The sequence below is a fragment of the Paenibacillus sp. T2-29 genome (genome assembly GCF_052921365.1).
Genome location: NZ_JBREVE010000011.1, coordinates 115343 through 173013, shown reverse-complemented (window position 1 = coordinate 173013; position 57671 = coordinate 115343). Strand labels below are relative to the sequence as shown.

Sequence of the window (57671 nt, the reverse complement as noted above, 5' to 3'; positions counted from 1 at the left end):
AAATGGACCCAAGTCGTTTTCAAGTAGCTGATATTTCCAAGACAAGAATGGACCCGATTGCCCGTGTCATCCGCACCAAGCTGCGCAAGGAAGGCATTACCAAAGGCGTCAAGGTTGTATTCTCTGATGAGGAGCCAATGAAGCCGCGCGAAGAAATTACCAAAAAAATTGTACCTGCCAACGCACCTGAAATCCGGAAGGCGAAACAGCCGCCTGCAAGCAATGCTTTTGTACCTCCGGTAGCAGGCTTGATCATGGTGAGTGTGGCTGTGAAGGATCTGTTAGAGCGCGCTGGTGTGTAAGCTGAAAAAGTAGCATGACAGTACATTTATAGATTACAGTAGTATGTATTCACTTTTAAGACCTGTAGTTCTGTGCACCACTTCTTGGTGTCACAGTAGGCTACAGCTCTTTTTGTTTTGAAAAAACGCAGCTTACTGCAAACAGATTGAACAACTTGCTGGAGGGTTTTGGTATGAAGGATGGGCTATGGTCCAGAAGTCTCGGTTTCAAGCCCGAGCATCATTGGAAAAAGGAATTAGCCGCGGGTGCCATTTCTTATTTTTCCGTTGTATACATTATTATGGTTAATGCAACTATCTTGGCAGATGCGGGCATTCCTCTTCAAGGGGCAATGCTCGGGACGCTGCTGACATCGATGATCGGCTGTCTACTGATGGCTTTTGGCGGAAAGTCTCCCATGGTCGTTGTACCAGGGATGGGGATTAACGCCTTTTTCACTTACACGCTCGTACATTCCATGAAGCTGAGCTGGCAGGAAGCGTTGATGGTAGTTGCCGTCACAGGGGTGATATTCGCCATTGTGGCATTTACATCATTGTACAAGCTGATAAGCCAGGCGATTCCCCACAATTTGCAACATGGAATTACGGTGGGCATTGGTTTGTTTTTAACCTTTATCGGCTTGCAAAAAAGCGGGATCGTGATTGCACATCAAACGACTTTTGTGGCTATTGGTCATTTTAATGATCCTAAGGTGATTACAGCCTGTGTAACATTACTGCTCGCTATTGTATTATTTGTGCGTAACGTTCAGGGAGGTTTGCTGATCAGCATTTTAGCAGGAACTGGGCTTGCATACGTACTGGGGGCTGTAGAGCCGGCAAGCACGGTGCGAACCTCTGAAACAGTACGACAGTACGGGCAATTGTTTGGAGAACTTTCTTTTTCAGGCATCGTCTCGGTAGCCTTCTGGATCGCTGTTTTTTTGCTGTTACTGATCGTGCTGTTCGAGAATGTTGGAATGATTACTGCACAGACCAACATGATTGGAAGACCGGATTCTTTTAAGAATAGCTTGCGTGTGTTGGCTGTGACCAATATTTTTGCTGGTATTCTGGGCAGCAGTCCCGCAGTAGCCGCTGCGGAATCGACGGCTGGTATCGCCGCAGGGGGACGTTCGGGAATGACACCGCTGGTAACAGCAATTTTATTCGGAGCGACATTTTTCTTTATTCCACTGTTGGCTTATATTCCTGACAGTGCCATTGCGCCTGTATTGATCATTATCGGGGGCCTAATGGTGCAAAATGTGCGAGAGATGGATTTCAGTGATTTTACCGAATCGTTTCCTGCGTTTCTGATCATGGTGATGATGCCCTTTACTTACAGTATTGTAGATGGGATGGCATTTGGTTTTATTGCATACCCCGTAGCCAAGCTGGCAGCAGGACGGGGCAAGGAAGTGCCTGTCGCATTATATATCATTTCTGTACTGTTTGTGGCTAACTTTGTGCTTCATTCTCTGGTGTAGTAAACTCGAAGATAGGTTGTACTGTACATACCCGCGCAGAGCGCGGGTGTTGTTGTTTGAACAAGAAATGGTCAGACAGGAAGCGAGGTTGATGGTTTATGGAAAAAGAACATCATGGGCGACAAGATGAGCAGGAGGATCGGACGAAGGAAAAGCCGGGGAAAAGGCCGGATAAGGCTGGTATGGGTCGGTTTATCAAACTGATTGCGAGTGCACATCCGCCCAAGGCCATTCTGATCATTGCCCTGATTCTGACCCTGATTCAGACGATTGCTGGTTTAATCGTACCGATGATGACCAAAGGGTTAATTGATGGCTTAACCTTTTCTTCACTGAATCGTATGGTCATTATTGGTCTGCTTGGCGCTTTTGTGCTTCAAGCGGTAGCTTCGGCGGTTTCGATCTATATGTTGAACTATGCCGGGCATAAGATTGTGGCTAATATGCGCAAACGTTTATGGCATAAAATCTTATCTCTACCTATCCCTTACTTTGATCGAAATCGGTCAGGAGATACGATGAGTCGAGTCACCAATGATACAAGCCTGATTATGAACTTAATTACCGAGTATCTAGTTAATCTGATCTCTAATGTAATTGCAATTATTGGTGGTATTGCGTTGTTATTTTATCTGGATTGGGTGATGACGCTCATTATTATGACCATTGTTCCGCTAACAGCCCTGATTTTATTTCCGGTAGGCAGAAAAATGTATCGTATCTCAAAAAAACAGCAGGATGAGATGGCAGATCTGACCTCAGTACTGAGTCAGGTTATCGGCGAAATCAGGCTGGTCAAGGCCTACGGAACGGAAAGCAGAGAGGCACAGGCCGGGGAGGATCGCATTTACCGTATGTTCCGCTTCGGGTTGCAGGAGTCACGTATATTGGCCCTTGTAGGTCCTATTTCTACCTTTTTGCTAACTGCGGTGCTGGTTATTATATTGGGTGTTGGTGGTGTTCGCGTCGCATCGGGTGTACTGACTGCGGGAGATTTGGTGGCTTTTATTTTGCTACTATTTCAGGTGATTACACCGATGGCCCAATTCACGACCTTGTATTCACGTCTGCAAAAGGTGGTTGGAGCCACTGAACGGATTCAGACTATTTTAGATCATGAAGAGGAACCACTTGGATTGAAGCAGGAAGCGGCAAAAGAGAGCAGAGATATTGTATTTCGTGATGTTGCTTTTTCCTATACCGAAGGTGAGGAGGTTCTTCATCATGCAAACCTGGTCATACCGGCTAACCGGACGACAGCATTCGTGGGGCCGAGCGGAAGTGGGAAGTCCACCTTGTTTTCATTGTTGGAACGCTTTTATGTGCCAGATACAGGGGAAATTCGTTACGGAGACGAATCGATATCTTCATATACACTTTCCTCCTGGCGCTCCAAAATTGGTTATGTATCACAGGAAAGCTCAATGATGACCGGAACGGTCAGAGATAATATAACGTATGGTTTAGGGCGCGAAGCTGATTTGGAAGAAGTGAGACGAGCTGCCATGATGGCGTATGCGGATACATTTATTATGGATCTACCTCAAGGCTATGATACGGAGGTAGGGGAGCGGGGAATGAAGCTCTCCGGCGGGCAACGTCAACGGATCGCCATTGCGCGTGCGCTTCTTCGCAGCCCTGACATCCTCATGCTGGATGAGGCTACTTCTAGCCTAGACAGCTCATCCGAGCATGAGGTGCAGAAGGCCTTAGCGAACTTGATGGAAGGACGCACAACGATTGTCATTGCACACCGATTGTCTACAGTGGTCCACTCCGATCAAATTATTGTGTTGGACAAGGGCAATGTAACTGGTGCAGGGACCCATACCGAGTTATTAGAGACGCATCAGGTGTACCGCGAGCTGGCTCAAAAGCAGTTTGTGGAGATGGGAGAAAAGCTCCATACTTTGTGAAAGGGCAGGGAAATGGGCGTATTAGGAAATAAGGTTGGATTTTTGTGGTCAAATGTGTTACGCTTACTTTCCTTTTTTTGTGTCGGAGCAAGTGATAAGATGCAGAAATCGAGACTTGATATTCTTAGGAGGTAACTGAAATGGAGAATAAGTTTCAAAGTGCCTATCAAGAAGAACAGCATAGGCTGTCGCTTGCTATGGAGGAAATTGATCGGAGATTGGAACGGCTTCGCAATACACCGGTTTACACCGGGCATGACTTTACAGAGCAAGTACTGGAATCGGCACGGGAGGAAAAACGCCAGGCTTTGGCCAAAAGCTCGCAAGAGCCTTACTTTGGGCGTATGGATTTTGACGAGCGCGGTAGAGGGCAGCGGAAGCCGCTTTATATCGGTAAAATCGGGGTGGAGCGTGAAGAAACGTCAGCGTATCCGCTGGTGATTGATTGGCGTGCACCGATTGCTAGCTTGTTTTATTCGTTTACAGGTGGTGAAGAAACGGCGTCTTATGAAGCTCCTGAGGGAACTGTCGAAGGCTTGGTGTATCTGAAACGTAACGTTGTCATTCGTAAAAGGATCCTGGAACGGGTAGCGGATACGTACAATCGTGAAAGTGACGAGCCTGCCGTTTCCGATGAGTTTCTCGTTTATCGTTTGGGAGAGAACAAGGATAACCGTTTACGGGATATCGTATCTACCATTCAAGCGGAGCAAGATCAGATCATCCGCGCGGCTAAAAATACAGCCCTCGTTATTCAGGGGGTAGCGGGTAGTGGCAAGACGACCGTAGCGCTGCATCGACTCGCATTTTTGCTATATCAATACAAGGATCAGGTATCGGCAGACAAAATGGTTATTTTTGCACCAAACCATATGTTTCTCGATTATATTTCAGATGTACTTCCAGAGCTGGGGGTCGGAAATATTCAGCAAAGTACATTTGCAGATTGGGCGCTAGGTTTACTGGGGCTGGATTTACCTTTGGCAGATCCTACCGAAACGTTATCTTATTGGTTTGAAAGTGGCGGCTTGAGAACGGAATCTATGGATGAGGCGCCGGGTAGATTTAAGGGGTCGGTTCATTTTATGAAGCTGCTTCAGGATTTTGTGGAACGACTGGAGCCTATCTCAGTGCCTGAGGGCGACTTTTCACCTTGGGATGGTGCGGTGCTTCCCCGAACTGAGATTTTGAATTGGTTCAATGAGGAATATAAGCCCTATCCGCTCGCGAAGCGGAAGGAGCGTGTGCTGGCAAGAGTCCATCGCTGGATTGAGATGGAACTGAAAAAGTCACCTTCGGCGGCTGCGCTCAAGGAACGGAAGAAAAAAGCCGGATCTCGGGAAAAGGCGTATGCTAAAAAATGGCCACAATACGATGCACTGACGCTCTACAAGCAGCTTTTTCAGGCAGCTAAAGGGTTACCCGCAGAGGCCGCTGCGGAAATGAAGGCTTCTTTGCCGGCTTCCATCTTTAAGGCCACACAGTCAGACCTGCGAAGTCAGATCATTCGTGAAGAGGATCTAACTGCGTTAGTATATCTTCACGTGCTGATTCATGAGGTAGAATCATCTCAACGTTTTGACCATGTAGTCATTGATGAAGCGCAGGATTTTTCGCCATTTCATATCGCCTTGCTGGATTTGTTCGTAAAAGGGCATTCCTTTACGATACTGGGCGATTTATCGCAGGGGATTCATGAATATCGTGGTGTACATGCATGGGAGGAAATGAGTTCTCTTTTTGCGCCTGAACAAACGGGGTTTTTTGCACTTACACGGAGTTATAGATCAACTTTGGAAATTATAGAATTTGCAAATACAATTTTGGAGCAGGGAGTACGTGGCGGTATTACAGCGGTTCCGGTATTTCGTAGCGGCGATCCGGTGCGTACCGTGTCTTACGACTCGTCTGTACGTGAGGAGAGTTTGCTCACCGCTTTAAAAGAGCTTTCCTCCAAGGAGTATCGTACTGTTTCTGTGCTGACACGTACCTTAAAAGAAGCTGTAGAGCTGCATGAGGTTTTCACAAGTGCGGGATTGGATGTCCATTTGATTGACGGTGGTAAAAAGCAATATGAAGGCGGCTTGTCTGTACTGCCTGTATATCTGTCCAAAGGTCTGGAGTTCGATGCAGTTATTGTGGCCGATGCCGACCAGGATCATTATGGAGAACGGACATGGGATGCCAAGCTGTTGTATGTAGGATGTACGCGTGCGCTGCATGAGCTGTGGTTATTGCATGACGGTCCACTTCCAAGTTACGTACAGGCGCAAACGGAGTAATTAGAACGCTGTATGTCATGCCAACCAAAGAACAGCCACGAAATTCATTTTTCGTCCCAGGCTGTTCTTTCTTTTTAGTTGAATCACGTGTAGGGCTACAGTTATACCGTGACCAGGCTATCTGCAACTTGTTAACCGATATGGTAGAATAAGAGGCGGTTTATCATCGTTTTAGTGCAGTAGATAAATTGAATTTTCATGTCTTCTAGCTGTATGGACGAACTTGTTTTCAATGAAAAAAGAAAGTGTTCGTTCATAAATGATAAGGAAGTGAATGAAATGGACTTATTTTCATATTCCCAGGAATCAACGCCAAACAATCGGTTGCTTGCAGACCGCTTGCGTCCGACTTCGCTGGATGAATATATTGGACAGGAGCATGTTGTGGGTCCGGGCAAGCTGCTGCGAAGAGCTATAGAGGCTGATCAGGTTTCTTCTATATTGCTCTACGGGCCACCGGGCTGCGGCAAAACGACACTGGCACATATCATTTCTCAACACACACAAGGCGATTTCGTCCGTCTAAATGCAGTAGAAGCCTCTGTGAAGGATGTAAGAGAAGTCATTGACCGTGCACAGACGAATAAATCGATGTATGGCAAAAAGACCATTCTGTTTCTTGACGAGGTACATCGTTTTAACAGTTCACGCCAGGATGCATTGCTGCCTGCGGTGGAAAAGGGGACGATCGTGTTTATTGGCGCCACGACGGAAAACCCTTTTCATTACGTCAACGGCGCTTTAATGAGCCGTTCTACACTGTTCCAGCTTGAAGCGCTAACCCAGGAGCATTCGCTGGCCGCTATGCGCCGCGCCTTGAGCGATGCGGACAAGGGGCTCGGCTATATGCAGCTTCAGGTAGACGAAGCTGCACTGGATCACATCGCGTCCATGGCGAATGGCGATATCCGCCGTGCTTTGAACGCGCTGGAACTGGCGGCGCTCACGACACCTCCACTAGCAGATGGCACAATTCATGTGACGCTGGAAGTGGCAGAGGAATCCATCCGCCGCCCGATTGTCAAGGCAGACGAGTCTACACAGTATGACGTGCTGTCTGCCTTTCACAAAAGCATTCGCGGTTCCAGCGACGCGGCGCTATTCTGGTTCCTGTATGCCGTAGAGAAGCTCGGTATGGACCCGATGACCTTTATTCGCCGCCTTATCGCAGCAAGCAGCGAGGACATTGGCCTGGCGAACCCGCAGGCGATGGTCCAAGCAGTGAGTGCGCTTGAAGCCTACCGCAATAACGGCTGGCCTGAGGCCAAACTGAACATTGCACAGGCCATTTTATTCGCTGTGGAAAGTCCCAAGTCGAATGCCGTATACACGGCGATTTCACGGGCCATGTCGGCCATGGACGATATGAAATCGGCCGAGGTGCCGCTACATCTGCGCGATGCACACTACAAAGGCTCGGAAAAACTCGGCCATGTTGGCTATCAATATCCGCATAATTTTCCGAATCACTATGTAAGGCAGCAATATTTGCCCGATTCGATAGCAGATCAGACCTTTTACCAGGCCACTGAGCAGGGAAATGAGTCTAAAATCAGGCAAAATCAGCGTTGGCGGGATTCACAATCTTAATATATGGGTGACTTTAATATACGGAATGTGTACGATTTGTTGTCATGTTACACCATGATCCGGTAAGAGCGAAGAAGGGGATAAAAAATGAAAGACGTACTATTCGTCGCCGCGGGTGGAGCTATCGGAACCTCTGCTCGCTACAGCCTGCAATTACTGTTGCCTGCGTCTGGGGCGGATTTTCCGCTTGGCGTGCTGCTAATGAATTGGCTCGGCTGTCTGTTCCTAGGCTGGTTCTTTACGGTAACCTTGCGATCGTGGCGGATCAAACCACATTTCCGACTTGCCATCGGAACAGGCTTTACAGGGGGATTTACCACCTTTTCCACCTTTGCAGTGGATGCTGTACGCCTCACGGTTCATGATCGCATGCTGACGGCTGTGTTGTATCTACTGCTGAGCGTAGGCGTAGGCTTACTTTTAACGTGGGCAGGTATCCGTCTAGGCACAAAAATGACGCAGACTGCCCCTAAGGGGGAACGCTTATGATCTGGTGGGCGGCGGCAGGCGGAATGGTGGGTACAATAGCAAGATACGGGCTTGGCATGTGGGCCGGAAAAAGGTTGGGTACTGTATTCCCGTGGGGGACCTGGATCATTAATATCAGCGGTTCATTACTGTTAGGGTGGCTGTATGGCGAGTTTACGCAACACAATCTGTCGCCTGTACTCTGGACGCTGCTGGGAACAGGTTTTTGTGGCGGCTACACCACCTTTTCCACATTCGGCTATGAATCTATTCAACTGATGGAACATAAAAAATACCGACGTATGGCTGTATATGTATTGTCTTCTGTAATAGTAGGAGTTATAGCTGCAGCTATCGGGTACAGGGTCAGTTATATCTTATAAATTTTCAAAATGACATGTGAGCACACAATAAAAGCTTCCAAACCCTCAATCAAGGCGTTATCAGCCGTAAATAGGAGGGTGGAAGCTTAGTACTGTGCCTATTTAACTATTTTTTATCTCGTTCTTTGTATAATTCAGGTAAAAGTGCTTTGAGTTCAGGTCGTGGATCAGGGTCAGACAGCTTCATTTCCTCTAGCGTTTGGACAGCAATCCGCAGTACAGTATAATCTCTATACCAACGATTGTCTGAAGGAACAACATACCATGGAGCTTGCTTGGTTGCACTTAGCTCTAGTACCTCCTCATAGTATTGGGTATATTGCTTCCAAAATTTTCGTTCCTGCAAATCACTCGGATCAAGCTTCCAGTTTTTGCAAGGCTTCTCAATCCGGTCAATCAGCTTTTCCAACTGGAATTGCTTCGAAATATGTAAAAAGATTTTAACCACCTTTACACCACTATCCAGCAACAACTGTTCAAAATGCTTGATATGTTTTATATTCCGTTTGGCCTGCTTATCGGATACCTGCCCGTGGACACGTGTAATCAGCACATCCTCGTAGTAAGAACGGTTGAAAGCTGCAATATATCCGCGTCCTGGAGTTACGCTATGGGCGCGCCACAAGAAATCATGGCTTAATTCCTCCGTCGTAGGTGATTTAAAGCTGTGTACAGTCACCCCCGCAGGGTTAAGATTAGAAAACACCTGCTTGATCACGCCATCTTTTCCGCTGCAATCCATACCCTGGAATACAAACAAAACGGCTTGTTTTTTCTCTGTAAATAGCTTGCTTTGTAATTCCGCGAAGCGTTCCTTCAATTGATCTGTTTCCTGTCGGATTTCTTCTTTGTTTTTGATATTCTTCGTATCCTTGGGGTCCCATTCTTTCAAAGAAACTTTTTTACCCGGTGTCAGCATTCCCAATGAATCAGACATAAAGGCACGCTCCTTTTCAATTGAAGTAATGATCATCTTGTCTACATCATATACCCAAATGGGGACGTTATCAAAAATTTCATATGTATGATCTTTATTAGCGATTTTTCTACTGGGGATGCCTCTGGTCACGAAATTTTCTTCAGGTTCAACAATTAAAAAGTTAAGTTTTAAGTCTTTAGACATAGGCAGTAAGGTTAATCTTTCTTATAACAATTAGGAATTAAGATGGTTCTCCATAAAGTTTAAGAGTGTTATTATGTCATGACGAACTCTCAACAGAGGTATAATATGACAACTATTAAAGTAACACCTGAGCAGCTTATGACTATCTCTAAGCAATTTGAACTTGCACAGCAAAAAGTGACCCAAATGAACAGCATTTTAATTCAACAAATTTCATCTATGGAACGATTCTGGGATGGAGTGACCAAAGAGCAATTCTATTATAGTTTCCAAACATCTCAGAAGAATATGAATGGCTTTGTTACACTGACAGATTCTGTTGCAAAAGAATTGCGTCGTCATGCGGATAAATTCAGGTTAGCTGATTTGCTGGAAGCAGGTAATATTGATTCAAGCTGCTTACCACCTCCACCTAATTCATGTGCTCCCCCTGCTCCAGATACTAGAAATGCTTTGGAAAAATCAGCAGATAGTTTGGTAGAACTTGGTGAGGATTTTTTGTCTGCTGCGGAGGACAGGTACGAAAAACGCTATGACTCTGTAGGCGGATTTTTAGACTATTGGACGTTTGGAATTCCGAAAGGTTTGTATCAAGGATATGCAGAGCGTGCATCCAAGCAGTTTGATTCAGGGAATGAGTTTTTTAACTTCTGGACTTTTGGTGTACATGGAACAATCAGAGAAGCAATGTTTCCTACAAATGCATGGTCAAAGGAACATTGGGCTAACATGATCGGTACAGCGGGAATCTTTGGGGGAGTCAGTTCAGTAATTAAGCCTAAGATTGGATTGGGCTTGTCAATGAAATATGAGGTGAAATCTGGGGCTAGTCTTGAAGTTAAAGGGACTTCGAATCGATTATCTGATACGATGTTAGGTAAGAATGATGCTGATCCATTTAGGGATATATATGGTCCTGGACGACTTTCTCATCCAGAAGAGTGGAGTACCATTATTAAGAATACGCAAGGAGCCGGGGTTGAAGTTAGAATTCTAGATAGAGATATTATGGCGTATGCACCCAAAGGATCAGGAAAGCCGGGGCAATTGAATATATATGAGGATGCTTCAATTAGTGCACTGCGGCATGAGTACCAACATTTTCTTGATGATAAAGCTAAAGGTTTTCCTAGTTTGGATGTAACATATGAATTCAAAAATAGGATTATCATGGAACTTAGAGCCTATATGGTCGAGATAAAAGAAGCAGAGAGGATTGGAAATAAGGACCTTGCAGAACATCTTTGGAACAATTACAGGGATGAACGGCAGTATCTTTTAGAGAATTATGGGCCAGTTAAACTAGATTGATGGGAGATAACAAAATGAAGCTACTTACTTTATCAAAGGAAATACGAGAGGGGAAAATAGGCGACGATCAATTGGTGGAATGTTTGGATATCCAGCATAATCAGGTACAGTTGAATGCAATGAGTCAGATCGCTAAAAAGAAACTATGCAATGAGAAAATAATTGAAAAATTGAAACATATTAGCCAGTTCAGAGACCCTAAGGTAAATAAGCTTTTTGGTATTGATACGCTTGGACACTATAGTATTGCTGTACTTCGAGTATTGAACACTTCTGAATCTATAAAGCAGTACGAGCTGTTAATGTCTGAACTCGATGATTTTGATAAAGGAATAGTTGAAAGAATTATAGAGGGAATAAGTTAGTGTTCATTTTTTGAAGTCCATAGTTAGGCTTTTTTTGTGAGGAGTTCTACTTGATAATGTAAAAAAATCTTAAAATAAAAGAGCTATTGATTGCTGTATCTAATGAAGCTACTATTTGCATGAAGTTAAAAAGAAGTGTTGGTATTACTTAAGTATCCATGCTAATCCTATCAAATAGGAGGAATTCACTTGGCGACGATAGCTAAGACTTCTGAAGATTTAGAAGGATGGATTGCATTTCTTGCTGCTTTATCTCCGTACTCAGATGAGTTAACTTGTGAACCTATAGCAGGTAAATGGTCGATTCAAGATGTGGTCAGTCATGTTATGGGCTGGGATAAAAACTTCACTAAGGCGCTTATACAGATTATCGATAAGGAACAAGTCATGCTCAAGGAGCATCCTGATGTACAGACATTCAATGATTCATCTGTAGCGTTCGGTAGAACTATGAAACCACATGATTTGCTAAATGAAGCTATTGCTCAGCGTAAGCAAATGATTGCCAAACTCCAAATGGTATCAGAATCGGATTTTATGCGTCCAGTTCCTAATAGTCTGTACACTTTGGAAACGTTTTTACAAGAGATGTTTGTCCAGCATGACAAACATCATAAAGAGCAGATTATGAATTCTTTACAACTTATAAACTAAAAACATCTTTTATAAAAAAGTCGCCCTCCATAAATCTGGAGAGACGACTTTTTTATTTCCTGCTATATCAATGCGAAATGGTCATTAATTAAACTGTTTCAGGCTGAAGTTTTTCAACCTTATCAATGGTTCCGCCGCCCAGACAACGTTCCCCGTCATAAAATACAACAGCTTGTCCAGGGGTAATGGCCTTTTGATGTACATCGAATACGACATGCACGGTTCCATCCGGAAGCCATTGTAAAGTTACTTGCTGATCAGGCTGGCGGTAACGGAACTTGGCTGTGCAGCGGAATTCGCCGGATGGACGTGCATCTGCGCCTTCAATCCAGTTTACATCCGTGGCAATCAGGCTAGTAGAATACAGGCTGTGGTGACGATCACCTTGTACCACATACAGGATATTCTTCTCCAAATCTTTATCTGCTACGAACCATGGTTCGCCTGAACCTGAGCCGCCAATGCCCAAGCCTTGTCTTTGGCCCAGTGTATAGTACATCAGACCATCGTGACGTCCTTTGACTTCACCCGTAGCGATATCCACCATATCTCCACCTTTTGCAGGCAGATAACCACTCAGAAACTCCTTGAAATTGCGTTCGCCGATAAAACATACACCTGTGCTGTCTTTTTTCTTGGCTGTATAAAGTCCCGCAGCTTCTGCAATTTTGCGTACTTCTGGTTTCGGCAGATGGCCGATCGGGAACATGGTGCGCGACAACTGTGCTTGGCTTAATGCATTCAGGAAATAAGTCTGATCCTTGTTGCTGTCCACACCTCGCAGCAAAGTAAAGCGGCCGTCTTCTTCCACAACCCGTGCATAATGTCCAGTAGCAACATAATCTGCTCCCAAATCCAGCGCTTTGTTCAGAAACTCGCCGAATTTAATTTCACGGTTGCACATGACATCCGGATTGGGTGTGCGTCCAGCTTTATATTCATCAAGAAAATAGGAGAATACTTTATCGAAGTATTCTTTTTCAAAATTGACTGTATAGTAAGGAATGTCGATCTGTTCACAGACGCGGCGCACATCCTCCGCATCCTCTTCAGCCGTACAACGGCCAAATTCATCCGTGTCATCCCAATTTTTCATGAAGATGCCGATTACGTCATAGCCCTGCTCCTTTAGCAGCAGCGCGGTAACGGATGAGTCGACGCCACCGGACATGCCGACGACGACACGGGTTTCATGATTGGCTTTAGCCATGGTCATCACCCAATTCTTTCAATATTGTTGTAGAACCCACCTATTGTAACATAAACGATAATAAGTTACGATGTTTGGACGAACAAATGACACGGCGAACGATGCAAGAAAGCTACATAAAACGGGCTAAATCTGTTCCTAATCGCTCGAAAGCAACTTTTTTTAAGATTGTTACCGTAATGTTTCCCTTTACCTGCCCTAATATGTTAACATAAGCTGAGGGTTAGGATCGGAATAGAGAGGTTTACAACTCCAATTATTCCGCGTGTTTAACGGAATTGTTACTATAAGCGAGGTGCCACAATTGAAAATATCAACGAAAGGCCGTTACGGCCTGACCATTATGATGGAGCTTGCAGCCAGATTTGGCGAAGGTCCAACTTCTTTGAAAAGTATTGCCGAAAAAAATCAGCTATCAGAGCATTATCTGGAACAGCTCATTGCGCCTTTGCGTAATGCAGGTTTGGTAAAAAGTATTCGTGGTGCTTATGGCGGTTATATTTTGGCGAATGAACCGTCAGGCGTAACAGCAGGAGACATCATTCGTGTACTGGAAGGTCCGATTTCTCCAGTCGATTTCACGGAAGAAGATGATCCGGCAAAACGCCAGCTTTGGCTGCGAATTCGTGACAGCATTGCTGAAGTGCTGGATTCTACAACACTTAAGGACTTGATCACATACCAAGAACATGATGAATTGGATAACTACATGTTTTACATCTAAATTCCAATATTACTTATAACAAGAAAGAAACTTGTTGTACCAACGTAAAAGCCCCATTTTATGGGGCTTTTATGCTGTATAAAACACATTAAAATTCACATTTCCGGCAGAAACCTGAACTTGAACACGTTGGAAATGGGTTTTGTTCTTCTGGTCAGCGTTTCTCCTGCATTTTTTTGTACGTTTGTGAATAATTTTAGAGTATCCTACTCACTAGAATGTCGGAATATGTAGGAAGTGGCATACTTCTTATTCTTTGTCTTTCATGTCATCAGGTAAGCCTGTTTTTCTAAATAGCATATTCACATATATTGTATATTCTCGGGAAAAATCCTTTGCATTCATCATTTTCTGATTAAATGTATCTATGTGTGTTTCATCTGACTCCTTAATGTATTTTAATAAATGTTCATATGCTATAAAGCGAGAAGTATAGTATCCAGTTGAACTTCTTAACATGTTCTCCAAATCGTATTTTAGGTCATTATGTAACTCCTCAGGAATTACTATTGAATTAATTTTTTTGATTGTTTCTTTATATTTCTCATTGACTTGATGGATTTCCTCACAAATGGCAGGCTTATCGATTTTATCAGCCTTCAACATGTCAAAAACCCCATTGCCTTGTTGCTCATAGGGAGTCATTTCTTTTTCATATTTATTAAAGATACTCTCAATTTGAAGAGCGTTTTTCTTATCAGCGTCACTATATGAAGGTGTGCTCTCATCACCTTCGTTGCTTTCATTAGGAGCTACATCAGTTTGCTCTTGAGGAAAGCTTTCCTTGGATACTGATCTAGACTGATCGCTAGTTGCAACCATACAAAGTATTACTAGGCTGAAAAGTGAGATTAGAAAGTTCCACTTAGCCTTTTTAGTGAGCCTAAATGAGAAGAATATTTCCCAAAGGAGAAAAAGCACAAAGCAAGTCATTAAAACTAAAAATGTATAAAACATTTTTCTTTACATCCTTTTATGCCCCATCGGCTGGGAATTTGCTTATTTTATCTTGTTAATTTTATTATCGAAAACTGACAATAAATTTGTAATACCTGTAGGTTGTTACATGCTGTTCTATCATGAAATAAAAACAACAAGAACAGATCAGCAGCATCTGAATTGTGGAGCACCTGCTGTGCTCACTTTTTCGGAGCGGATAGCAAATATGAGAATCCAAGCAACTAGAACTGGTCTAATTGGGAGATTGGAGGCGGTGACTTCGAACATCTTGGTAGAGGGTTTGTGTGGAAGGGAATTCGGTTGGAATTACGGGCACTGACGAGCTTGAATTTTCTTAACCATTAGTAGAATTAGTAAATTGCCTAATTTAATATCAGAGGGCAAGCTTCCTTGCAAATATAGCGCCTCCTGATCATTACATAGTGAATTAAAGAGGCGCTTTATATTTATATTTTTTTATTATTAGTTTGTTAGGCTACCTGTATTTCTATCTTTTCTCAATGTTGAATACTAGTGAGCTGAAGATCTGTCAACTACTTCTAAGCGAACGTTACTAATAGACACCTGCGTATGGGTAGATTCTACCTTAACGTACCGGATATGGCTCACTTCTGGGTTTCTACTCTTAAATATTGTCCAAGGAATAGTGTAAACACCATCATATCTATCATAATGCAACGGTGTTGAATCTTCTAAATACCATTTTACTCCATCCTGAGAATAGTACAGGGAAACCCACTCAGCATCGTCTCCTCTATTTTCTGTTTTTGCATTGAATACACTCTTAATGCTATACATACTTCGCGGAACTCCAGGATCCCCCAGATCAAAGGTGTAAGACATGCCTCCAGCTTTAGCTTCCCATACTTGGCCAATATGGTAGGTATCTGCCGAAACTGTTTCAGGATAACTAGGAAGAATGGTGACTACAGTAATGAGTGCCATTAATAAAATTGAAAACCATTTATTTCTCATTATATTCATCCTCTCAAGTTGTTCCCGATTATAGATATCTAGTTGTTTTAAAAAAAAGTGTCTGTTTATCAACCGGGTTAAATCGTCGTAACTGAACAAATAAGTAGACTTCACTGTCTTAAACGGCAAATCAGTGTCTCGACGGTTACTAATTATGCTATTAAACAGCTATTAAACACTAACTCATTAATTCCTCATTAGAAATCCCACCTTCTGATTTATTATAACTACATTTGTAATTATGAAGAATAAAATGTAAAATTTATATAGGGAAAAATACCTAGTTATTATATTGTTATGTGAATTCAACAGGAAACTTTATTAGCATGTGACACCCTGCAGCAGTCGGAAAATCGGCAGTATGAACATTATTATGAACTGTGAGCTCTCTCTTAAAGATGGTCCAACACGTGGTGTAAGCCGATAGTGGCCTATGGCAAAGTGTGCAGAAGGTGGCACAGGTGCTGATATCAGATACATATGCTAAGTTAGGTAAATACATCGAAACAGTTGGTTGATGGAGAACGATAGGGAATATTAGAAGCTAATGAGGGCATCGTTGCTACTCAGTACACCTTGGTATACAATTGTAAGGAAATTGTTTGATGGGACCGATTTGTATGTGGGACAAGGCATTTGAATCACAAAAAATTACAATTTTGGCGAATACTCACAAACTTCTGCGATTGAAATGCTCTTACAAAAACTTTTACAGTGCATTATGTTAAGAAAGAAGTATATAATGGAACTTCGGCAAATACTAAAAACAAGATGTTTTATATTTGAGGTGGATAACATGAACAGAATTTATCTGGATCATGCCGCATCGACTCCTATGCATCCTGAGGTTGCGCAGACTATGATGGACATCATGACCGGTCAATTCGGCAACGCTTCGAGCGTTCATGCCTTTGGCCGTGATGCCAAGCGCACCGTCAGCGCAGCGCGGGATGCCGTTGCGGCCTCTTTGGGCTGCAAGCCTGAAGAAATTATATTTACGAGCGGAGGGACAGAGAGTGATAATCTGGCCCTGTTTGGGACGGCTACGGCAGATGGTCGTACTTCCGGCCATATTATTACAACCGCGATTGAACATCACGCCGTGCTTCATGCTTGCGATGAGCTGGAAAAAGCGGGATACCAGGTAACCTATATCCCGGTCAATGGTTTTGGGCGTGTGAATCCTGCGGATATTGAGGCAGCTATTCGCCCGGATACTTTTTTGATCAGCATGATGTATGCCAACAATGAGGTGGGCGTCATTCAGCCGGTTCAAGAAGTAGGACAGATTGCGAGAGAGCATGGAATTATATTTCATGTAGACGCAGTTCAAGCCTTCGGGCATATATCCATCGACTGCGGGAATCTCCCGATTGACTTACTTAGTGTGTCTGGCCATAAGATTAACGGTCCGCAAGGGGTGGGTGCATTGTATATCCGTCAGGGTACACGCATTCAGCCGCTAATGCATGGGGGACTTCAGGAGAAGAAGCGTCGTGCCGGAACAGAAAATATCGCCGGCATTGCTGGGCTGGCTAAAGCCGCAACTCTTGCCAATGCTTCTATTGAGGAGCGAGGAGCACACGATATGGCTCTTCGCCAGACACTGCTGAAAGCGTTGGAAGGTTCTCTAGGTAGCCATGAGTTTGTAATTAATGGTGATCCTGAGTATTTTGTTCCTAATGTGCTAAATATTAGCTTTCCGGCCATTGGTACAGAGACCATGCTGATGAATCTCGATATGGAAGGAATCGCAGCTGCCAGCGGATCAGCCTGCACTTCGGGGTCTCTAGAGCTATCGCATGTGTTGCAGGCGATGGATCTTCCTGAAGATGTTTTGAATTCAGCGATTCGGTTTAGCTTCGGTTTGGGTAATACTACGGAAGAAATGGAATACACGGCCAAGAAAATTGAAACCATATGGAAGCGGCTGCGTACTAGGAACTAGGGATTTCTCCGCATTTTAGTAAGAAGGGAGGGGCGGTTTTCCATTTCATTGCATGAACGAAAAGCAAGGTCTGACAGGCATGTAGGAAAAGGACCGCACCTTCGTTCGGATTGCAGAATGAGGAGGGACCCGATATATGAAGCTTCAAGACATGATCGGACTTGCTGTTTTCGATGTCGAGGACGGGAAGCAGATTGGTAAAATACATGACTTTATGTTGACAGCTGATTGGCGAATTACAGGGATTGAGCTAGAAGGTAAAGGTCTTTTTTCATCTCATGTCAAAATGGTGGCTTGGGATGACATCGTTGCCTATGGTGAGGATGCGATCATGATTCGCAATCAGCAGGCCGTCCGTAAAACAGAGGCCCATGATATACAACATACGTACTTGCTTGGACCTGGTAAACTGAAGGATTTATCCGTGCTAACAGAGGAAGGGCTTATGCTCGGGCACATCTCGGATGTTTATTTTGACCAGGAAATGGGCAATAACATAATAGGCTTGGAAATCAGCGATGGTTTTGTATCGGATATTATAGAAGGGCGGAAATGGCTGCCCTGCACCGAAGATATGTCCATCGGGGAAAATGCTGTTATGGTTCCCCCGTTAAGCGAGCAGCGTCTGGAAAAAGCCATATATTCTGTTAATGGATAGGGTGAGTTTATTGAGATGTCCGAATTGTAATTCCAAAGATATCGGAAAAATTGGCTCCCATCAATTTTATTGCTGGGGATGCTTTATCGAACTTCAAGTGAATGGTGAAAAAATGTCTGTCTACCAAGTGGAAGAGGATGGAACGCTCAGTTCGCTGGACGACTTATTCTTTGGAGATGAGATGGCACAACAGGACTTGCCGCAAATTCACGCTTCTTCCTAAGCTTGATTCGGAAAGTGGACAGGCTGTTTACGAAGAGGTGTGATCTCCCACCTATTGCTTAAAATACAGCTTAGTGGGTTGGATCATGCTTAATAAAAAATGGAGAGGGTGTCCCGAAAGGCCTTTTGGCCTGGGGGCACCCTCTTTTGTATATCCTATTTTGCGAAGATGGCTAGTTCTACAATTTAAAGCGTTTGACCTCTTCCAATAGAAGATCTGCATGAGAATCAAGTTTGGCAGAAAGGTCGGCAATATTGTTCATAGCATGACCTTGTTCTTGTACTGAGGAAGCTACTTCCTCGGTAGATGCTGCACTTTGCTCAGAGACAGCAACAACGCTAGAGATGACATCTGAAATATGTCCGGCATTCACACGGAGATGATCTGCTGCAGCAGAAACGTCCTCAATTTGGGCAAGCATGTGCTGAGAAGCGCCACGTATGGATTCAAACGCCTGTCTCGTTGCAATGGCAGCATGCTCCTGTTCTACAGTTACAGCAAGAGCCTTCTTCATTTCCTCTGCGCTTTGTACTCCCGCAATTTTAATTTCCTCCAGCTTACTCATGATACTGTCACTGGAGTTGCCCGCTTGTTCGGCCAGCTTTCTGACTTCTCCCGCGACGACGGCAAAACCTCGTCCGTGTTCCCCGGCCCGTGCCGCTTCGATGGATGCATTGAGGGCTAGTAGGTTTGTTTGTGCGGCGATATCGTGGATGGCCCCAGCCAGCCGTCCAATATCCTGGGTTTTCAGCGTGAGTGAATCTACTGCTTCTCCTGCCGCAGTGGTCGTTTGTCTGGACTCGGCTGCCAGTTTCGCTTGACGCTCTGCTGTTTCATACCCAGCCAGCACGGCAGAATCTGTTTCGAATACAGCAGTTTGGGTCCGTTTGACACTTTCGCCAATCTGGTTGATGGAGCCTGTCATGTGTGTCAGCTTCTCAGAACCGGAATATACGGCCTCAGCTTGGTCGCTTGCTCCTTGAGCCAGCTCCTGAACTGCACTGGAAATTTGTGAGGCAATAGTTCCCGTATCTTTGGCGTGTTGATGCATATCATGGGAAGCGGAACTGACATCGCTAGCTGTATCTGATACCTTACGCAACAGGTGAGTGAGATTGTCTGACATGAGGTTAAAATCTGTCCCCAGGCTGGCAATTTCATCTTTACCCTTAATATCCACACGGGCGGTCATATCGCCTTCAGCTATCCGTTTGACATTTGCTTGGAGTCTGCGAATCGGTTTGATAAAGTTGTTAGCCGCCCAGGTCGCCAGCAGCATAGCAACGACTAAAATGATAGCAACAGTAATAATCAACTGATTACGAGTGGAGTAATACTCCTGAAAAGCTATATCTTTGGAAATAGATAGGCCTACAATCCAGCCTGTGCTAGGCATTTTTTTAAAATAAAGCTGACGGTCACTGCCATTGTAGCTATAGTCTGTTTTTCCCGAAGCTGCGCTGAGCAGGGTCGCGGTCGATGATCCTAACTCGGGGGTTTCCTTGAGGTTTTTGCCAGCCAGCTTGTTATCTGGATGCGCGATTACGACTCCCTTTTGGTCAATCAGAAATGCGTAGCCCAATCCGTTCAGGTTTATGCTTTGAATCATTTTTGTCATATCGTTGAGCATAATATCTTCGCTGACTACCCCGGTGATAGAGCCGTTGGCATCCTTGAGCGGTTTAGCGATGGAAATGGTGAAGTCATTACTGCCTGCGTCAGTGTAAGGTGATGAATAATACATTTCTCCCTTGGTTTTGGCATCCTTGTACCACGGGCGAGCGCGAGGATCATAATTTGCTTCAAACCAGCCAGATCCATCCCAGTAAGAACCATCTTCATAGCCTGCATAAATGTTCGAAATATTTTGATCTTTATAGTTTTGGAAAGCTGCTTTCAGAGATGCTATTTTGGCATCTGATGAAATATCACTGGATTCCAGACTCGCAGCTAATGTTTCGATAATTTCAGCTTTGCCGCCTGTCCATCCGTCGAGCTGATTTACGGTTTCGGAAGCTTTGCTGTTCATAAGCTCTTGGATATCATGATTGGCCTGATTTTTAACGCTTGTCATGCTAATGACGGATAAAGGCCCGGCTGCAACGATTACAATGCAAGTGAAAAGAAGAATAAGCTTCATTTTTAAGTTCATGTAACGACCCCCGATGTTTCAGAAATGTGAAAGCTTAGGATAGTGCTTTGTACTTATATCGTCAGATCGAATGACTTTGTTTATTGTTTTCATCCATTTTCATCAATTTTTCACAATGGTTATTTATGGAACACCTTAGACTGGCGGGAAGGATTAAACTAGAGGTACAGGCATATACTTAAAGGAGGCTAGTCCGGTAAGGGGGCACAAAATGGACCAATTAACGAAAAGTAGACTGTTCCGGTACGGCATATGGACGCTGCTGGGACTTGTCATTCTATATTTTATCTGGCTGCTGAGACCTTTGTTTTTGCATTTGTATGAATTTCTGAAAACAATCATTGCTCCGTTTGCGGTAGCGATGATCATCTCCTATGTACTTAATCCTGTAGTCAGTATGCTGGGCGGTCGAAAGGTGCCTCGTAGTGTAGCTGTACTGCTCATTTATGCTGTGTTTTTGGCCAGTCTTATTGTGATCCTGATGAATCTGATTCCAATGTTCATTGAACAACTGGATGAGCTGAATGAGCATCTGCCTGAGCTGACCATGCATGCACAGGGACTAATGACGAATATGGACAGCGGTATTTTACCCCAAGGGGTGCGAACGGGGATGAATCAATGGTTTTTCCAGCTGGAGAATCGGATGGCTACTGGGATTTCTACCTTTATGGACAACATTGGTGGGATGATCAACATGCTGTTCAATGTGTTTATTGTCCCTTTTCTTATTTTTTATATTTTAAAGGATTTTGACGTGTTTGAACGGACGATTGTATCTTATCTCCCGCGTTCTCGTCGTAAGGCGATTGTATCAGTACTTAAGGAAATTGATCAGGCGCTTGGCAACTATGTCAGGGGCCAATTGTTGGTGTGCGTCATTATTGGCGTGATGGCGTATATTGGATATATGCTGATTGGCATGCCTTATGCGCTGTTGCTGGCCGGAGTAGTGGCTCTTTTTAATATTGTTCCATATTTGGGCCCCTTTTTGGGCGCTGCACCGGCGGTAATTATGGCTTCTACGGTTTCCTTAAAAATGGTACTTTTAGTCGTAGTCGTTAATGCCTGTATTCAAGTGTTGGAAAGTAATGTAATCTCTCCTCAGGTGGTGGGACGAACGCTGCATCTGCATCCGCTAGCCATTATTTTCGCTTTGCTAGTTGGTGGGGAAATTGCGGGAATTGCTGGCTTGATCTTGGCAGTTCCTGTGATGGCGGTTTTGAAGGTAGGGCTTCAGCATTTTTTTGCATATTACGTGAAGCGAAAAACGATCTGATTTCGTCTATATCCCGGATGCATGCTGTCTGAAATCGCGTTGACACGGCTAAATGACACGGATATACTGAATTGAGTATGTTTAAATGTGTTTATCCAGTAGGGAAAGCTCATTTCGGAGTGCGGGCTGAACCCGCCGGGATGCTCCCGTTACCAGTGAAAACAAGGCGATCGATCGTCCGTTAAGCAGATGTTGGTGTGCGCTTGCACATGTAGCATTTCGTACAGAAGGGACGGCGATAACCAGGGTGGTACCGCGATACAATCGTCCCTGATCCGTTCAGGGGCGTTTTTCTATTTTTTATGGCCTGTGCCAGAAACCAGTGACACCATAATTAGGAGGCTACTTATATGAAAGCTAGTGAAATCCGCTCCAAATGGCTGGAGTTTTTTGAAAGCAAAGGACATGTGATTGAACCAAGCGCACCGCTTGTTCCGCATAAAGATCCTTCCCTGCTGTGGATTAATGCGGGTATGGCGCCGCTTAAGCCTTATTTTGACGGACGTGTAAAACCAGAAAATCCACGTATCGCTAATTCGCAAAAATGTATTCGGACGAACGATATTGAAAATGTCGGTAAAACCCGCCGTCATCACACGTTTTTCGAAATGCTCGGCAACTTTTCCATTGGCGACTATTTTAAGGAAGAAGTCATCACATGGGCATGGGAGTTTCTGACAGACCCGAAATGGATCGGCTTTGATCCAGAGCGTCTGGCTGTAACGGTATATCCTGAGGATGAGGAAGCGTACAAGCTGTGGAACGAAAAAGTTGGACTTCCGGCTGAACGTATCATCAAACTGGAAGATAACTTCTGGGATATCGGTGAAGGACCTTGCGGACCTTGTACGGAAATTTTTTATGATCGTGGCGAAGCCTACGGCAGCGACATGACGGACCCTGAAATGTATCCGGGCGGAGAAAATGAGCGTTATCTGGAAGTGTGGAACCTGGTATTCTCGCAATTCAACCATAACAAAGATGGTAGCTACACGCCGCTTCCTAATAAAAATATTGATACAGGGGCTGGCTTGGAACGTTTTGCATCCATTTTACAAAATGTGGATTCCAACTTTGATACGGATATTTTCCAGCCACTAATCCAGAAAACGGCTGCGATGGCAGGCGTTAAATATAACGAGAATGTGGACAGTGATGTGGCTCTCAAGGTCATTGCTGACCATGTTCGTACTGTTGCTTTCGCGATTGGTGACGGTGTACTTCCTTCCAATGAAGGACGGGGTTACGTCATTCGCCGTTTGCTGCGCCGGGCTGTTCGTTATGGAAAAATGCTGGGCATGAACCGTCCATTTATGTTTGAACTGGTGGAAACCGTTGGGGATATCATGGGCGTATACTACCCTGAGGTCGTAGACAAGCGTGATTTCATCATCAAGGTGATTAAAACAGAAGAAGAGCGTTTCCATGAAACATTGACTGACGGATTAGCTATTTTGGCTGATATCAGTGCTCAGGCAAAGGCCGAAGGCCGCAACGTCATTAGCGGAGCAGATGCTTTCAAGCTGTATGATACGTACGGGTTCCCATTCGACCTCACAGAGGATTATGCGGACGAGCAGGGCTTGAAAGTAGACCGTGAAGGCTTTGATGAAGCGATGCAGGAACAGCGTCAACGTGCGCGCGATGCTCATCAAGATAATGCCAGCATGAAGATTCAGGGCGGAGCTTTGTCTGATCTGGCGGTTAAAAGTGATTTTGTTGGATATAATGACCTCGTAACTGAGTCCAAAATTGTGGCAATTGTATATGATGATATGCTGGTGGAGAGTGTTAGTGAAGGACAGTCCTGTCAGGTCGTGCTGGATGTGACTCCTTTCTATGCCGAAAGCGGCGGGCAAGTGAGTGACCATGGTTTACTGCGTGGCGGAACGGTAACCGCAAAGGTTGAAGGGCTGTTCAAGGCGCCGCAAGGTCAGCATGTGCATCAAGTCGTTGTAGAGGCTGGTGAGCTGAACGTAGGCGATACGGTAAAAGCTGAAGTAGATCAAGCTTCACGTGGAGAAATTGAGAAAAACCATACAGCTACGCATTTGCTTCACAAGGCGCTTAAAGAAGTGCTGGGTGACCATGTCAATCAGGCGGGTTCCTTGGTAGAACCTGGGCGTCTGCGTTTTGACTTCTCCCATTTTGGTAGCATTACCCCAGAAGAGCTGGCGGATATTGAACTGCGGGTTAACCGTGCCATCTGGAGCCAACTGAATGTGACGATTGAACTGAAACCGATTGACGAAGCCAAAGCTCTTGGAGCGATGGCACTGTTTGGTGAGAAATATGGTGATATCGTACGGGTCGTTAAGGTTGGCGATTACAGCATCGAACTGTGCGGAGGATGTCATGTCAGCAATACTTCGCAAATTGGTTTGTTCAAGCTTGTCAGCGAGAGCGGCATCGGGTCAGGTGTACGTCGTATTGAAGCAGTGACCGGACGTTTTGGTTTTGAGTATATGGAAGGTCAATTAGAGCTGTTGAAGGTGTCGGCTGGGCTTGTTAAATCCAAGCTGTCCGAGGTGCCAAAACGCATCGAATCTTTGCAGCAACAAATTAAAGACCTCAGTCGTGAAAATGAATCACTGCAAAGCAAGCTGAGCGCTATTGAGGCGGGTCAGCTGACTGATCAAGTCGTGCAAGCTGGCGGAGTGCAGTTGTTGGCTGCACGCGTGCAGGCCTCCAGCATGGATGCGCTGCGTGCGATTGCTGATGAGCTGAAAAGTAAGCTCCCTGCAGCTGTGCTGGCGCTAGGCGCTGCAATGGACGACAAAGTTAATTTTGTCGTTGTTGTCCCAGCTGAGCATACCAAGACAGGACTTCATGCAGGTAAGCTCGTGAAAGAAATAGCGGCCGTATGCGGCGGCGGTGGCGGCGGACGGCCTGACATGGCGCAAGCCGGGGGTAAGGATGCCAGCAAGCTGGACGAAGCACTTCAACGTGCGCATGAATTGGTGTCAGCAGCCTCACAAGGATAAAGTTCGATAATTTTTGCGGATTTTTGGAAAAAAACGGACTTAGACATTTCCTTGAAGGGCTTTGCTTATGGTATGATATAAAAGAATAAGCTGGCATAAACATGTACACATGTTTTGTGGAAGCGAGGTGTCAACAATGGATTCCATGGACAAAACGGTCAAATTTAATGTCAAGGCGGATGAGAAGGAAGCTTCTGCTCAGGAGATTTTGTTGACCGTATATGATGCGTTGGTAGAAAAAGAATACAATCCGATCAATCAAATCGTCGGGTATTTGCTATCCGGTGATCCGGCTTATGTGCCGCGGCATAATAATGCTAGAAGCCTGGTGCGTAAAAAAGAACGCGATGAATTGATTGAAGAGCTGGTTCGTTTCTATCTCGCTAAGCATCGTTAGGAGACAGGCATGAAAGTAATGGGATTGGATTACGGGGATCGCCGAATTGGGGTCGCCGTAAGTGATGCCTTCGGCTGGACCGCCCAAGGATTGGAAGTCATAGAACGACGCGGTGACGACAGCGAGTTCGGTAAAATTGCAAATTTGGTTCGTGAACATGAAATTGGTGAGGTTGTTGTAGGCTTGCCGAAAAATATGAACGGAACCGTGGGTCCACGCGGTGAGATTTGCATTGAGTTTGCGAACCGGCTCAAGGAGTTACTGGGTTTACCCGTTCACCTTTGGGATGAACGGCTGACGACGCGTTCGGCAGAGCGTGCGCTTCTGGAGGCCGACGTCAGCCGCAAAAAACGCAAGCAGGTGGTAGATAAACTAGCCGCAAGCCTGATCTTGCAAAATTATTTGGACGCACACAGTACAAGGTGAGGGGGATTTCGTAATGGCTGAAAATCAATTGGGTATGGAAGAAGAGCCGGAAATTATTTATATTGCCGATGACGAGGGCAACGAGGAAGAGTTCGAGGTCATTATGAAGTTTGAGGTAGATGGTTCCGAAGCAAAGTACATGATGGTTGCGCCAGTGGACCCTGAAGCTGATGAGTCCGATGTGTACGCCTTCCGCTACGAAGAAGAAGGCGATGATATTAAATTGTTTGTGATCCAAGACGATGCCGAATGGGAAATCGTCGAAGAGACCTTTAATACATTTGTAGAGGAAGAAGAAGAGGAAGACGGGAAATGACGAGCTATTCACGTGAAGACCTGAGCTGGACCTCTGATTTGAAGGAAGCATTTGACGGCGATGTAGAGTTGCAGGATGAACAGGGTCATGCAATACGCATGGAGTTGGAAGCAGAGTTCAAGGTAGGCGAGCAACGGTACGCCGTATTGCGTAGACCTGGTGCTGCTGCTGGCGAACATGAATTATATCATGTAAGCTCATCCACAGACGGCGAAATCTCCATCACCACCATTGAAGATGATGATGAGTGGGAAGATATTTCTGAGCTGTACGACGAATGTACGTTGCCGGAAGAGCTGTAAGTCTGGATAACGAGCAGATCAAACCTGAAAGGGCGGACCAGTCCGCCCTTTTTGGCTGTGAAGGAGTTGGGTGGATGTGAAGCGAAGGACAAGGATGCTTACGTTGCTTCTCGTGCTTGTTTGTATAGCAGGAGGTGCAATCCTCTATATATGGAATGCCATGCAGCCTGTTCAGCCGAAAACACAACCCGTTGCTTTTACGGTGGTAAGGGGTACGGGAACATCGGCTATTGCAGATACGCTGGAGCAAAAGGGACTTATACGTAATGCGCTCGTGTTTAAGGCTTATGTAAAATTCAAACAGCAAGGAAACGCATTTCAGGCTGGAAAATATGAAGCGCAGCCTGGCGCAACCTTTGATCAGCTGATTGCCAAGCTATCGGCTGGGGACGTAGTCAAAGAGGAAATGATCCGTTTTACAATCCCGGAGGGTTTTACGATTAGACAGATGGCTGAGAAGCTGCAAAAGGAAGGACTGGCAGACCGGCAGCAATTTTTGCAGCTAGCCAACGATCCGTCCGCTTTTGACGTCCCGCTGGTACGGGACATACCAAAGCAGGCGGGGCTTCGCTATGCGCTGGAAGGCTATCTTTTCCCGGAAACTTATGAACTGAAAAAGGGAAGCACAACCAAGGATATCATTCAGACGATGCTGGAGCAGACGCAAAAACGTCTGGATACCATTTCTGACCTGGATGCCGGGCTGCAGCAACGCAGTGAAACACTGCATCAGCTGCTGACAGTTGCCTCTCTGGTAGAGCGTGAGGTGGTTGTAGACGATGAGCGGCCTATCGTAGCTGGCGTTATTTATAACCGTCTTCAACAGGATAAAAAGCTGGAAATTGATGCTACAGTTCAATATATGCTGGACAAGCAAAAGGAACGACTGTATTACAAGGATTTGGCTGTAGAAAGTCCTTATAATACGTATATACACCAAGGACTTCCACCAGGACCGATTGCAAGTCCCAGTCTGAAATCAGTAGTGGCGGCTCTACAGCCGAAATCTACAGATTATTTATTTTATGTGACCAAAAAAGATGGAACACATAAACATTTGTTTGCCAAAACGTATAAAGATCATTTGCATAACATTCAGGTAAGTAACCGTAAGACAAATTAGGAGGTGAGCCTATGGCTTACAAACCCGAACTGCTGGCAACTGCCAGCTCTCCGGAGGATGCCCGTCATATGCTGGAGGCTGGAGCTACTGCATTGCTCATTGGAGATGACCGCTTTGGCATGCGACTGCCAGGACATTTTACACCGGACCAAATCCGTGAGGTTGTGGAAGAGGCACGGAAGCATGCGGCGCAGGTATATATATCTATGACGAATTTGATGACGAATGAGCTATTGCCACTTCTTCCCGAATATGTGCAGACACTAGCTGGATGCGGCGTAGACGCCATTGAGTTTAATGATCCAGCAGTGCTTATGGCTGTGAAGGAGTATGCACCTCATCTGAAACTCTTCTGGAACGGAGAGATGATTTCTACCAACTTCGCAACCGCCAACTACTGGGGGGAAAAAGGGGCGTCACGTGTCATCTTGGCTCGTGAGCTCAGTATGGATGAAATTACGGAAATGATTCCAAAGTTGAATATAGAAGCACAGGCTCAGGTACATGGAATGACCAATATTTATCACTCCAAGCGTAAGCTTGTTCAAAGCTATATGCTGCACCAAGGTCGCACGGTAGAAGGCGATCTCGGCAGAGGGCGTGGCTTGTTTCTGATTGAATCAGAGCGGAAGGAAGAGAAGTTCCCCATTTACGAAGATATCAACGGGACACATATTATGAGTTCGGATGATTTTTGTATCATAGAGGACCTGCATATTCTGATGGAGGCGGGTGTGCACAGCTTTAAGATCGAGGGCTTGTTGAAACCCACCGCTTACAATGAGGCAGTTGTCCGTGCTTATCGCAAAGCAATAGATAGTTATACAGCCGACCCGGATGCTTATGTTTATGATGAAAGCTGGCTGGATGAGGTTCGCCGTCTTCAAGACCCTGAACGGGAACTCTCCTTCGGATTTTTCTACAAAGAGCAGGTTTATTAATTACAAAATGAATTTACAGAGGGGGGAACGTCATGGGAACGATCACCAAAACGAGAAAATATACAGGTAAACGGAATCGTCTGGATAAGCCAGAGCTGTTGGCTCCTGCCGGAAATCTAGAAAAGCTGAAGTTTGCCGTTCACTATGGTGCAGATGCTGTATATATTGGTGGACAAAAATACGGTCTGCGTTCTAACGCCGATAATTTCAGTTTTGAAGAAATGCGTGAAGGTGTAGAATTCGCCAACAAGTACGGTGCTAAGGTGCTTGTAGCGACTAATATCTATGCTCACAATGAAGATATTGCTGGAATTGAGGAATACTTGCGCAATCTGTATGAAGTAGGAATTCATGCCGTTATCGTCGCTGATCCGGCCATTGTATCCGTGGCATTGCGAGCAGTTCCTGGATTGGAAGTGCATTTGAGCACACAGCAGTCCACGCTGAATTGGCAAGCGGTAAAGTTCTGGAAAGACGAGGGGCTGCCGCGCGTGGTACTTGGACGTGAAACCAGCTTGGAGGAAATCGAAGAAATTAAAAAGCATGTGGATATCGAAATCGAAGCTTTTGTCCATGGTGCGATGTGCTCTTCATTTTCCGGGCGCTGCGTGTTATCTAATCACTTTACAGACCGCGATTCTAATCGTGGAGGATGTTGTCAGTCTTGCCGCTGGAAATATGATTTGTTTGAGGATGCCCGTCCAGGTGAGGTTTGGATATCTGAGGAAGAGGCACAGGACAACAATGTACTAAAACAGTTCCAGCTTGGCGTTAACCAGCTTCCATTGTTTGAAGAGAGCGATAATGCTTTTTCTATGGGTTCCAAGGATCTGTGTATGATTGAAAATATTCCTGATCTGATTGATGTGGGTGTAGACAGCTTTAAAGTGGAGGGACGTATGAAGTCCATCCACTATGTGGCTACGGTCGTGAATGTCTACCGTCAAGCGATTGATTCCTATATGGCTGATCCGGAAAATTATGTACTCAAACCAGAATGGATTGAAGAAATTAACAAGGCAGCCAATCGTCCGTTAAATACAGGATTCTTCTATGATACACCGGATCATGAGGATCATATTTATGAGCCGGAAGAAAAAGCAGTCCCTTATGATTTTGCCGGACTGGTCATGGATTACGATGCCGCAAGTGGCATCGCAACGATTCAACAACGTAACCATTTTAAACCAGGGCATGAAATTGAATTTTTCGGGCCGAACGGAACGTTTTTCAAACAAACGGTCGGAACGATCTGGGATGAGGAAGGCAACGAATTAGATGCTGCACGTCATCCGCTTCAACGAATCAAAATGAAGGTAGATCAGCCTGTATCGTATTTTGATATGATGCGTAAAAAGAAGTAAATAAGCCTTAAGTCACAGGTGAAAAGATTCAAAAGCCTCTCCTATCGGTTGGAGAGGCTTTTTTTTGAATAGTTTTCTAGGAAAAAAGTTTCACAAAATTTAGTTGGTACTCAAAGGAAAGCTACATTCCTTGTCGAATAGTTCCGATAGAGATTATATAGATAATAGATACATAAAGGATGACGTGGAACAAGAAACTAATTATATAGTGGTAGGTGAGAGGAATGGGTTTTCGGAAAAAAGAGAGAAATGTAGCAAAAAGGCAACCTAAGAAAACGGATCCAATGAAAGGCTTGAAAGGAAGTAAAGTAACAACGGATAAAGGGGAGGAGACGGTTGTGATGTTTTCGAAAGATACTCCCTGGGTAGCTAAGGCCTTACGTAAATGCATATACAATTTAAAGCGTTTACTTAAGCCTGAAAGATACAGTAAGGATTTTATGCATTTGGTCAAAAACTATAATCCGATCCGTTCGGTTGGAATGAAGTTGTTTCTGATCTTTTTTGCAGCCATTATGTTATTCGTGGTCAGCCTGGGGATGCTCTCGTACTACAAAGCTAAAAGTACGATTGAACAAAATGCAGCTACAGCGTATCAGCAAACAGTTCAGCAAACTTCGGAAAAGCTTGATATTATTTTAGAGCGCTTTCAAGACACGTCGACACAGGTATTTTTCGATACTGAATTAAGTGATCAGTTGCAAAAGGCTGTAAAGCAAGATAAAAATCCCTTTGCATCTTTTGTTGCTATGGGCGAAGTAAACAAGAAATTAACGAATATTGCTTTTACAAATAAAGCGATTGATTCATTGTACCTGTACCCGGAAGAAACCAGTTTAGCTGCAATGGGTACCGGAACACAAAAGGATGTACGGCAGGAAGCATGGTTCAAGGATATTTTGAAAAACAAGGGAATGGTTTGGCTACCTACGCAGGTGAATGACAATGGCAGCAAGACCTTTCGTCTGGCACGCTCCATGAACAGCATGTCCGGGTTGGGAGGGACTTATGTTCTGGTTATGGATTTAAAGGCCAGTGCGGTGGAGGACGAGTTGAAAGGTGTTAATTTGGGCTCAGGCAGTATGATTAGCCTTGTGACAGATAAGGGTGAGTTTGTAGGCTCTAACAATGAGAGTTTGGCAGGAGGAAAGACAAAGCTGGATTACGTTTCCAAGCTTGAAGGGATCGAAGGGAATCAAATTATGGAGCAGGTAGCAGACGGAAAAGAGCAAAGTGTGCTTGCGGTTCATAATACACTGGGAACTTCCAAATGGATTCTCGTGGGTGTAGTGCCTGTATCTGAACTGGTGAGAGACGCCAGGGGAATACTTACCACAACCTGGGTATTTGCTGCGGTAGCGGCACTCATTGCATTGTTCATTGGTTTGTGGATGGTACGTCTTGTGGCTCGTCCATTGACACACCTGAAGGATTTAATGATTGAAGGCGCCAAAGGCAACTTGCAAATCCGAACGAAGTATAAGGCACAGGATGAGATTGGACAGTTGTCTGAAAGTTTTGATACGATGATGGAACAAATTACACTGCTGGTAGAACAGACGAATGCATCAGCACAGGAGGTACTGAATACAGCGACGGAACTGAGTGATGCCTCGAAGAAGACAGCCGTTTCAGCCAAAGAAATTGCAGCCGCAACGGAAGAGATTGCTCATGGTGCCACTAGTTTGGCAACAGAGGCGGAACGTGGCAGCGGGTTAACCGGGAATATATCCCAGCAAATGGATACGGTTATGACTTCTAATCATGAAATGAGTCTGGTCGCACAAGAAGTTGAACAGTCCAGTGAAAAAGGGACAGTTCAGCTGAAAAATTTATTAAGCAAAACTAAGGTTACGGAAGAAACTACGCATGCTTTGGTAGGCAAAGTAGATGAACTGAAGCAGACAACTTCCGATGTCTTTAAAGTGCTGGACGTATTACAGGATATTGCTAAACAAACGAACATTCTATCACTGAATGCGACGATTGAAGCGGCACGAGCTGGGACAGCCGGGCGTGGTTTTATGGTGGTAGCCAATGAGGTTCGTCAGTTGGCAGAGCAATCACGTCAAGCCATTCGTACGGCTACAGGTATTACAAATAATATCGTCAATGAGATGAATGAAACGGTACAGGCGTTATCTGAAGTGTACCCGCTGTTCCGGGAGCAGATGGGAGCTGTACAAGAAACGACGGACATTTTCCAATCGGTGCAGCAGCAAATGGGAGAGTTCACGCTTCGGTTGGGAACAGTCACCGCATCCATTCATCATCTGAGTGAATCGCAGACTACTTTGTCCGAGGCAATGACCAATGTAAGTGCGGTAGCCGAGCAATCCTCGGCTACTTCGCAGGAAGTCGCTTCTCTCAGTAATGAGCAGGCCAATATCGGTAATCAGCTGGTAGGCTTGTCTGATAAGCTGGAAGGAGTATCGGTGAATTTGAAAGAACAGCTTTCGAGGTTTACAGTGTAGGTGTTCTGAAATCAGGGGTATCAGGAGCGCAAATTATGAATACAAACACAAAGTTGGCTTGGGCGGTTCTAGCCATTACTATTTTTATAACGGTCTATTATTCGTTAGATGAAATTTTAGGTTGGAGCCCATATTCCTCACTAGATATCCCATAAATTCGGTAACCCATTCGACATCCATGTTGAGTGGGTTTTCTTTTTCCATCACCGGACATACTATTGGAAAAATGATGAAAGGAGGATGAATGTGTCTAGGCGTCATAACAGTTTCAATCGTCAACGTCGAATTGCATATATAGCCCTGGGGATCATGGTATTACTACTGATTTTATGTTTCCGACTGGCTTGGATTCAGGGGACAGCGGGTATTCATTTGTCACTTTATGGGGGGCATTCGCTTAAAGAAATGTCAGTACGTCAGCGACAGGAAGGAATCGCTATTGATACTGGGCGGGGACAGTTTACAGACCGACACGGGCAGCCCTTGACTGGAGGAGTCGTATGGACGCCAGTGCTTTTTCCCGATGTAGATGGCCAAGCTGCTTTGCATGGACAAGAACTGGCCAAGCTACTGCATACGAGTAAAGGGCAACTGTTGACGCGATGGAGGGAACTGCAATCTCCACTCATATGGCGGGATGGACGCGGAGAGCCTGTACAAATCCATCCGAATGAAGCGGGCAGACTGTTGAAGTTAGCCCCTTCGCTCATAGAGCTTGTACCGTATGCGCAGCGTTATAGGGATATGCCCAATGGCAGACAATGGCTTGGTTTTCTGTATGAACGTGGTGAACGAGCAAGTGAACTGCCGATGGGGGCAGCTGGCCTGGAAAGAACGCTCGAGCCACTGCTAAGCGGCGTTGGTGAGACGTTCGTCTCTCGGTCTGTAGATGCGCAACGTCGTCCATTGACTCATGTCCCGCTTCGTGTCAGTGCTCCATCCAATAGTCACTATCCATTACAGGTGCAGACTACAATTGATCTCCCGTTGCAGGAACAGATTGAGAAGCTGACAGAATCTAATCATTTGGCAGAAGGTGCAGTGGTTGTGCTTGACGCAGGCAACGCGGATGTTATGGCGATGGTGTCTCGGCCTTTTTATAATCCCATTCATATTGATCCGCAGCAAAAAACAGACTGGTCTAATCGTGCCCTCAAAGCGGTAACGCCTGGTTCTATTTTTAAGTTGGTTACGGCTGCGGCTGCACTTGAATCAGGTGTGGTTCAACCGCAGGAGCAATTTCATTGTCATGGAGCCTATGGCAAGTACGGATTGTCTTGCTGGAAAGAAAAAGGACACGGAACCCTGAACCTGGAGGAAGGGCTTGCCGTATCCTGTAATAGTGTGTTCGCTCATCTCGGCGAACGGCTTAACGCTGAGCAAATTCAGGCCGCAGCCTCTGCACTGGGATTGAGTCGAACCGTGGGCTGGCAGGAACGGAATCTTGCAGGGCTACCTCAATTCAGACCGCTGGATCACGAAGAAAAGGGAGCCGTATTCGGCTCCCATACGAATGCATCTGATCCAGGCGTACGTGTGCAGACAGCTATCGGCCAGCGTGATGTGCTGGTGACGCCTCTCCAAGCAGCCAACCTCATCGTCACCTTGCTGCACGATGGTCAAGTACATGCACCGCGTATCGTAAAACGCATCAGCTACGCAGACGGAAGTACCTTGCTGGAGCTACCTGCTCACGCTGCTCCTTTACCCCAAGGCAGCCGCTCGATTCGCACATCCACGGCTCATACGCTGCGTGAAGCAATGGAACAGGTTGTGGCACACGGTACAGGTGCCTCCTTGCGCAATAAAGCCTGGAAGCTGGCCGGTAAATCGGGTACGGCCCAAGCTTTAAAAAACGGTCACCCAATAAATCACCAGTGGTTTATTGGTTACGGTCCGATAGAGCGGCCACGTTATGCGGTTGCCGTCCTAGTGCAAAATGCTTCAGCGCATGCTGCAAATCAGGCCACAGTACTGTTCGGTCAAGTCATGGATCTGCTAGCTCAATCCTCCTGAGTTCCGCGAGTAGCTTCACGCTCTTCCTCCTGAATTTTGACGATAAACGGAGGCTCGTCAAATTCCTCAGTCGGAAACCGAATCCATTGCTGCAAATAACCTTGCTGCCACAATTCCTTGAGCAAAATGATCAGAATGGGGGATAGGATTAATCCAGCCAATCCGAAGATGGATAACGATATAATGGCAAAGGAAAGCATTAGATAGGCAGATGAAACGCCGATAGAATTACCAGTAATTTTGGGCTCTGCCAACTGGCGCACAATCACGGTGACAGCCATGACAATAAGCAAGCCTACAGCCAAGCCGGTATTGCCCGTGATGAACAAATACACTGCCCATGGAATAAAGATAACAGGCACACCCAACAATGGCAGAATATCAAACAAAGCTGCTACGAGCGCCAACGATAGGGCATTATCCACTTGCAAAATGAGTAAACCTATAAATACGAGCACAAAGGTAATTCCTACCAGTAGGGCTTGGGCCTTGAGAAAGGCAGAAATGGCTTTAAGTACATGATTTTTTAGAAAAAGATATGCTGTTTTTAGTGTCTTCGGTGTTTTACTGCGGGCAATTCCTTTCCAGAGATTAATTTCCATACTCAAAAAGAACGCTAAAATGATGGCAACCGCAAAGTTGCCCATAAAAACGGTAAAAGAGCTGAGAAATTGAATGAAAAAGGATAATCCCAGCTGTGCCCATTTCGTAGCAATGGTGGTAGCAGTCGCAAAATAATCATTTACACGTTCGGTAACACCCGGAGGCAAGGCAGCAATTTTATCTTGAGATAGATGAAGAATCCGCGTGAATTCCGTTTGGATAATCTGGGTATAATGTGGGAGGTTTTGCGCGACTTTTGTAAATTGAGTAACCAGGATCAGGCCCAATCCGAAAAAAATAGCCAGTAATAAGATGATAAACAGCAATACGGAGAGTGCGGAGGCAAAGGGTTTTTTCATGCCTTTGCGATGAAAATAACGGGCAGCAGGTTCAATGCACCAAAACACAACGAATGAAAGGAACACAGGTGCTGCTAGCTGATACAGCTTGCTGGATACGAACATAATTAAATACACGGTTAATACGATCAGACCGATATCAAAAACAGTACGCCAATATTTTTTGTACAATGGAAGCATATGTATACAACGACTCCTTTAAGATTTTTATTTATTGTACACTAAATTGAATCTCAATGCTGACCATAAGCAAGGGCGAAATCTCGGCATGCTTACGTCATTGTGATAACATATAAGTAAGTGAGTTTTACTCAGGAGGCCTGCTTGGAAGTTCAGAATAGAAAAGTGGGGATAAAACGTGCAGACTTTGCTGTTATGGATGTTTTACATTTCAACTTTTTATGCTTTTATTCCGGCGCTGGTTAGTCGTATATTTGGTTTCCGGGTGTTCCGACGCGGCAAAAGTGACCAAGAATATGCGCTAACCTTTGATGATGGTCCTGATCCAGTCTATACACCACAGTTGCTCGATTTACTCAAGCGTTTTGATGCCAAGGCTACTTTTTTTGTTGTAGGTATGAATGCCGAAAAACACCCTGAGCTTCTGAAGCGCATGCATGATGAAGGTCATCTGATTGGCATCCACAATTATGTGCACAAATCGAATTGGCTCATGCGGCCTGTTACGGTTAGACGACAAATTACCCAGACAGAGTCAGTCATTCGTCGAGTAACTGGCGAAGGAACGACCTTTTATCGTCCACCTTGGGGGATTGTGAACTTTTTTGATATTTCCAAAAACAATGGTCGTCGAATCGTATTATGGTCCTCCATGTTTGGTGACTGGAAGGCCAGCATTGGAGCGAAACAACTAGCGGAAAGAATGCTCAAAAAGCTGAGGGGTGGCGAGGTGATGCTGCTCCATGACTGTGGTACGACATTGGGAGCTGACGCAGAAGCGCCACAAAATATGCTCATTGCACTAGAGAAGCTATTGAGGGTCGCCCAGGAACAGCAATTACGCAGCGTCCGCGTGGACACATTGTTTTGCCGTCAGTCTGGCAATCAATCCACTGTCTCTAGCTTGTCCAGTACAGATTGGATTAAAAGAACGATGGTATTCGGATGGCTACAATACGAGCGACTTTTTCATGCCTTGTTCCGTCTTCGTCCTGTCAGCAAGGATAATACGATCTTTTATTATCGTCGCCGTATCTATCATGGACCAGATATAAACATGGAGAACGGTAGGTGGCTGGAAAAAGGGGACCCCATAATTGAGCTTCATTTTGACAATAAAATGTTGTTTCAATTGGGAGCGACGGCAAAGTCCTTGGTACATCTAGCGATTCAATTGATTCGGGTTGTGAAAAGACAACTGCCTGATCTTACCCAACGGGTTGTACATGATTCTGGTATGAAGGGTGTAAAGGCGATCTATGCAGTAAGTATGATTCATCGAGGGCCTGAAAAATTAGGCTTTCAAATTCAGGAGCTTCCCCAAGGACTGTTTAAGTATGTGGCTACTGTATATTTAAAGCTGTTATTTCGTGTCATCCATCCTTCGGGTTCAGAACAATTGAGTGAAAAAAAAGAGGTCATGGTACCGAAACTAATCGTGATGCCCATTGATACCTTGTTTGAACGTTTTCAACCGGGAGATTCGCACCGGGCAGACCAGGCTTTTGAACCAACTGATCAAAGGGATGTGGTTCATACATTTAACAGTGAAATGACCGAAGAAGGGGAGCCTATGCATACTTCGATCAGGGCTTCTCAAACAGCGGATACAGGATCAAGCAGTTGACCTAATAAAAAAAGCTTCTCGATCCTTTGTAGGAGTCGAGAGGCTTTTTAGTGGTTCATACAATAATCTATCTTGGCAAAGCACTTAGATTTTCATAATTCCGCCGTTACTTGCGTTCGTCACCAGCTTGGAATAACGCGCCAGGTAGCCTGTCTTCACTTTCGGCTCGAAGCCTTTCCAGTTGGCACGACGACGGTCGAATTCTTCGTCCGTAATGTGAAGCTCAATCTTACGATTGTTCAGGTCCAGCTCAATGATATCGCCGTCCTCAACAAAAGCGATAGGTCCGCCTTCTGCTGCTTCAGGGGAAATATGACCGATGGAGATACCACGGGAAGCACCTGAGAATCGTCCGTCTGTAATCAGACCAACCTTGGCACCAAGCCCCATGCCCACGATTTGTGAAGTTGGAGCGAGCATTTCAGGCATACCAGGTCCGCCCTTAGGACCTTCATAACGAATAACAACAACATGTCCTTCGGCGATTTTACCGTTAGCAATGCCAGCCAGCGCATCTTCTTGTGAATCAAAGCAGATGGCAGGACCTTTGTGATAACCGCCAACAGAAGGATCGACCGCACCGACTTTAATAATGGAACCTTGTGGTGCCAAATTGCCGAATAATACAGCTAGACCACCGCGCTCGGAATAAGGGTTGTCCAATTTGTGGATGACGTTAGTGTCCAGAATTTCCTGACCCTCTACATTTTCACGAATGGTTTTTCCGGTTACAGTAATGCAGTCACCATGCAGTGCGCCCGGTTTCTTCAATAGTTCATTCAGCACTGCGCTTACGCCGCCTGCATTATGAACATCCTCAATGTGATAGTCGGAGGCAGGTGCCAATTTGGACAAATGAGGTACACGGTTTGCGACTTCATTGATGCGTTCAATAGGGTAGTCAACTTCAGCTTCATGGGCAAGTGCCAATGTATGCAATACTGTATTCGTAGAACCGCCCATTGCCATATCCAGTGCAAATGCATTATCAATCGCTTCTTTAGTCACGATATCACGTGGTTTCAGATCGAGCTTAATCAATTCCATCAATTGGCGTGCAGATTGTTTAACGAATTCTTTGCGCTCTTCTGCTACGGCGAGGATGGTGCCGTTACCTGGCATAGCCAGTCCCATCGCTTCTGCGAGACAGTTCATGGAATTCGCTGTGAACATTCCTGAACAGGAGCCGCATGTTGGACAGCCGTATTGTTCTAGCTCAAGCAAGCTTTGATCATCGATTTTGCCCGCTTGGAATGCACCTACGCCTTCAAAGACGGAAGTCAGGGAAATAGAGCGTCCGTTTTTGTCTTTACCAGCTTTCATAGGACCGCCGCTGACGAAAATAGTCGGAATGTTAACACGCAATGCCCCCATCATCATACCAGGGGTAATTTTATCGCAGTTAGGAATACATACCATGCCATCAAACCAGTGAGCGGAAACGACAGTTTCCAGAGAATCTGCGATAATTTCGCGGCTTGGCAGAGAATAACGCATACCGATGTGTCCCATGGCAATGCCATCATCTACACCAATAGTGTTAAATTCGAAAGGTACACCGCCTGCTTCACGAATGGCCTGCTTGACAATTTTGCCAAATTCCTGCAAATGGACGTGGCCCGGTACGATGTCAATATACGAGTTGCATACCGCAATAAACGGTTTATCGAAATCTTCTTCCTTGACACCCGCTGCGCGCAGCAAGCTGCGGTGAGGAGCGCGGTCAAAGCCTTTTTTAATCATATCGGAACGCATTTTCGTCTTAGCTGTCATGATGCTGGTTTCCCCCCAAAGTATAAAAATGGTATGGCGTTCAATGAACGCCGTAATAGCGCAGATGTTTTCTAAAGAGTCTATCATAGTTGTGCGCATTTTTCTACATATATGAGGATTTTGAAAAAGTATAGAAGTGTTCTGTAAGCAACAATATATAGATATGAACAGTTTTATTTATCTATATATTGCATCTCCGAGGATTTGAATTGGATGCTTCGAAACTCTGATATTCTGATATGTTAGCTTATCGGATAAATAGGAAAAGCCCATGCCGCAATAAAGCGGATGGGCCTCAGGCTTGTTTTTATGTTAAAGGAGGGGGTATATGAAACTATATTTTAATTTCTGCCACCTTTACGACCGATGTCTCTGTAGAAATTTTTGTCATGCGACTCAGCTGTAGCATCGCCGCCCTTTTTGCCGATTTCCTGATAAAATTCCTTATCATGTGAGTTTGCGGTTGCTTTTCCGCCTTTTTTTCCAATCTCCTGATAAAATTCCTTGTTGTGCTTCTTGGAAGTAGCTTCTCCACCCATACGGCCTGCTTCTTCGCGACTCATTTTACCCTGATTTTGATTACGTGCCATGACAAATCACTCCTTATGAAAAAGTTGTTTTTTGTTGCGCGTATCTTTTACTTACCACATCTTGCCTGTATGAAACAGGTACTATGCGTGAAGTAAAGAGGGGGAGACCCACTTCCATTTTCGTCTGTAAGCGGGTTGTCGCGTGCTGATTGTGAAATATAAATGGATAAAAAATTACGCAGACCGTCTAAAAAGATAAGGAGCTGGCTTCAACATCCACTCTACTTGTGGCTCAATCAGAGGTCGTGTTGCAGTTCGAACCCAAGGCATGGTCAACAGACAGCACAGACCTGTGGCGGACACTAGAATCAACATGACTTCCACAGGAGTATCTATATACTCGTAGACTCCTTTTGCAACAACGGAACGGACGATTAAGCCATGGAGCAAAAAGACATATAATGTACGCCGTCCCATCTCGGTTATACGCCCTATGACGGCTGGAACAAAGCTTAGAAACGCCATAGATGCTATCCATTGAACTCCATAAATGCCGATACGGTAAATCCCTGCGTACCATTCGGTATGGCCCAGTTCACCATAAGTCATGTTGCCATATAGCCAGCCTGCCGGGATGCCAAAATACGACGTTCCCGCCAGTACCATAAGTAAAAGAGATACAATACCGGCGATGATACGGACAGGTGTTGTGAAGAAGCGTCGAACGTCCGCATAATGCAAATGATAACCTGCTACAAAGTAAGGCAAATAAACAAAGGTTCTGCATACGCTTAGCCATATACCGTCTACGGGGAGATATCCGACAAGAATACCCAGTAGCACGGATATACCCAGTTGGAAGACTGGTGGTATTTTCTGAAAAGACAGCATTAACAGTCTCCAGCAGATGTGGCTGGCAAGGAACCAAAGCAGCAGATAAGGAGCAAAAAAAGAATGATGGATATGGGGAACGTGAAAGATTACGACATCCAAGACTGAATAAAGGGATTGGAAAATCAGATATTGCATACCGATCTGAAGCAGAACTTTTTGTCCTGCGAGACCTGTCAAAGTGGTTTTGGCAAAGTAGCCTGTAACGAGTACAAACAACGGCATATGAAACATGAATATCCAGCTGAACCATTGTTGGGCAAGATGAAGTGAACCGACTAATGGCTCCAGGGCGTTTCCTGCAAATACGCATATAATCAACAGAAATCGCAAATTGAGAAAGAAGCTTTCCCCTTGTACATCATGGCTTGTCGTCATGTGTTTCCCTCCGAACGGCTTCTGCCGATTAAACTATTTAAAAAATAATTCTTTACAAGGAACAAGGTACGATACTCTGGACCTCAACATTGTGATTTTATTCACAACAGTAAGCGCTATCATGTCCTTTTTATGTGGCGAAAGCTTGAACACGGAATAAAGATGGGCTCATGTCTGGAAACGTGTGCTCATTTGACCCTGTATGTGCAACGATGTTACCCTAACAGGGTTATAGCTATGCTATCGAATACAGCGAAACCTTTTATATTCAAGCTAAGAATTACGAGGTACGAAAGACGAAAGGAACTTTTATAATGAGAAGAAGAACAAGAAGATCATACAATTCTTATGGGACACGCGGTTCTCGGAAAATATGGAAAATTCTTTTAGGCATCCTAATTGTCATCGTGCTAATCGCGGGTTGGGGAGCATGGAAGGTATTTACGCCTTATCAGCCTGACGAGACGGCTGCTGCTGCATTAGCCGAAATAGCGGATACTGTGAAAGTAAATGAGCAAGAGCATTGGTTAAGTTTTGAGCCTGCCAAAAGAAGTGGATCAGGAGTCATTTTGTACCCAGGGGCGTTGGTTAAACCCGAAAGTTATGCGCCCTTGGCACGCCGTTTGGCAGAAAAGGGACATCATGTGATTATTGGAAAAATGCCACTGAACCTTGCATTGATCTCACCGGATTTGGCGAATGAAGTGCTGAAGGCGTATCCGGAGGAAGCCTTTGTTATTGGCGGTCATTCGTTAGGTGGTGTGATGGCGGCCCGATATGCAGCTGCACATTCTGATCAGATCAAAGGTGTATTTTTCCTTGCTTCCTACCCGGATAACAAGGGTAATTTAAAGGATAAAAATCTGCCAGTTATTTCTCTGTTAGGAAGTGATGATGGTGTCATCCAGATGAAAAATGTCCAAAGTGGGAGAACTTATTTACCTGCCAACACGCTGTATTTTACAGTCGAAGGGGGGAACCATGCCCAATTTGGCAGTTACGGTGCCCAGAAAGGGGATAATCCTGCGAAAATTAGCGCCGTTGAGCAATGGAACCAGACGGTAACGGCTTTACAGGATTGGATGAAAGAGAGTGTGGATTCAGCTTCTAAGAACCCGTAAAGGAGGTGTAATGCATGTCTGAGCTGATCGTGCAGGGGAAGCGATACCCATGCCGTGGCATCTTATTCGATAAAGATGGCACGCTGCTGGATTTTATTCAGTTGTGGGGCCCCTGGGCTCGTTCTATACTGGATATGATGGAGCAGCATCTTGTCGTGGCGGGAGCCGGTTTTACAATGGAAAAAGGCAACGTTCTAGGTACTGTTCACGATCGGGAGGGACATGTGATCGGTTACGATCCTTCTGGCCCGCTGGCAATGGGAACGGTGGACGAAAGTACGGGTGTACTGGCTTGGCAGCTTTATACTGCCGGTGTCCCGTGGAATGAAGCTGTGCGGCTTGTCCGCGAATTTAATAAAACAGCGATGGCTGACGTCCGCCGACATCGGGCAGCGAAGGTGTTTCCAGGGTTACGGACTTTATTGGAGAAAAGTCGCCATGCCGGAATAAAGCTGGCGGTTGTGACCTCTGACAGTACAGAGGCTGCACAAGAGCATTTGGAGTGGATGGGGCTGACATCCTATTTTGACGAGATCATTGGACATGATAGGGTTACATACGGCAAGCCTGATCCGGAAATGGCTGAAACAGCTTGCGCGTTACTAGGACTGTCGCCGGCGGACGTGGTAGTGATCGGAGACAGTAATGGGGATATGCAGATGGGCAAGCGTGCTGGAGTACGGCTAGCCATTGGATTTGCGCCGGCATCGGAACGTTCCAGTCATTTGCTGGATGCGGATAAGGTGGTTCGTGGATATGAAGAGCTGGAGGTGCGTAGAGCATGAAAGTTAATACATTGGCGGAATGGATACAGCAATCACAGAATATTGTTTTTTTCGGCGGAGCAGGGACATCAACGGAAAGTGGTATTCCAGATTTTCGTTCAGCAGCAGGCTTGTATCAGAGTGAGGAAAAATTGCCCTACTCTCCTGAGGTTATGCTTAGCCGCTCTTTTTTTGTGAAGCATCCTGAAGTATTCTTCGATTTCTATCGCAGCAAAATGCTGCATCCCGATGCGAAGCCGAACGGCTGTCATCATTTTCTCGCGTCTTTGGAAAAGCAAGGCCGTCTTAAAGCGGTTGTGACGCAAAACATTGACGGATTACATCAGGCTGCAGGCAGTAGAAATGTACTGGAGCTTCACGGCTCGGTACATCGCAACTACTGTATGGAATGCGGCCGCTTTTACGGGCTAAATGAAGTGATGAACAGTTCCGAGGTTGTACCTAAATGTCCGGTAGATGGAGGGATTATCAAACCGGATGTCGTTTTATATGAGGAAGAGTTGAATCAGGATACCCTTATTCAATCCATTCAGGCCATTTCTCAAGCAGATCTGCTGTTAATTGGAGGAACGTCACTGACAGTTCATCCTGCGGCGGGCTTGATTACTTATTTTCATGGTAAACATACAGTGCTGCTGAATACAGACCCCACCTCGTATGATCACAAGGCGGATCTTTTGATCACTGAACCGATCGGTAAAGTTATGGAAAAACTTGCTCATCAATTGGGCTTGTAATCGTTTTCTTGTCAACGCCCGGATAAAAGCGCTATGATGATGGTGTAATGGACATAACAATGTTTCGAGAGAGGCTGTGATAGCATGGTTTATTTAGCTGGCGAAGATCGTTATGAAAGTATGAAATATAACCGTACAGGGAGATCGGGTCTTAAACTGCCCGCTATTTCGCTAGGCTTGTGGCACAATTTTGGCGGGATTAACAACGCGGAGAATGGTCGCAGCATGATTACTCGCTCCTTTGATCTGGGCATTACGCATTTTGATTTAGCTAATAACTATGGTCCTCCTGCAGGTTCAGCTGAGGAATTTTTCGGACAAGTGTTAGCCAGTGATATGAAACCGTACCGGGATGAATTGGTCATCTCAACCAAAGCAGGCTACCATATGTGGGCAGGTCCTTATGGTGACTGGGGATCTCGTAAGTATATGATATCCAGTCTGGATCAGAGTCTGAAGCGATTGGGACTGGACTATGTCGATATATTCTACTCTCACCGCTTCGATCCGAATACGCCGCTGGAAGAAACGATGGGAGCACTGGATCATATCGTACGTTCCGGCAAAGCGCTATATGTGGGCGTGTCTAATTATAGTGCAGAGCAAACGGCAGAAGCAGCTCGCATTTTGAAGGAGCTTGGAACACCGATGTTAATCCATCAGCCGAGATACTCTCTGCTTGACCGCTGGATTGAAAATGGATTACAAGATGTACTGGACGAAAACGGGATAGGTAGCATTGCCTTTTGTCCACTGGCTCAGGGACTGCTAACCAATAAATATTTGAACGGAATTCCCGAGGATTCACGCGCGGCAAGCACATCGGTATTCCTGAATGAGAACCATGTGACGCCCGAAACTCTGCGCAAGGTGCGCGCCTTGAATCAGATGGCTGCTGCACGTGGACAAAGTTTGGCTCAATTCTCACTGGCATGGGCTCTACGCGGTGAACGTCTGACCTCTGTCCTGATTGGGGCTAGCCGTGTAAGCCAAATCGAAGAAAATGTTGAAGCTTTATCCAATCTGGAGTTTTCACAGGAGGAGTTGGATCGGATTGATTCGATTCTAAATGCCGGGAACGGACAAGACGGCGGCACAGCCTAATGACAAAAGATATTCCAGAGTTATCGGCCTAATTTCACATTCTCTTATAAATATATACTTAACAGCCCGCATCCATTTGAAGGATGCGGGCTGTTTGCGTTATGGCTGGGAGCAGGGGAAACCAATGCCCTGTCCAGCTCCCCTGTAAAAGAAGATCAACCGTCTGTTGGAAGCAGCAGCTTCGTAAAGCCTCTTAAAGCTTACTTTACGACTGTGGATACTGCTTAACCTTGCTTCGGTACTCGGTTGGAGACTGCCCACAGAAGCGTTTGAATTGACGTGAGAAATATAGAGCATCGGTTAATCCTACAGATGCAGCCACTTGTTCAACCGACAGCTCAGGACGTTCGCGCAGCAGTTGACGTGATTTGTCGATCCGTAGCTTAAGCAGATAGGTGACGGGGGAGATGCCCGTTTCCTTTTTGAATATCCGTGATAAGTATGCACGGTTATAACCAAGTCCTTCAGACATTTGCTCAATGGAAACGGGGTGTGCGTACTGAGTGGACATGTATTGAACCATCTGCTTGACTGTACGTCGAATTTGCGAATCCGCCCCAGATGGATCAGTCCAGTCACTAAGGTAATTGCTTGCTTCTCCCATAATCAGGTACAAATAGCCCAAGGCTGAAAGATGAGAACTAGATTTTCTGCTGTAAAAGGCCAATTGCATTTGCTCCAGATAACCGGGAATGGGACTTTGATCAGCAGCATGGAAAACAGGCTGATGAACACGCAGTCCTGCCTCCTGCACCACCTGCTCCGTATGGTGTCCGGTAAAGGCAGACCAACGATAACGCCACGGTTCCTCTTCATCAGAGGTGTAGCTCACCAGCTGACCGGGATGAATAAGGAAAAAATCGTTTTTTTTAAGCTGATATGTGTGCTGTTCTGTTCGAAAGATGCCTTTGCCCGACTCTACAAAGTGAAGCAGATAATAATCATAGATTTTCGGTCCTACGGCATGACCGGATTTGGTCTGGCTCTCTCCTGCAAAAAGCACATGCAGCGGGCTATTTTCATAAAACACCGGATTAGAGGCGACAGCATAACTATATGAATGCGCTTGCAAAATAGGCTCATCCTTCCTGCATTTGTGAATAGTTTAGTGGATGCGGTATACTTACATTGTACATGTCCAAGTCACATTTATCCATAGCTTAAACACATGGATGCATTACATTGTGTGACGCTTTCATTTATACTGAAATCATAAGAGATGTCAACCTGATTAAGATATTACAGGGAAATCAGGGAGACTTTTACTAACGGTGAATGAGGTGGAAGCGGGTATGAACTCTACTGAATTAAAGAAACATTTTATTGAAAAATATGGTGAAAGCAGCAATGAACTGCTGATATTTCATGCACCTGGCCGTGTCAATCTCATTGGAGAGCATATCGACTATAATGGTGGTTATGTACTCCCGGCTGCGCTGGAATTTGGTACGACGTTGATTCTTCGTGCACGCAATGATGATCAAATTCATTTTGCTTCGACAAACCTGTCGTATGAAGTGTCTATCCCCCGCGGAGAGATAGGAAAAAGCAAAACGGATGAGTGGGTGGACTATCCGGTGGGTGTACTGGTGGAGTTGGCTGAAAAGGGTGTTTATCCGTCTAGCGGATACGACCTGCTCTATCATGGCGAAATACCGAACGGAGCCGGATTATCCTCCTCAGCCTCGATTGAGGTCGTGACAGGCTACGCTTTCCTAACTACCGAAAAGCAGAAAACCGACACAGTCGAAATCGCTTTGTTGTCCCAGCGGGCAGAAAACAATTACGTGGGTGTCAATTGCGGCATTATGGACCAGTTCGCTGTAGCGAACGGAGCGGCTGATCATGCAATCCTGCTGATGTGCGATACGCTGGAGTACCGTAAAGTGCCATTCCGCACAGGAGCTTATAAGCTTGTGATCGGCAATACGAATAAGCGCCGCGGTTTGGTGGATTCAGCCTATAACGAGCGTCGCAGTCAATGTGCGGAAGCACTGTCCATTTTGCAGCAGCAGGAGCCGTCACTGGAATACCTCGCACAGCTGGATGAGGCTCGGTTTGGAGAGCTTCAGCATCATATTGCTGATGAAACAGTCCGTCGCCGGGCACAGCATGTGGTGGAGGAAAACGCTCGTGTGCTGGCCTCTGTCGAAGCTCTCGCGGCGAATGAACTTGCAGCTTTCGGTCAGTTAATGAACGCTTCTCATGATTCATTACGTGACTTGTATGAGGTCAGCTGCACTGAGCTGGATGTTATGGTCGAAGAAGCACGACGCATTCCTGGCACGCTGGGTGCTCGCATGACAGGGGCTGGGTTTGGAGGTTGTACGGTTTCATTGGTTCATGAGGATGATGTGGATCGTTTTGTAAAGGAAGTCGGTGAAGCTTATCAGACTCGTACAGGGCTGGAAGCCAGCTTTTATGTATGCAAGGCAGGAGACGGAGTTAAAGAACTGAAGGAGGACGAATAACATGGCCATTTTAGTCACAGGTGGAGCTGGATATATTGGTTCACATACCGTAGCAGAATTGTTGGATTTGGGAGAAGAAGTTGTTGTGCTGGATAACTTGCAAACCGGACACAAAGGAGCATTGCTTGGAGGCAAGTTGTATGAAGGCGATTTGAGGGATAAAGAACTTCTGTCCAAACTGTTCTCTGAAAATAATATCGACGCAGTTATTCATTTTGCAGCCAACTCGCTGGTTGGGGAAAGCATGCAAAATCCTGGAAAGTATTATGACAACAACGTATTTGGTACGTTGAGCTTGTTGGAGGCAATGAAAGATGCTGGCGTAAGCAAGATCGTATTTTCCTCGACTGCGGCTACCTACGGCGAACCGGAAAAGGTGCCGATTGAAGAAGGTGACCGTACAGAGCCAACCAACGTATATGGTGAAACAAAGCTGATGATGGAGCGCATGATGTCGTGGTTTGATAAAGTATTAGGCATCAAATACGTATCTTTACGGTATTTTAATGCGGCTGGTGCGCATGAGAGTGGCAAGATCGGTGAAGATCACCGACCAGAAAGCCATCTGATCCCATTGGTGCTCCAGACAGCATTAAAACAGCGTCCACATATCGCTGTATTTGGTGAGGATTATGCGACACCGGACGGAACGTGTGTCCGTGATTACATTCATGTAAGTGATTTGGCGGATGCTCATGTGCGCGCAGTGAATTACTTGCGTGAAGGTAATGACAGCAACATATTTAATCTGGGCAACGGGCAGGGCTTCTCTGTAAAGGAAGTTATTGAAACGGCACGCAAGGTCACTGGGCTCGACATTCCAGTTGTTACAGAACCCCGCCGTGCAGGCGACCCAGCAATATTAGTTGCCTCTTCTGACAAGGCTCGTTCGGTGCTGGGCTGGAGTCCAAAACGTACCCAACTGGAGGATATTATTAGCGGAGCATGGGGATGGCATCAGTCACACCCTCAAGGCTACGGCGACGAATAGACGGGAGACGATGACATATGACCGAGCGCCAATCCGTAGATAAAGGCCAAGATCGGGAACCTTCCCGGCACCTGGCCCATGACATCAATGAAACTGTACAGCAATCGGCTCTATATGCGGTGGAGCAACTGGTTGCATTCGCGCAAAAAAAGGGCTTGATCGGTCTGCAAGATACAGATTACAGCCGTAATCTGTTATTAGAGCAGTTCGGGTTTTCGGAGCCTTATTCTGGTGGGGAAGCAGGGGGCATTATTGCCCCCGAAGCTCTCCAGCCTGTGCTTAATGTATTGATAGATTATGGTTTTGCCATAGGGCTTATCCCTGAAAACACTGATACGTATCGTGATTTGCTGGATTCCAAAATCATGGGGCAGCTAATGGCGAGACCGTCTGAAGTCATCCGTGACTTTCATCAAACGGAGGCTGAACGTGGTATAGAAGCGGCTACAGATGCTTTTTATCAACTATCCATTGATTCGAACTACATTCGTATGGATCGGGTAGCCAGCAATGTGTACTGGAATCAGTCAACACCTTATGGAGATATGGAAATTACGATTAATTTGTCCAAGCCAGAAAAGAGTCCTAAGGAAATTGCAATGGCGAAGCTTTTGCCGCCTCCTGTTTATCCCAAATGTCAATTGTGCCGTGAAAACGTTGGATACGCGGGGAGGGTAAATCATCCGTCCCGTCAAAATTTGCGTATCATTCCGGTAGAATTGAATGGGGAACCGTGGTTTTTTCAATATTCACCTTATGTGTATTACAACGAGCATTGCATTGTGTTCCATCATGATCATGTACCCATGAAGCTTACAAAGGATACGCTACGGCGGTTGCTGGCCTTTACGAAAGCGTTTCCGCATTATTTCATTGGCTCTAATGCGGATCTGCCCATTGTCGGAGGGTCGATCCTGACTCATGATCATTTTCAGGGTGGTCGTCATACATTCCCAATTGAAAAAGCGGGTGTGGACGGCGTATACCATACTGAAGCATTTCCGCAGGTTACGGCAGGTATTGTAAACTGGCCAATGTCGGTCATTCGTTTTACGTCAACAGATGCCGAGGCACTGTTGGAGGCGGGGAATGCTGCTTTTGAAGCCTGGAAAGGTTATAGTGATCCATCGGTAGACGTTCTCTCTCATACCGAGCTGGAGGGGGAAACGATTCCGCATAATACAGTAACTCCGATTGTGCGACGGGATTCCGAAGGAAGATATCAGATGGATCTCGTACTGCGCAACAATCGAACGAGTGAAGAGTACCCTGAAGGTATTTTTCATCCCCATCGCGAGATGCATCATATCAAAAAGGAAAATATCGGTCTAATCGAAGTGATGGGGCTTGCCATCTTACCAGGGCGACTCAAGGATGAACTGGATGGAATTGCTGATATTTTGTGTGGGAACGATGAATTGGCTGTGGCTATGCAGCAAGAAGAACATCCACTGTTTAAGCATGCAGACTGGATTTACCAGTTGAATACCCGGTTTGGTGGTCTGTCTGACAAAGAGACGGCTGTCCGTACCGTGCAAAATGAGGTCGGACTGAAATTCAGTGAAATTTTAGAGCACGCAGGAGTGTATAAACGGAATCCATCCGGTCAGCAAGCGTTTGGCCGTTTTATGAAACAATTGGGATATACCTTGGGAGAATAAAGTAGCTTGGGTTGCCACATAATACAATACGAGAACCCTCCCAAGATGTGAAATATAACCATACTCCTTAAGGAGTATGGTTTTTTTTCTGAAAACAAAGCAATTTGTTTCCTGTAACCATAAAGGTTATAATAGAGTAGTTTCTTAACATTAAACTTTAGAAATATTGGAGGCGAGCGTTTGCGATGAAAGCATTCGAATTTTATAATCCTACACAATTGATCTTTGGTAAAGGACAATTGGAGGCTCTCAAGCGTGAAGTTCCTAAATACGGTAAACGTGTACTGCTTGTATATGGCGGCGGCAGCATTAAGCGCAGCGGTTTGTACGATAATGTAATAAAATTGCTTGGTGAAATTGGTGCAGAGGTAACAGAACTGGCTGGTGTAGAACCGAATCCTCGTTTGTCTACGGTACATAAAGGCGTTGAATTGTGTAAAACAAATCAAATTGATCTTGTACTGGCTGTAGGCGGTGGTAGTGTACTGGATTGCTCCAAAGCTATTGCTGTCGGTGCAAAATATGATGGCGACATGTGGGATTTTGCAGAGCGTAAAGCGGCTCCACAAGCAGCCTTGCCATTAGGTACGGTTCTGACCATGGCGGCAACCGGTTCTGAAATGAACGCAGGTTCTGTTATTACAAACGAAAAAACTCAGGAAAAATTGGGATGGGGCAGTGTACATGCGTTTCCTGCGTTTTCCATTCTTGATCCGGTGAACACATACTCTCTGCCACAAAATCAAACGGTTTACGGAATTGTGGATATGATGTCACATACGCTCGAGCATTATTTTCATTTGGAATCCAATACTCCGGTTCAACTGGGCTGGTGTGAAACGACTTTGCGTACGGTCATAGATGCGGCTCCGGGACTGGTCAACGATCTGGAAAACTACGAGCTGCGTGAAACGATTATGTATTGTGGTACGATGGCACTGAACGGCTTCCTGAACATGGGGCTGACAGGTGACTGGGCTACTCACAATATTGAGCATGCTGTGTCTGCTGTTTATGATATTCCGCATGGTGGAGGACTGGCTATTCTGTTCCCGAACTGGATGAAACATAACTTGCATGTGAAGCCTGAACGTTTCAAACAGCTGGCTGTGAATGTGTTCCATGTAAACCCAGAAGGCAAGAGTGACGAAGAAGTAGCGCTGGAAGGTATTCAAGCATTGCGTGATTTCTGGAACTCGATTGGTGCGCCAAGCCGTCTGGCTGATTATGATATTGATGCGTCCAAAATTGATGTAATGGCTGATAAAGCTGTGAAATTCGGACCTTTCGGAGGCTTTAACAAGCTCAATCGCGAAGATGTAGTCGAAATTTACAAAGCATCCCTGTAAACAGCATTTGGATCATAATAGGCATGTTTGTGCGTCATTAGACGTACGAACGTGCTTTTTTGGGTTTAATTTGGAATATTGGAGGTAAATTTTGAAACTTTTTAAGGTTGAATACGTAAACATAGTTATAGACTGGAAACCAGACTGAAAAGGTACATGGAAGGAGGAGTCGCATGGAAACCTTATTTTGGTGGTTGTTGGCAGGAGGCGCAATCTTTACTGTGGTTAGTGTGTTGATCGGGGATGTACTCGGTAGCTGGCTGGATGGGGCGTTAGAGTTGCCGGGCCTTGATTGGTTCAGACCTGTCGTTCTACTTGGGGCTATGACTGCTTTTGGCGGGGCTGGAGTACTACTGACAAAGTATACTGGGCTGACCATGGGCTGGGTTGTTGTGCTAGCTTTAGGGATTGCACTTATTATTGGAGTGCTAGTGTTTTTTGCATTTATCAAGCCCATGGCGAATTCAGAGGTATCCAGCGGCTTCTCGATGCGTGAACTAACTGGCAGAATCGGTGAGGTTACCATTCCTGTACCTGAGGTTGGTTACGGGGAAGTTATGATCCGCTTGGGTGCAGGCAACACCATACATACAGCATCTAGCTTTGATCACAAACCGCTAGCTGCGGGAACCCGTATTGTCGTGGTTGAGGTCGCAGAGGGCGTCGTCCGCGTAGCGTACCTGGACACATAGACGGCGCATTCGCTTAACTTGAAGGGAGCGTGATCGGGAGTGTCAAATTTGCAAGATATTGTGTTGGTCCCTGGAATTGTTGTCATTGTTATCGTCATATTAGGGATTGCTTTTTGGGCCCGTTACAAAACGGTAGGACCGGATGAAGGAATGATTGTGACAGGTTCTTTTCTGGGAAATAAAAATATTTCCGAGGATGAATCTGGTCGCAAGATTAAAATTGTACGTGGTGGGGGCGCCTTCATTTGGCCTATTTTCCAACAGTCCGAATTTATCTCTCTGTTGTCTCACAAATTGGACGTAACCACACCGGAAGTATATACAGAGCAAGGAGTGCCCGTGATTGCGGATGGTGTAGCGATTATCAAGGTCGGCAGTTCCATTGAGGATGTAGCCACAGCAGCGGAACAGTTTATCGGAAAGCCACTGGAAGCTCTTAGGGGAGAGGCTCAGGAAGTGCTGGAGGGACATTTGCGGGCAATTCTCGGCTCCATGACAGTAGAGGAAGTATACCGTAATCGGGATCGGTTTGCGCAGGAAGTACAGGGCGTGGCTGCGCGCGATCTGAAAAAGATGGGCTTGCAAATCGTTTCATTCACTATCAAAGACGTACGCGATAAACATGGGTATCTGGATGCGCTCGGTAAGCCGAGAATTGCTGCTGTGAAAAGGGATGCAGAGATTGCAGAAGCCGAGGCAGTGCGGGATGCCCGAATTCAGAAGGCACGAGCAGAACAGGAAGGACAGAAGGCCGAACTGTTGCGGGATACGAATATTGCCGAGGCAGCCAAGGAGAAGGAACTGAAGGTGGCTTCGTTTAAGAAAGAACAAGATACAGCCAGGGCAGAAGCCGATCAGGCTTATCACATTCAGGAGGCCCGTGCCAAGCAGACTGCCGTCGAGGAACAGATGAAAGTCGAGTTGGTACGTAAGGAACGGGAGATTGATATTCAAGCCAAGGAAATACAGGTACGTGAAAAGCAATATGATGCGGAAGTGAAAAAGAAGGCGGAAGCCGATCGGTATGCAGTAGAACAAGCGGCGGAAGCCGACAAATCGCGTAAAATGCGTGAGGCGGAATCGCTGCAATACTCGATTGAAACACAGGCTAAAGCGTCAGCTGAACAAAAACGTCTAAACGGGCAAGCAGAAGCGGATGCAGAACGGGCCAAAGGTACAGCCGATGCAGATGTCATCCGTTTGCGTGGTCTCGCGGAAGCTGAGGCCAAGGAAAAACTGGCGGAGGCGTTCCAGAAGTTTGGAGAGGCTGCCGTGCTCGATATTATCGTGAAAATGCTGCCGGATCTGGCAGGACGCATTGCCGAACCGATTGCATCCATTGATAAACTGACTGTTGTGGATACGGGTAAAGGGGAAGGAGCAACGCGTGTCAGCAATTATGTCACCGAACTGATGGCGACGGCTCCCGAGATGCTTAAGAGTGTATCCGGTATTGATGTAGAGCAGTTGATCAAGGGACTAACCACTGGAAAAAAAGGTCTTCATTCCGTACCGTCCTCCGGTGATGTGAACAAGCTACACAATCCAGCCTCGGTTGAGATGGCACTAACGGATAAAGAATAACGATAAGCCTTTGGGGAACAGATTCTTAGCCCCCAAAAGACCGCTTTTCATCACAGCATTTCCTGGAAATTGTGATGAAAAGCGTTTTCTTTTTATTGACCTTTAGCGGAATATTTGGTACTTTAACGTGGATTCCTCTGAGCTTCATGCTATAATTCTTAGGATCAAGGTTCTGATAAAAGAGGTGCGGATGTGAGCAGCCTAAAAGTGGCCAAAGCGCTGAATAACAATGTGATTATAGGGATGCATCCCGAGCATGATGAGGTTGTCGTGATTGGAAAAGGAATCGGTTTCAATCGCAAACCCGGCGATTTAATGCCGTTGGATTCAGTTGAAAAATTATTTATATTAAAAAGCCATGAAGAGCAGGAGCAATACAAACGATTGCTTCCTGAGCTGGATGAAAAGCTCATTGAGGTCATCGGTGAGGTGCTTCATCTTGTTCAGCTTCAAGCCAAAAAGCCTCTTAATGAGCATATACTGATTGCTTTAACTGACCATATTGCCTTCTCCATCAACCGTCATAAACAGGGGATTACGATTCATAATCCGTTCTTGTATGAAACTAGGGAAATATATCCTCAGGAATACAAGATGGCTGAGCAGGCTGTTGCTTTGATCAAGGATAAGATGGACGTGGATCTGGGAGAAGATGAAATCGGATTCGTAGCTTTGCATATTTATAGTGCTATGACGAACCAACATATCTCCGAGGTTAGGAAGGATTCTCGTCTGATTGCTGACATGGTTCAGGTCGTCGAGACGACACTCGATTACCGAATTCCTCTCCAATCCCTTGATTATTCCCGTCTGCTGACTCATCTGAGATTTGCGATTGAACGTGTACGACGAGGAGAGATTGTGCAGGAGATTTACCGATTGGACAAGCTTTTGAATGAAGAATATCCAGAAATGTATATGCTGGCCTGGAAACTTACGAAGATTATGGAGAAAAGGCTACGTAAACCGGTGTATCCAGCTGAAGTTAGCTATTTGACGATGCATCTGCAGCGTTTGTCCCAACGCAAGCAGGGAGAGCAACAAACCGTGATAAAGCCCGAATAAAAAAGTATTGCCTCGCATTTAGCGTGGTGCTATAATCAATTTTGCAATGAGGAAGACAACAACTAAACATTTTAACGTGTTACTGATTCGATCAGGCATGAGTTGTTTTAAGTTATGATTGTTTACAGCCTAGTGGGGTAAGCTATATCCCAAGGTTGTGTTCAAACATACTTAAATCGGCTCATGCCTTTTTTGTTGTTTTACCTCTGTTCTAAATTTCAGAGAAGGATGTGGAAGGTATGTTTAAAAAGCTTTTCGGCGTTTTACAGCGTGTCGGTAAAGCGTTAATGCTTCCGGTAGCCATTTTGCCAGCTGCGGGGCTTTTATTGGGTATCGGCAACATGCTGGTCAACCCTGATTTTCTCCAGTACATCCCTGCATTAAATGCGGGCTGGGTTCAATCGGTAGCGACCATCATGATGAATGCCGGACAAATTGTTTTTGATAATCTGGCGCTGTTGTTCGCAGTCGGCGTAGCCGTCGGTCTGGCGGGCGGCGAGGGTGTAGCAGGTTTGGCTGCGATCATCGGTTACCTCGTAATGAACATTACGCTGGGTACAGCTGTGGGAGTCACACCTGGTCTGATTGCTCAAAAAATACCGGGTTATGCGAATGTGTTGGGTATTCCTACACTGCAAACCGGGGTGTTCGGCGGGATTATCATCGGTATACTGGCCGCTGCTATGTACAACCGATTTTTCAAAATCGAGCTTCCTTCGTACCTGGGCTTTTTCGCGGGTAAGCGCTTCGTTCCAATTGCAACGGCAGTATCTTCACTGATTGTTGGACTGGCACTGGTTCTTATCTGGCCTCCAGTTCAGCAAGGGCTTAACGCAGTATCTCACTTTATGGTGTATTCCAACCCGACCTTGTCGGCGTTCCTGTTCGGGGTTATCGAACGTGCGCTCATTCCATTTGGTCTGCATCACATCTGGTACTCACCGTTCTGGTTTGAGTTTGGTGAATATGTTAACAAAGCAGGTCAAACCGTTCACGGTGACCAGCAAATCTTCTTTAGTCAGCTTCGCGACGGCGTGGCACTGACAGCAAGTACGTTCCAAGTAGGTAAATTCCCATTCATGATGTTCGGATTACCGGCTGCAGCACTTGCGATGTATCATGAAGCAAGACCAGAACACAAAAAATATGTAGCAGGTATCATGGGTTCAGCAGCCTTGACTTCGTTCCTGACAGGTATTACGGAGCCACTGGAATTTTCCTTCCTGTTCGTAGCTCCATTGCTGTTTGCAGTACACTGTGTATTTGCAGGTTTGTCATTCATGACGATGCAAATTTTGAATGTTAAAATCGGCATGACGTTCTCTGGTGGATTTATTGACTTCCTGATTTTCGGGATTATTCCAACCCGTACGCCATGGTGGTATGTAATTATCGTCGGTCTGATTTTGGCGGTTATTTACTACTTCGGATTCCGATTCATTATACGGAAATTCAACTTGAAGACACCAGGACGTGAAGAAGCTACAGAAAATGTGGATGGTGCAGCAAGCGGTAGCAGTGATGAGCTTCCACATAACATTTTGGCTGCTTTCGGTGGTTCATCGAATATCAAGCATCTGGATGCATGTATTACACGCCTTCGGATTGAAGTTAATGAGAAATCAAACGTTGACAAAGCTCGTCTGAAACAACTTGGCGCCTCAGGTGTCCTGGAAGTGGGTAACAATGTACAGGCGATCTTCGGTACCCGTTCCGATACGATTAAAACTCAAATGGCTGATATCATGGCAGGACGTACACCTGCACCTGCGCCTTCAGAACCAGCTCCACAAGAGGAAAAGGAAGCCGGAGAACAAAAGCAAACGATTGTTGTGGAAGATATCGTGATGCCAGTTAACGGCGAATTGGTTGACATCTCGACAGTTCCCGATCCAGTATTTGCAGAGCGTATGACAGGTGATGGCTTTGCAGTTGTGCCTAATGATGGAACAATTGTTTCTCCTGTCTATGGTAAAGTATTCAATGTATTCCCAAGCAAGCATGCGGTTGGTATTCAATCCGATGGTGGTAAAGAAGTGCTTGTTCATATCGGTGTGAATACAGTGAAGCTTAAAGGTCAAGGATTTGACGTTTTGGTGAACGAAGGCGATCTTGTGTCAGCTGGTCAACCGATCATGAAAGTAGACCTGGAATATGTGAAAGCCAACGCTAAATCCATCATCTCACCTGTCATTTTTACCAACCTTCCAGAAGGTTCTTCGGTAACTTTAAACAAAACTGGAGTATTGAAGGCTGGCGAAGATGGTATAATTACGATAAAATAAACTCTATGTGTTTCGGATTAGTTGATTGGGCGGCTTAAGCCGCCTGGTCATCTGCCCGGTATACTGCGTGTAAACAAATATTATCTTTAGGAAAGTGGGAGGAACAAATTATGCAAACAACTTTTAGAATCACGGATGAAGACGGTATCCATGCACGTCCTGCAACTGCGCTGGTAAATACAGCTAACAAATTCAGCGGTGCTGAGTCTTTCGCCGAAGCTAACGGTAAAAAAGTAACTTTGAAATCCATTCTGGGTGTATTGTCTCTGGGTCTGGAACAAGGGGATACTATTAACATTATCTGCGAAGGCGCTGAAGCTGCTGAAGCATTGAAAGCTCTTGAAAATGTAATCGTTAACGAAGGGCTGGGCGAAGTTCATGCTTAAAATTTCCGGGATTGCCGCTTCGGCAGGCATAGCCATTGCCCGGGCGTTTATCTTGGAGCATCCGAATTACGCTGTAGAGAGACGCGCGGTTGGTGATGTTGAAGCTGAAATCGCAAGATTGGATGCGGCTTTGGCAGAATCTCAAACCGAATTGGAATCGATTAAGGAGAAAACGCTTCGGGAGCTGGGTGAGAAAAAAGCAGAAATTTTTGCATCTCACCTGCTCATCCTGAATGATCCTGAATTGATCGATCCGGTTAAAGCTAAAATCAGAGACGAGCAGCTCAATGCTGACTATGCTTTGAATGAAGTAGCTACACAATTTGTTTCCATGTTTGAAAACATGAAAAGTGCATATTTGCAAGAACGCGCATCGGACATGCGTGATGTAACCAAACGGGTGCTTAATCATCTGCTTGGTGTTCATTTTGTCAGCCCTGCAGAAATTGCCGAAGAAACGATTGTACTTGCAGAAGATTTGACACCTTCCGACACAGCTCAGCTGAACCGTGAATTTGTTAAAGGCTTTGCAACGAACATCGGTGGACGCACTTCGCACTCGGCTATTATGGCTCGTTCATTAGAAATTCCTGCTGTTGTAGGAACGAAAAATATATTGTCTCAAGCTAAAAGCGGCGATTTGATTATCGTCGATGGTCTGGATGGTCATGTATTCGTGAATCCTACCGAAGAAATCATTACGGAATACCGCGCTAAACAGGTGGCATATGACAAGCAACGCGAAGAGTGGCGTAAGCTGC

50 protein-coding genes (2 of these 50 running past the window's edge) are annotated in these 57671 nt (G+C 45.5%); 40 read left to right on the top strand and 10 right to left on the bottom strand.

All coding sequences use genetic code 11. The features are described 5' to 3' along the window. The 7 genes from ACU1JV_RS23865 to crcB (ACU1JV_RS23835) all read left to right on the top strand — a co-directional run. Positions 1-302 carry the 3' end of a tRNA threonylcarbamoyladenosine dehydratase gene (locus ACU1JV_RS23865; protein ID WP_013372626.1) on the top strand. It extends 448 nt beyond the left edge of the window, so only the last 302 of its 750 coding nucleotides appear in the window; its start codon lies beyond the left edge, outside the window; its stop codon occupies positions 300-302. Between the two features lie 173 nt (positions 303-475). After that, positions 476-1774 carry an NCS2 family permease gene (locus ACU1JV_RS23860; RefSeq protein WP_013372625.1) on the top strand — a complete coding sequence of 433 codons (1299 nt, stop codon included), beginning with the start codon at positions 476-478 and terminating at the stop codon, positions 1772-1774. A gap of 98 nt (positions 1775-1872) precedes the next feature. Further along, the gene (locus ACU1JV_RS23855; protein WP_165083064.1) at positions 1873-3690 is read left to right on the top strand and encodes an ABC transporter ATP-binding protein; all 1818 of its coding nucleotides are present in this window, start codon (positions 1873-1875) and stop codon (positions 3688-3690) included. A 140-nt stretch (positions 3691-3830) separates the two neighbouring features. Beyond that, positions 3831-5972, top strand: coding sequence for a HelD family protein (locus ACU1JV_RS23850; protein WP_058830121.1), 2142 nt, complete (start codon positions 3831-3833; stop codon positions 5970-5972). A 279-nt stretch (positions 5973-6251) separates the two neighbouring features. Further along, a complete protein-coding gene (locus tag ACU1JV_RS23845) occupies positions 6252-7562 on the top strand; it encodes a replication-associated recombination protein A (RefSeq protein ID WP_090738437.1) in 1311 nt (436 codons plus the stop codon). Between the two features lie 87 nt (positions 7563-7649). Further along, positions 7650-8051 carry a fluoride efflux transporter CrcB gene (gene crcB, locus ACU1JV_RS23840; RefSeq protein WP_413986857.1) on the top strand — a complete coding sequence of 134 codons (402 nt, stop codon included), beginning with the start codon at positions 7650-7652 and terminating at the stop codon, positions 8049-8051. After that, complete coding sequence (gene crcB / locus ACU1JV_RS23835) at positions 8048-8413, top strand: fluoride efflux transporter CrcB (RefSeq protein WP_058830119.1); 366 nt, start codon at positions 8048-8050, stop codon at positions 8411-8413. The genes crcB (ACU1JV_RS23840) and crcB (ACU1JV_RS23835) overlap by 4 nt, the downstream gene beginning before the upstream one ends. A gap of 106 nt (positions 8414-8519) precedes the next feature. Here the strand turns inward: crcB (ACU1JV_RS23835) and ACU1JV_RS23830 are convergent, their stop codons facing one another. Continuing rightward, a complete protein-coding gene (locus ACU1JV_RS23830; RefSeq protein WP_413986856.1) occupies positions 8520-9350 on the bottom strand; it encodes a PPK2 family polyphosphate kinase in 831 nt (276 codons plus the stop codon). Between the two features lie 291 nt (positions 9351-9641). Here ACU1JV_RS23830 and ACU1JV_RS23825 point away from each other — a divergent pair, with 291 nt between their 5' ends. From ACU1JV_RS23825 to ACU1JV_RS23815, 3 genes are all read left to right on the top strand, one after another. Next, positions 9642-10847 (top strand): WXG100 family type VII secretion target, encoded by a 1206-nt coding sequence (locus tag ACU1JV_RS23825; protein ID WP_413986855.1) that lies wholly within the window; start codon positions 9642-9644, stop codon positions 10845-10847. Positions 10848-10861: 14 nt separating this feature from the next. Next, positions 10862-11212, top strand: coding sequence for a hypothetical protein (locus ACU1JV_RS23820; RefSeq protein ID WP_058710644.1), 351 nt, complete (start codon positions 10862-10864; stop codon positions 11210-11212). A 189-nt stretch (positions 11213-11401) separates the two neighbouring features. Next, positions 11402-11866 (top strand): DinB family protein, encoded by a 465-nt coding sequence (locus ACU1JV_RS23815; protein ID WP_238791097.1) that lies wholly within the window; start codon positions 11402-11404, stop codon positions 11864-11866. Between the two features lie 88 nt (positions 11867-11954). Here ACU1JV_RS23815 and mnmA read toward each other — a convergent pair whose 3' ends face one another. Further along, positions 11955-13076 carry a tRNA 2-thiouridine(34) synthase MnmA gene (mnmA, locus tag ACU1JV_RS23810; RefSeq protein WP_025676145.1) on the bottom strand — a complete coding sequence of 374 codons (1122 nt, stop codon included), beginning with the start codon at positions 13074-13076 and terminating at the stop codon, positions 11955-11957. A 304-nt stretch (positions 13077-13380) separates the two neighbouring features. On the opposite strand from mnmA, the gene cymR reads away from it, so the two are divergent. After that, entirely contained in the window at positions 13381-13800 is a 420-nt protein-coding gene (gene cymR, locus ACU1JV_RS23805) for a cysteine metabolism transcriptional regulator CymR (protein ID WP_013372613.1), read from the top strand. A gap of 249 nt (positions 13801-14049) precedes the next feature. Here the strand turns inward: cymR and ACU1JV_RS23800 are convergent, their stop codons facing one another. Both ACU1JV_RS23800 and ACU1JV_RS23795 read right to left on the bottom strand, forming a co-directional pair. Continuing rightward, the gene (locus ACU1JV_RS23800) at positions 14050-14757 is read right to left on the bottom strand and encodes a hypothetical protein (RefSeq protein WP_058830117.1); all 708 of its coding nucleotides are present in this window, start codon (positions 14755-14757) and stop codon (positions 14050-14052) included. A 513-nt stretch (positions 14758-15270) separates the two neighbouring features. Further along, positions 15271-15735, bottom strand: coding sequence for a hypothetical protein (locus tag ACU1JV_RS23795; protein ID WP_058830116.1), 465 nt, complete (start codon positions 15733-15735; stop codon positions 15271-15273). A 796-nt stretch (positions 15736-16531) separates the two neighbouring features. Between ACU1JV_RS23795 and ACU1JV_RS23790 the strand changes: the two genes are divergently transcribed. The 3 genes from ACU1JV_RS23790 to ACU1JV_RS23780 all read left to right on the top strand — a co-directional run bounded on the left by ACU1JV_RS23790 (position 16532) and on the right by ACU1JV_RS23780 (position 18564). After that, on the top strand, positions 16532-17683 hold the full coding sequence (locus ACU1JV_RS23790; RefSeq protein ID WP_058830115.1) for a cysteine desulfurase family protein: 1152 nt from the start codon (positions 16532-16534) through the stop codon (positions 17681-17683). A 136-nt stretch (positions 17684-17819) separates the two neighbouring features. Then, positions 17820-18341 (top strand): PRC-barrel domain-containing protein, encoded by a 522-nt coding sequence (locus ACU1JV_RS23785; RefSeq protein ID WP_013372611.1) that lies wholly within the window; start codon positions 17820-17822, stop codon positions 18339-18341. Between the two features lie 10 nt (positions 18342-18351). Further along, complete coding sequence (locus ACU1JV_RS23780; protein ID WP_013311529.1) at positions 18352-18564, top strand: hypothetical protein; 213 nt, start codon at positions 18352-18354, stop codon at positions 18562-18564. Between the two features lie 178 nt (positions 18565-18742). Here the strand turns inward: ACU1JV_RS23780 and ACU1JV_RS23775 are convergent, their stop codons facing one another. Continuing rightward, positions 18743-20716 (bottom strand): methyl-accepting chemotaxis protein, encoded by a 1974-nt coding sequence (locus ACU1JV_RS23775; RefSeq protein WP_058830114.1) that lies wholly within the window; start codon positions 20714-20716, stop codon positions 18743-18745. A gap of 211 nt (positions 20717-20927) precedes the next feature. Between ACU1JV_RS23775 and ACU1JV_RS23770 the strand changes: the two genes are divergently transcribed. From ACU1JV_RS23770 to ACU1JV_RS23720, 11 genes are all read left to right on the top strand, one after another. Beyond that, positions 20928-21995: an AI-2E family transporter gene (locus tag ACU1JV_RS23770; RefSeq protein ID WP_013372609.1), complete on the top strand. Its 1068-nt coding sequence runs from the start codon at positions 20928-20930 to the stop codon at positions 21993-21995. A 350-nt stretch (positions 21996-22345) separates the two neighbouring features. Next, positions 22346-24979 (top strand): alanine--tRNA ligase, encoded by a 2634-nt coding sequence (gene alaS / locus ACU1JV_RS23765; protein WP_058830113.1) that lies wholly within the window; start codon positions 22346-22348, stop codon positions 24977-24979. Positions 24980-25115: 136 nt separating this feature from the next. After that, positions 25116-25376: an IreB family regulatory phosphoprotein gene (locus ACU1JV_RS23760; protein ID WP_007431624.1), complete on the top strand. Its 261-nt coding sequence runs from the start codon at positions 25116-25118 to the stop codon at positions 25374-25376. 9 nt (positions 25377-25385) lie between these two features. After that, positions 25386-25802 carry a Holliday junction resolvase RuvX gene (ruvX, locus tag ACU1JV_RS23755; protein ID WP_016819084.1) on the top strand — a complete coding sequence of 139 codons (417 nt, stop codon included), beginning with the start codon at positions 25386-25388 and terminating at the stop codon, positions 25800-25802. 13 nt (positions 25803-25815) lie between these two features. Next, on the top strand, positions 25816-26118 hold the full coding sequence (locus ACU1JV_RS23750) for a DUF1292 domain-containing protein (protein ID WP_013372606.1): 303 nt from the start codon (positions 25816-25818) through the stop codon (positions 26116-26118). Beyond that, entirely contained in the window at positions 26115-26420 is a 306-nt protein-coding gene (locus tag ACU1JV_RS23745) for a DUF1292 domain-containing protein (RefSeq protein ID WP_013372605.1), read from the top strand. Before ACU1JV_RS23750 ends, ACU1JV_RS23745 begins: the two co-directional genes overlap by 4 nt. A 94-nt stretch (positions 26421-26514) precedes the next feature. Continuing rightward, on the top strand, positions 26515-27543 hold the full coding sequence (gene mltG / locus ACU1JV_RS23740; protein ID WP_013372604.1) for an endolytic transglycosylase MltG: 1029 nt from the start codon (positions 26515-26517) through the stop codon (positions 27541-27543). 11 nt (positions 27544-27554) lie between these two features. Beyond that, the gene (locus tag ACU1JV_RS23735) at positions 27555-28484 is read left to right on the top strand and encodes a peptidase U32 family protein (protein WP_058830112.1); all 930 of its coding nucleotides are present in this window, start codon (positions 27555-27557) and stop codon (positions 28482-28484) included. Between the two features lie 32 nt (positions 28485-28516). Beyond that, a complete protein-coding gene (locus ACU1JV_RS23730; RefSeq protein WP_013372602.1) occupies positions 28517-29848 on the top strand; it encodes a peptidase U32 family protein in 1332 nt (443 codons plus the stop codon). Positions 29849-30072: 224 nt separating this feature from the next. After that, a complete protein-coding gene (locus tag ACU1JV_RS23725) occupies positions 30073-32322 on the top strand; it encodes a methyl-accepting chemotaxis protein (RefSeq protein WP_413986854.1) in 2250 nt (749 codons plus the stop codon). Positions 32323-32562: 240 nt separating this feature from the next. Further along, positions 32563-34338 (top strand): peptidoglycan D,D-transpeptidase FtsI family protein, encoded by a 1776-nt coding sequence (locus ACU1JV_RS23720; RefSeq protein ID WP_253806521.1) that lies wholly within the window; start codon positions 32563-32565, stop codon positions 34336-34338. Here the strand turns inward: ACU1JV_RS23720 and ACU1JV_RS23715 are convergent. Beyond that, the gene (locus tag ACU1JV_RS23715; protein ID WP_013372599.1) at positions 34326-35480 is read right to left on the bottom strand and encodes an AI-2E family transporter; all 1155 of its coding nucleotides are present in this window, start codon (positions 35478-35480) and stop codon (positions 34326-34328) included. The genes ACU1JV_RS23720 and ACU1JV_RS23715 overlap by 13 nt on opposite strands. Before the next feature lie 178 nt (positions 35481-35658). Between ACU1JV_RS23715 and ACU1JV_RS23710 the strand changes: the two genes are divergently transcribed. Continuing rightward, positions 35659-37107 carry a polysaccharide deacetylase family protein gene (locus ACU1JV_RS23710; RefSeq protein ID WP_413986853.1) on the top strand — a complete coding sequence of 483 codons (1449 nt, stop codon included), beginning with the start codon at positions 35659-35661 and terminating at the stop codon, positions 37105-37107. An 84-nt stretch (positions 37108-37191) separates the two neighbouring features. Here ACU1JV_RS23710 and ilvD read toward each other — a convergent pair whose 3' ends face one another. The 3 genes from ilvD to ACU1JV_RS23695 all read right to left on the bottom strand — a co-directional run bounded on the left by ilvD (position 37192) and on the right by ACU1JV_RS23695 (position 40679). Continuing rightward, positions 37192-38880: a dihydroxy-acid dehydratase gene (ilvD, locus tag ACU1JV_RS23705; RefSeq protein ID WP_016324645.1), complete on the bottom strand. Its 1689-nt coding sequence runs from the start codon at positions 38878-38880 to the stop codon at positions 37192-37194. A gap of 341 nt (positions 38881-39221) precedes the next feature. Further along, positions 39222-39470, bottom strand: a complete 249-nt coding sequence (locus ACU1JV_RS23700) for a KGG domain-containing protein (protein WP_413986852.1) — start codon at positions 39468-39470, stop codon at positions 39222-39224. A gap of 174 nt (positions 39471-39644) precedes the next feature. Next, a complete protein-coding gene (locus ACU1JV_RS23695) occupies positions 39645-40679 on the bottom strand; it encodes an acyltransferase family protein (protein WP_413986851.1) in 1035 nt (344 codons plus the stop codon). Positions 40680-40993: 314 nt separating this feature from the next. Here ACU1JV_RS23695 and ACU1JV_RS23690 point away from each other — a divergent pair, with 314 nt between their 5' ends. From ACU1JV_RS23690 to mgrA, 4 genes are all read left to right on the top strand, one after another. After that, on the top strand, positions 40994-41800 hold the full coding sequence (locus ACU1JV_RS23690) for an alpha/beta fold hydrolase (RefSeq protein ID WP_013372593.1): 807 nt from the start codon (positions 40994-40996) through the stop codon (positions 41798-41800). Between the two features lie 14 nt (positions 41801-41814). Next, a complete protein-coding gene (locus ACU1JV_RS23685; protein ID WP_165083083.1) occupies positions 41815-42585 on the top strand; it encodes an HAD family hydrolase in 771 nt (256 codons plus the stop codon). After that, positions 42582-43322 (top strand): NAD-dependent protein deacylase, encoded by a 741-nt coding sequence (locus tag ACU1JV_RS23680; protein ID WP_040103078.1) that lies wholly within the window; start codon positions 42582-42584, stop codon positions 43320-43322. The genes ACU1JV_RS23685 and ACU1JV_RS23680 overlap by 4 nt, the downstream gene beginning before the upstream one ends. 84 nt (positions 43323-43406) lie before the next feature. Then, positions 43407-44426: an L-glyceraldehyde 3-phosphate reductase gene (gene mgrA, locus ACU1JV_RS23675; protein ID WP_025676133.1), complete on the top strand. Its 1020-nt coding sequence runs from the start codon at positions 43407-43409 to the stop codon at positions 44424-44426. A 205-nt stretch (positions 44427-44631) separates the two neighbouring features. On the opposite strand, the gene ACU1JV_RS23670 is transcribed toward mgrA, so the two are convergent. After that, positions 44632-45498: an AraC family transcriptional regulator gene (locus ACU1JV_RS23670; protein ID WP_025676132.1), complete on the bottom strand. Its 867-nt coding sequence runs from the start codon at positions 45496-45498 to the stop codon at positions 44632-44634. Between the two features lie 220 nt (positions 45499-45718). Between ACU1JV_RS23670 and ACU1JV_RS23665 the strand changes: the two genes are divergently transcribed. The 10 genes from ACU1JV_RS23665 to ptsP form a co-directional block, all read left to right on the top strand. Next, a complete protein-coding gene (locus ACU1JV_RS23665) occupies positions 45719-46897 on the top strand; it encodes a galactokinase (protein WP_025676131.1) in 1179 nt (392 codons plus the stop codon). A gap of 1 nt (position 46898) precedes the next feature. Then, complete coding sequence (galE, locus tag ACU1JV_RS23660; protein ID WP_013372586.1) at positions 46899-47888, top strand: UDP-glucose 4-epimerase GalE; 990 nt, start codon at positions 46899-46901, stop codon at positions 47886-47888. A 17-nt stretch (positions 47889-47905) separates the two neighbouring features. Then, the gene (locus tag ACU1JV_RS23655; RefSeq protein ID WP_413986850.1) at positions 47906-49549 is read left to right on the top strand and encodes a UDP-glucose--hexose-1-phosphate uridylyltransferase; all 1644 of its coding nucleotides are present in this window, start codon (positions 47906-47908) and stop codon (positions 49547-49549) included. Between the two features lie 185 nt (positions 49550-49734). After that, on the top strand, positions 49735-50898 hold the full coding sequence (locus tag ACU1JV_RS23650) for an iron-containing alcohol dehydrogenase (protein WP_413986849.1): 1164 nt from the start codon (positions 49735-49737) through the stop codon (positions 50896-50898). A 173-nt stretch (positions 50899-51071) separates the two neighbouring features. Next, complete coding sequence (locus ACU1JV_RS23645) at positions 51072-51590, top strand: protease (protein ID WP_413986848.1); 519 nt, start codon at positions 51072-51074, stop codon at positions 51588-51590. Positions 51591-51638: 48 nt separating this feature from the next. After that, positions 51639-53174: a flotillin family protein gene (locus tag ACU1JV_RS23640; RefSeq protein WP_413987509.1), complete on the top strand. Its 1536-nt coding sequence runs from the start codon at positions 51639-51641 to the stop codon at positions 53172-53174. Positions 53175-53366: 192 nt separating this feature from the next. Continuing rightward, positions 53367-54239: a glucose PTS transporter transcription antiterminator GlcT gene (gene glcT / locus ACU1JV_RS23635; RefSeq protein ID WP_013372581.1), complete on the top strand. Its 873-nt coding sequence runs from the start codon at positions 53367-53369 to the stop codon at positions 54237-54239. A gap of 239 nt (positions 54240-54478) precedes the next feature. After that, positions 54479-56524: a glucose-specific PTS transporter subunit IIBC gene (ptsG, locus tag ACU1JV_RS23630; protein WP_025676128.1), complete on the top strand. Its 2046-nt coding sequence runs from the start codon at positions 54479-54481 to the stop codon at positions 56522-56524. A gap of 110 nt (positions 56525-56634) precedes the next feature. Beyond that, positions 56635-56910, top strand: a complete 276-nt coding sequence (locus ACU1JV_RS23625; protein WP_013372579.1) for an HPr family phosphocarrier protein — start codon at positions 56635-56637, stop codon at positions 56908-56910. Then, a protein-coding gene (gene ptsP, locus ACU1JV_RS23620) for a phosphoenolpyruvate--protein phosphotransferase (RefSeq protein WP_413986847.1) crosses the window boundary here: on the top strand, positions 56903-57671 show its beginning. The gene runs 944 nt beyond the window's last position; 769 of the gene's 1713 nt are visible here — the first part of the coding sequence; the start codon lies at positions 56903-56905; its stop codon lies off the right edge, out of view. The genes ACU1JV_RS23625 and ptsP overlap by 8 nt, the downstream gene beginning before the upstream one ends.

Bases quoted from the DNA above. Each gene is read 5' to 3' on its own strand.
- alaS (WP_058830113.1), top strand. From the start codon at position 22,346: ATGAAAGCTAGTGAAATCCGCTCCAAATGGCTGGAGTTTTTTGAAAGC.
- ACU1JV_RS23725 (WP_413986854.1), top strand. From the start codon at position 30,073: ATGGGTTTTCGGAAAAAAGAGAGAAATGTAGCAAAAAGGCAACCTAAG.
- ACU1JV_RS23685 (WP_165083083.1), top strand. From the start codon at position 41,815: ATGTCTGAGCTGATCGTGCAGGGGAAGCGATACCCATGCCGTGGCATC.
- ACU1JV_RS23795 (WP_058830116.1), bottom strand. From the start codon at position 15,735: ATGAGAAATAAATGGTTTTCAATTTTATTAATGGCACTCATTACTGTA.
- ACU1JV_RS23850 (WP_058830121.1), top strand. From the start codon at position 3,831: ATGGAGAATAAGTTTCAAAGTGCCTATCAAGAAGAACAGCATAGGCTG.
- ACU1JV_RS23790 (WP_058830115.1), top strand. From the start codon at position 16,532: ATGAACAGAATTTATCTGGATCATGCCGCATCGACTCCTATGCATCCT.
- crcB (WP_413986857.1), top strand. From the start codon at position 7,650: ATGAAAGACGTACTATTCGTCGCCGCGGGTGGAGCTATCGGAACCTCT.
- ruvX (WP_016819084.1), top strand. From the start codon at position 25,386: ATGAAAGTAATGGGATTGGATTACGGGGATCGCCGAATTGGGGTCGCC.
- ptsG (WP_025676128.1), top strand. From the start codon at position 54,479: ATGTTTAAAAAGCTTTTCGGCGTTTTACAGCGTGTCGGTAAAGCGTTA.
- ACU1JV_RS23775 (WP_058830114.1), bottom strand. From the start codon at position 20,716: ATGAACTTAAAAATGAAGCTTATTCTTCTTTTCACTTGCATTGTAATC.
- ACU1JV_RS23625 (WP_013372579.1), top strand. From the start codon at position 56,635: ATGCAAACAACTTTTAGAATCACGGATGAAGACGGTATCCATGCACGT.
- ACU1JV_RS23695 (WP_413986851.1), bottom strand. From the start codon at position 40,679: ATGACGACAAGCCATGATGTACAAGGGGAAAGCTTCTTTCTCAATTTG.
- ACU1JV_RS23680 (WP_040103078.1), top strand. From the start codon at position 42,582: ATGAAAGTTAATACATTGGCGGAATGGATACAGCAATCACAGAATATT.
- mltG (WP_013372604.1), top strand. From the start codon at position 26,515: ATGCTTACGTTGCTTCTCGTGCTTGTTTGTATAGCAGGAGGTGCAATC.
- ACU1JV_RS23800 (WP_058830117.1), bottom strand. From the start codon at position 14,757: ATGTTTTATACATTTTTAGTTTTAATGACTTGCTTTGTGCTTTTTCTC.
- ACU1JV_RS23650 (WP_413986849.1), top strand. From the start codon at position 49,735: ATGAAAGCATTCGAATTTTATAATCCTACACAATTGATCTTTGGTAAA.
- ACU1JV_RS23715 (WP_013372599.1), bottom strand. From the start codon at position 35,480: ATGCTTCCATTGTACAAAAAATATTGGCGTACTGTTTTTGATATCGGT.
- ACU1JV_RS23645 (WP_413986848.1), top strand. From the start codon at position 51,072: ATGGAAACCTTATTTTGGTGGTTGTTGGCAGGAGGCGCAATCTTTACT.
- ACU1JV_RS23855 (WP_165083064.1), top strand. From the start codon at position 1,873: ATGGAAAAAGAACATCATGGGCGACAAGATGAGCAGGAGGATCGGACG.
- ACU1JV_RS23830 (WP_413986856.1), bottom strand. From the start codon at position 9,350: ATGTCTGATTCATTGGGAATGCTGACACCGGGTAAAAAAGTTTCTTTG.
- ACU1JV_RS23825 (WP_413986855.1), top strand. From the start codon at position 9,642: ATGACAACTATTAAAGTAACACCTGAGCAGCTTATGACTATCTCTAAG.
- ACU1JV_RS23750 (WP_013372606.1), top strand. From the start codon at position 25,816: ATGGCTGAAAATCAATTGGGTATGGAAGAAGAGCCGGAAATTATTTAT.
- ACU1JV_RS23770 (WP_013372609.1), top strand. From the start codon at position 20,928: ATGGACCAATTAACGAAAAGTAGACTGTTCCGGTACGGCATATGGACG.
- ACU1JV_RS23745 (WP_013372605.1), top strand. From the start codon at position 26,115: ATGACGAGCTATTCACGTGAAGACCTGAGCTGGACCTCTGATTTGAAG.
- ACU1JV_RS23820 (WP_058710644.1), top strand. From the start codon at position 10,862: ATGAAGCTACTTACTTTATCAAAGGAAATACGAGAGGGGAAAATAGGC.
- ACU1JV_RS23735 (WP_058830112.1), top strand. From the start codon at position 27,555: ATGGCTTACAAACCCGAACTGCTGGCAACTGCCAGCTCTCCGGAGGAT.
- ACU1JV_RS23720 (WP_253806521.1), top strand. From the start codon at position 32,563: ATGAATGTGTCTAGGCGTCATAACAGTTTCAATCGTCAACGTCGAATT.
- mgrA (WP_025676133.1), top strand. From the start codon at position 43,407: ATGGTTTATTTAGCTGGCGAAGATCGTTATGAAAGTATGAAATATAAC.
- ACU1JV_RS23730 (WP_013372602.1), top strand. From the start codon at position 28,517: ATGGGAACGATCACCAAAACGAGAAAATATACAGGTAAACGGAATCGT.
- ACU1JV_RS23700 (WP_413986852.1), bottom strand. From the start codon at position 39,470: ATGGCACGTAATCAAAATCAGGGTAAAATGAGTCGCGAAGAAGCAGGC.
- ACU1JV_RS23760 (WP_007431624.1), top strand. From the start codon at position 25,116: ATGGATTCCATGGACAAAACGGTCAAATTTAATGTCAAGGCGGATGAG.
- ACU1JV_RS23785 (WP_013372611.1), top strand. From the start codon at position 17,820: ATGAAGCTTCAAGACATGATCGGACTTGCTGTTTTCGATGTCGAGGAC.
- galE (WP_013372586.1), top strand. From the start codon at position 46,899: ATGGCCATTTTAGTCACAGGTGGAGCTGGATATATTGGTTCACATACC.
- ACU1JV_RS23665 (WP_025676131.1), top strand. From the start codon at position 45,719: ATGAACTCTACTGAATTAAAGAAACATTTTATTGAAAAATATGGTGAA.
- ilvD (WP_016324645.1), bottom strand. From the start codon at position 38,880: ATGACAGCTAAGACGAAAATGCGTTCCGATATGATTAAAAAAGGCTTT.
- ACU1JV_RS23655 (WP_413986850.1), top strand. From the start codon at position 47,906: ATGACCGAGCGCCAATCCGTAGATAAAGGCCAAGATCGGGAACCTTCC.
- ACU1JV_RS23690 (WP_013372593.1), top strand. From the start codon at position 40,994: ATGAGAAGAAGAACAAGAAGATCATACAATTCTTATGGGACACGCGGT.
- mnmA (WP_025676145.1), bottom strand. From the start codon at position 13,076: ATGGCTAAAGCCAATCATGAAACCCGTGTCGTCGTCGGCATGTCCGGT.
- ACU1JV_RS23845 (WP_090738437.1), top strand. From the start codon at position 6,252: ATGGACTTATTTTCATATTCCCAGGAATCAACGCCAAACAATCGGTTG.
- ACU1JV_RS23860 (WP_013372625.1), top strand. From the start codon at position 476: ATGAAGGATGGGCTATGGTCCAGAAGTCTCGGTTTCAAGCCCGAGCAT.
- crcB (WP_058830119.1), top strand. From the start codon at position 8,048: ATGATCTGGTGGGCGGCGGCAGGCGGAATGGTGGGTACAATAGCAAGA.